The sequence below is a fragment of the Leucobacter komagatae genome (assembly GCF_006716085.1).
Lineage (GTDB): Bacteria > Actinomycetota > Actinomycetes > Actinomycetales > Microbacteriaceae > Leucobacter > Leucobacter komagatae.
This window is the reverse complement of the sequence record NZ_VFON01000001.1, coordinates 114741-171347: the sequence shown is the minus strand read 5'-3', so window position 1 is coordinate 171347 and position 56607 is coordinate 114741. Positions and strand designations below refer to the sequence as shown.

Annotated in this window: 54 protein-coding genes (1 of these 54 cut by a window edge); 21 read left to right on the top strand and 33 right to left on the bottom strand. The window is 66.3% G+C overall.

Annotation, left to right across the window (positions count from 1 at the left end; translation table 11 throughout):
• Positions 1-548 carry the 3' portion of a TetR/AcrR family transcriptional regulator gene (locus FB468_RS00760; protein WP_246055665.1) on the top strand. It extends 76 nt beyond the left edge of the window, so only the last 548 of its 624 coding nucleotides appear in the window; its start codon lies off the left edge, out of view; it ends in the stop codon at positions 546-548.
• Here FB468_RS00760 and FB468_RS00755 read toward each other — a convergent pair.
• Complete coding sequence (locus FB468_RS00755; RefSeq protein WP_141885665.1) at positions 545-805, bottom strand: helix-turn-helix domain-containing protein; 261 nt, start codon at positions 803-805, stop codon at positions 545-547. The two genes, FB468_RS00760 and FB468_RS00755, sit on opposite strands and share 4 nt — an antisense overlap.
• A 111-nt stretch (positions 806-916) precedes the next feature.
• Here FB468_RS00755 and FB468_RS00750 point away from each other — a divergent pair, with 111 nt between their 5' ends.
• Together FB468_RS00750 and FB468_RS00745 are read left to right on the top strand one after the other, a co-directional pair.
• Entirely contained in the window at positions 917-1789 is an 873-nt protein-coding gene (locus FB468_RS00750; RefSeq protein WP_211359056.1) for a crotonase/enoyl-CoA hydratase family protein, read from the top strand.
• A gap of 53 nt (positions 1790-1842) precedes the next feature.
• Positions 1843-3477, top strand: coding sequence for a class I adenylate-forming enzyme family protein (locus FB468_RS00745; protein ID WP_141885664.1), 1635 nt, complete (start codon positions 1843-1845; stop codon positions 3475-3477).
• Here the strand turns inward: FB468_RS00745 and FB468_RS00740 are convergent.
• The 8 genes from FB468_RS00740 to FB468_RS00705 all read right to left on the bottom strand — a co-directional run bounded on the left by FB468_RS00740 (position 3474) and on the right by FB468_RS00705 (position 11794).
• On the bottom strand, positions 3474-3908 hold the full coding sequence (locus FB468_RS00740) for a hypothetical protein (RefSeq protein ID WP_141885663.1): 435 nt from the start codon (positions 3906-3908) through the stop codon (positions 3474-3476). The genes FB468_RS00745 and FB468_RS00740 overlap by 4 nt on opposite strands.
• A gap of 182 nt (positions 3909-4090) precedes the next feature.
• Entirely contained in the window at positions 4091-5242 is a 1152-nt protein-coding gene (locus FB468_RS00735) for an acyl-CoA dehydrogenase family protein (protein ID WP_141885662.1), read from the bottom strand.
• A gap of 111 nt (positions 5243-5353) precedes the next feature.
• Positions 5354-6184 (bottom strand): helix-turn-helix transcriptional regulator, encoded by an 831-nt coding sequence (locus FB468_RS00730; protein WP_141885661.1) that lies wholly within the window; start codon positions 6182-6184, stop codon positions 5354-5356.
• 196 nt (positions 6185-6380) lie between these two features.
• Positions 6381-7985 (bottom strand): AMP-binding protein, encoded by a 1605-nt coding sequence (locus FB468_RS00725; RefSeq protein WP_141885660.1) that lies wholly within the window; start codon positions 7983-7985, stop codon positions 6381-6383.
• Positions 7986-8197: 212 nt separating this feature from the next.
• Positions 8198-9160 (bottom strand): aldo/keto reductase, encoded by a 963-nt coding sequence (locus FB468_RS00720; RefSeq protein WP_141885659.1) that lies wholly within the window; start codon positions 9158-9160, stop codon positions 8198-8200.
• The gene (locus tag FB468_RS00715) at positions 9157-9957 is read right to left on the bottom strand and encodes an amino acid ABC transporter ATP-binding protein (RefSeq protein WP_141885658.1); all 801 of its coding nucleotides are present in this window, start codon (positions 9955-9957) and stop codon (positions 9157-9159) included. Before FB468_RS00715 ends, FB468_RS00720 begins: the two co-directional genes overlap by 4 nt.
• A complete protein-coding gene (locus FB468_RS00710) occupies positions 9954-10862 on the bottom strand; it encodes an amino acid ABC transporter permease (RefSeq protein WP_141885657.1) in 909 nt (302 codons plus the stop codon). Before FB468_RS00710 ends, FB468_RS00715 begins: the two co-directional genes overlap by 4 nt.
• Positions 10862-11794, bottom strand: coding sequence for a transporter substrate-binding domain-containing protein (locus tag FB468_RS00705; protein WP_141885656.1), 933 nt, complete (start codon positions 11792-11794; stop codon positions 10862-10864). Before FB468_RS00705 ends, FB468_RS00710 begins: the two co-directional genes overlap by 1 nt.
• A 291-nt stretch (positions 11795-12085) precedes the next feature.
• Between FB468_RS00705 and FB468_RS00700 the strand changes: the two genes are divergently transcribed.
• A complete protein-coding gene (locus FB468_RS00700; RefSeq protein WP_170219594.1) occupies positions 12086-12535 on the top strand; it encodes a MarR family winged helix-turn-helix transcriptional regulator in 450 nt (149 codons plus the stop codon).
• Between the two features lie 1061 nt (positions 12536-13596).
• On the opposite strand, the gene FB468_RS00695 is transcribed toward FB468_RS00700, so the two are convergent.
• The 3 genes from FB468_RS00695 to FB468_RS00685 all read right to left on the bottom strand — a co-directional run bounded on the left by FB468_RS00695 (position 13597) and on the right by FB468_RS00685 (position 17554).
• The gene (locus FB468_RS00695; protein WP_141885654.1) at positions 13597-16731 is read right to left on the bottom strand and encodes an RNA-directed DNA polymerase; all 3135 of its coding nucleotides are present in this window, start codon (positions 16729-16731) and stop codon (positions 13597-13599) included.
• 317 nt (positions 16732-17048) lie between these two features.
• On the bottom strand, positions 17049-17294 hold the full coding sequence (locus FB468_RS00690) for a toxin (protein ID WP_141885653.1): 246 nt from the start codon (positions 17292-17294) through the stop codon (positions 17049-17051).
• Positions 17291-17554: a ribbon-helix-helix protein, CopG family gene (locus tag FB468_RS00685; RefSeq protein ID WP_141885652.1), complete on the bottom strand. Its 264-nt coding sequence runs from the start codon at positions 17552-17554 to the stop codon at positions 17291-17293. The genes FB468_RS00690 and FB468_RS00685 overlap by 4 nt, the downstream gene beginning before the upstream one ends.
• Before the next feature lie 136 nt (positions 17555-17690).
• Here FB468_RS00685 and FB468_RS00680 point away from each other — a divergent pair, with 136 nt between their 5' ends.
• From FB468_RS00680 to FB468_RS17625, 3 genes are all read left to right on the top strand, one after another.
• The gene (locus tag FB468_RS00680) at positions 17691-18668 is read left to right on the top strand and encodes an ABC transporter ATP-binding protein (protein WP_141885651.1); all 978 of its coding nucleotides are present in this window, start codon (positions 17691-17693) and stop codon (positions 18666-18668) included.
• Positions 18665-19477, top strand: coding sequence for an ABC transporter permease subunit (locus tag FB468_RS00675; protein ID WP_141885650.1), 813 nt, complete (start codon positions 18665-18667; stop codon positions 19475-19477). Before FB468_RS00680 ends, FB468_RS00675 begins: the two co-directional genes overlap by 4 nt.
• A 196-nt stretch (positions 19478-19673) precedes the next feature.
• The gene (locus tag FB468_RS17625) at positions 19674-19730 is read left to right on the top strand and encodes a hypothetical protein (RefSeq protein ID WP_425460815.1); all 57 of its coding nucleotides are present in this window, start codon (positions 19674-19676) and stop codon (positions 19728-19730) included.
• Between the two features lie 17 nt (positions 19731-19747).
• On the opposite strand, the gene FB468_RS17325 is transcribed toward FB468_RS17625, so the two are convergent.
• Positions 19748-19981 (bottom strand): metal-sensitive transcriptional regulator, encoded by a 234-nt coding sequence (locus tag FB468_RS17325; RefSeq protein WP_246055919.1) that lies wholly within the window; start codon positions 19979-19981, stop codon positions 19748-19750.
• Positions 19982-20235: 254 nt separating this feature from the next.
• Between FB468_RS17325 and FB468_RS00660 the strand changes: the two genes are divergently transcribed.
• The 5 genes from FB468_RS00660 (at position 20236) to FB468_RS00640 (ending at position 24495) form a co-directional block, all read left to right on the top strand.
• A complete protein-coding gene (locus FB468_RS00660) occupies positions 20236-20424 on the top strand; it encodes a hypothetical protein (protein ID WP_141885648.1) in 189 nt (62 codons plus the stop codon).
• A 35-nt stretch (positions 20425-20459) separates the two neighbouring features.
• Positions 20460-20849, top strand: coding sequence for a thioredoxin (gene trxA / locus FB468_RS00655; protein ID WP_141885647.1), 390 nt, complete (start codon positions 20460-20462; stop codon positions 20847-20849).
• 206 nt (positions 20850-21055) lie between these two features.
• On the top strand, positions 21056-22495 hold the full coding sequence (locus tag FB468_RS00650) for an MBL fold metallo-hydrolase (protein WP_141885646.1): 1440 nt from the start codon (positions 21056-21058) through the stop codon (positions 22493-22495).
• A 46-nt stretch (positions 22496-22541) separates the two neighbouring features.
• Positions 22542-22871, top strand: a complete 330-nt coding sequence (locus FB468_RS00645) for a rhodanese-like domain-containing protein (protein ID WP_141885645.1) — start codon at positions 22542-22544, stop codon at positions 22869-22871.
• A gap of 142 nt (positions 22872-23013) precedes the next feature.
• Positions 23014-24495 (top strand): SHIRT domain-containing protein, encoded by a 1482-nt coding sequence (locus FB468_RS00640; RefSeq protein WP_141885644.1) that lies wholly within the window; start codon positions 23014-23016, stop codon positions 24493-24495.
• On the opposite strand, the gene FB468_RS00635 is transcribed toward FB468_RS00640, so the two are convergent.
• The 5 genes from FB468_RS00635 to FB468_RS00615 form a co-directional block, all read right to left on the bottom strand.
• Complete coding sequence (locus FB468_RS00635; RefSeq protein ID WP_141885643.1) at positions 24496-26262, bottom strand: ABC transporter ATP-binding protein; 1767 nt, start codon at positions 26260-26262, stop codon at positions 24496-24498. It abuts the gene before it with no gap.
• Positions 26262-27962, bottom strand: a complete 1701-nt coding sequence (locus FB468_RS00630) for an ABC transporter transmembrane domain-containing protein (protein WP_141885642.1) — start codon at positions 27960-27962, stop codon at positions 26262-26264. The genes FB468_RS00635 and FB468_RS00630 overlap by 1 nt, the downstream gene beginning before the upstream one ends.
• Positions 27962-28759 (bottom strand): siderophore-interacting protein, encoded by a 798-nt coding sequence (locus tag FB468_RS00625; RefSeq protein ID WP_211359055.1) that lies wholly within the window; start codon positions 28757-28759, stop codon positions 27962-27964. The genes FB468_RS00630 and FB468_RS00625 overlap by 1 nt, the downstream gene beginning before the upstream one ends.
• 151 nt (positions 28760-28910) lie before the next feature.
• Entirely contained in the window at positions 28911-29705 is a 795-nt protein-coding gene (locus FB468_RS00620) for a helix-turn-helix domain-containing protein (protein WP_211359054.1), read from the bottom strand.
• Positions 29702-30634 carry a helix-turn-helix domain-containing protein gene (locus FB468_RS00615; protein ID WP_141885641.1) on the bottom strand — a complete coding sequence of 311 codons (933 nt, stop codon included), beginning with the start codon at positions 30632-30634 and terminating at the stop codon, positions 29702-29704. The genes FB468_RS00620 and FB468_RS00615 overlap by 4 nt, the downstream gene beginning before the upstream one ends.
• Before the next feature lie 66 nt (positions 30635-30700).
• Between FB468_RS00615 and FB468_RS00610 the strand changes: the two genes are divergently transcribed.
• From FB468_RS00610 to FB468_RS00600, 3 genes are read left to right on the top strand one after another with little or no spacing between them, the layout of a single operon-like run.
• Positions 30701-31549: a helix-turn-helix domain-containing protein gene (locus FB468_RS00610; RefSeq protein WP_141885640.1), complete on the top strand. Its 849-nt coding sequence runs from the start codon at positions 30701-30703 to the stop codon at positions 31547-31549.
• A gap of 45 nt (positions 31550-31594) precedes the next feature.
• A complete protein-coding gene (locus FB468_RS00605) occupies positions 31595-32647 on the top strand; it encodes an ABC transporter substrate-binding protein (RefSeq protein ID WP_141885639.1) in 1053 nt (350 codons plus the stop codon).
• A gap of 4 nt (positions 32648-32651) precedes the next feature.
• Complete coding sequence (locus FB468_RS00600; RefSeq protein ID WP_170219593.1) at positions 32652-33596, top strand: siderophore-interacting protein; 945 nt, start codon at positions 32652-32654, stop codon at positions 33594-33596.
• A 19-nt stretch (positions 33597-33615) separates the two neighbouring features.
• Here the strand turns inward: FB468_RS00600 and FB468_RS00595 are convergent, their stop codons facing one another.
• Positions 33616-34209 carry a TetR/AcrR family transcriptional regulator gene (locus FB468_RS00595; RefSeq protein ID WP_170219592.1) on the bottom strand — a complete coding sequence of 198 codons (594 nt, stop codon included), beginning with the start codon at positions 34207-34209 and terminating at the stop codon, positions 33616-33618.
• Positions 34210-34388: 179 nt separating this feature from the next.
• On the opposite strand from FB468_RS00595, the gene FB468_RS00590 reads away from it, so the two are divergent.
• The 3 genes from FB468_RS00590 to FB468_RS00580 all read left to right on the top strand — a co-directional run bounded on the left by FB468_RS00590 (position 34389) and on the right by FB468_RS00580 (position 37768).
• The gene (locus tag FB468_RS00590; RefSeq protein ID WP_170219591.1) at positions 34389-34877 is read left to right on the top strand and encodes a MaoC/PaaZ C-terminal domain-containing protein; all 489 of its coding nucleotides are present in this window, start codon (positions 34389-34391) and stop codon (positions 34875-34877) included.
• Positions 34878-34880: 3 nt separating this feature from the next.
• Positions 34881-36437, top strand: coding sequence for a class I adenylate-forming enzyme family protein (locus FB468_RS00585; protein WP_141885635.1), 1557 nt, complete (start codon positions 34881-34883; stop codon positions 36435-36437).
• Between the two features lie 62 nt (positions 36438-36499).
• Positions 36500-37768 carry an MFS transporter gene (locus FB468_RS00580; RefSeq protein WP_141885634.1) on the top strand — a complete coding sequence of 423 codons (1269 nt, stop codon included), beginning with the start codon at positions 36500-36502 and terminating at the stop codon, positions 37766-37768.
• Positions 37769-37820: 52 nt separating this feature from the next.
• On the opposite strand, the gene FB468_RS00575 is transcribed toward FB468_RS00580, so the two are convergent.
• Positions 37821-38771, bottom strand: a complete 951-nt coding sequence (locus tag FB468_RS00575; RefSeq protein ID WP_141885633.1) for an alpha/beta fold hydrolase — start codon at positions 38769-38771, stop codon at positions 37821-37823.
• Positions 38772-38988: 217 nt separating this feature from the next.
• Here FB468_RS00575 and FB468_RS00570 point away from each other — a divergent pair, with 217 nt between their 5' ends.
• A complete protein-coding gene (locus tag FB468_RS00570; protein WP_141885632.1) occupies positions 38989-40014 on the top strand; it encodes an ADP-dependent NAD(P)H-hydrate dehydratase in 1026 nt (341 codons plus the stop codon).
• Here the strand turns inward: FB468_RS00570 and FB468_RS00565 are convergent.
• Positions 40000-40671 carry a TetR/AcrR family transcriptional regulator gene (locus tag FB468_RS00565; protein WP_246055918.1) on the bottom strand — a complete coding sequence of 224 codons (672 nt, stop codon included), beginning with the start codon at positions 40669-40671 and terminating at the stop codon, positions 40000-40002. The genes FB468_RS00570 and FB468_RS00565 overlap by 15 nt on opposite strands.
• Before the next feature lie 110 nt (positions 40672-40781).
• Between FB468_RS00565 and FB468_RS00560 the strand changes: the two genes are divergently transcribed.
• Positions 40782-41657 (top strand): 3-hydroxyacyl-CoA dehydrogenase family protein, encoded by an 876-nt coding sequence (locus FB468_RS00560; protein WP_141885630.1) that lies wholly within the window; start codon positions 40782-40784, stop codon positions 41655-41657.
• A 162-nt stretch (positions 41658-41819) separates the two neighbouring features.
• Here the strand turns inward: FB468_RS00560 and FB468_RS00555 are convergent, their stop codons facing one another.
• The 7 genes from FB468_RS00555 to FB468_RS00525 are packed head-to-tail and all read right to left on the bottom strand — an operon-like array spanning position 41820 to position 49987.
• On the bottom strand, positions 41820-42164 hold the full coding sequence (locus tag FB468_RS00555) for a cupin domain-containing protein (RefSeq protein WP_141885629.1): 345 nt from the start codon (positions 42162-42164) through the stop codon (positions 41820-41822).
• A 60-nt stretch (positions 42165-42224) separates the two neighbouring features.
• Positions 42225-42869, bottom strand: coding sequence for a Crp/Fnr family transcriptional regulator (locus tag FB468_RS00550; protein ID WP_141885628.1), 645 nt, complete (start codon positions 42867-42869; stop codon positions 42225-42227).
• On the bottom strand, positions 42853-43473 hold the full coding sequence (locus tag FB468_RS00545) for an ATP-binding cassette domain-containing protein (RefSeq protein ID WP_141885627.1): 621 nt from the start codon (positions 43471-43473) through the stop codon (positions 42853-42855). Before FB468_RS00545 ends, FB468_RS00550 begins: the two co-directional genes overlap by 17 nt.
• Entirely contained in the window at positions 43470-44552 is a 1083-nt protein-coding gene (locus FB468_RS00540; protein WP_170219589.1) for an ABC transporter permease, read from the bottom strand. Before FB468_RS00540 ends, FB468_RS00545 begins: the two co-directional genes overlap by 4 nt.
• A gap of 2 nt (positions 44553-44554) precedes the next feature.
• On the bottom strand, positions 44555-45778 hold the full coding sequence (locus FB468_RS00535; RefSeq protein WP_141885625.1) for a substrate-binding domain-containing protein: 1224 nt from the start codon (positions 45776-45778) through the stop codon (positions 44555-44557).
• Positions 45775-46590 carry a class I SAM-dependent methyltransferase gene (locus FB468_RS00530; RefSeq protein ID WP_141885624.1) on the bottom strand — a complete coding sequence of 272 codons (816 nt, stop codon included), beginning with the start codon at positions 46588-46590 and terminating at the stop codon, positions 45775-45777. Before FB468_RS00530 ends, FB468_RS00535 begins: the two co-directional genes overlap by 4 nt.
• Positions 46591-46645: 55 nt before the next feature.
• The gene (locus tag FB468_RS00525; RefSeq protein ID WP_141885623.1) at positions 46646-49987 is read right to left on the bottom strand and encodes an MBG domain-containing protein; all 3342 of its coding nucleotides are present in this window, start codon (positions 49985-49987) and stop codon (positions 46646-46648) included.
• A 44-nt stretch (positions 49988-50031) separates the two neighbouring features.
• On the opposite strand from FB468_RS00525, the gene FB468_RS17530 reads away from it, so the two are divergent.
• Positions 50032-50154: a hypothetical protein gene (locus FB468_RS17530; protein ID WP_281290248.1), complete on the top strand. Its 123-nt coding sequence runs from the start codon at positions 50032-50034 to the stop codon at positions 50152-50154.
• A 242-nt stretch (positions 50155-50396) separates the two neighbouring features.
• Here the strand turns inward: FB468_RS17530 and FB468_RS00520 are convergent, their stop codons facing one another.
• The 5 genes from FB468_RS00520 to FB468_RS00505 all read right to left on the bottom strand — a co-directional run bounded on the left by FB468_RS00520 (position 50397) and on the right by FB468_RS00505 (position 56480).
• Positions 50397-50969: a hypothetical protein gene (locus FB468_RS00520; RefSeq protein ID WP_141885622.1), complete on the bottom strand. Its 573-nt coding sequence runs from the start codon at positions 50967-50969 to the stop codon at positions 50397-50399.
• A 458-nt stretch (positions 50970-51427) separates the two neighbouring features.
• Positions 51428-51892 (bottom strand): 2-thiouracil desulfurase family protein, encoded by a 465-nt coding sequence (locus FB468_RS00515; RefSeq protein ID WP_141885621.1) that lies wholly within the window; start codon positions 51890-51892, stop codon positions 51428-51430.
• A 108-nt stretch (positions 51893-52000) separates the two neighbouring features.
• Positions 52001-53812 (bottom strand): ABC transporter ATP-binding protein, encoded by a 1812-nt coding sequence (locus FB468_RS00510; protein WP_141885620.1) that lies wholly within the window; start codon positions 53810-53812, stop codon positions 52001-52003.
• Positions 53809-54516: an ABC transporter ATP-binding protein gene (locus FB468_RS17525; protein WP_281290247.1), complete on the bottom strand. Its 708-nt coding sequence runs from the start codon at positions 54514-54516 to the stop codon at positions 53809-53811. The genes FB468_RS00510 and FB468_RS17525 overlap by 4 nt, the downstream gene beginning before the upstream one ends.
• Entirely contained in the window at positions 54474-56480 is a 2007-nt protein-coding gene (locus FB468_RS00505; protein ID WP_281290246.1) for an ABC transporter ATP-binding protein/permease, read from the bottom strand. The genes FB468_RS17525 and FB468_RS00505 overlap by 43 nt, the downstream gene beginning before the upstream one ends.
• Positions 56481-56607: the final 127 nt, after the last annotated feature.

Below are 56607 nucleotides of genomic sequence, written 5' to 3'. Positions count from 1 at the left end.
ACCCGCAGATCGTCGCCGCCGTGCTCGAACTCATCGACGCGGAAGAGGAGGTCACGGTGTCGCGCGTCGTCGAGCGCTCGGGCGTGAGCCGGGCCGCGCTCTACCGCAGGTGGCCCTCGCTCACGACCCTCATCGCCGCCGCGCTTGATGTCGGCCGCACGGTGCCGCCCGAGCTGCCCGTCGGGGGCGACCTCCGCGAGACGCTCTTCACGTCGCTCATCGGGTCGCCGACGTCGATCTCACCTTCGGGGTACTCAGAGGCGCGCTTCCGACAGCGGATCCGGCTCGTCATGGCGGATCGGGCCCTGCAGCGCGCGTACTGGGAGTCGCACGTGAGCCGACGCCGCGGCCCGGTCGAGCGGGCGCTGCGCTCAGGCATCGAGCGCGGGATCTTGCGCGAGGACCTCGACGTCGAAGCGGCGTTCGACGCGATCGCGGGGGCCGCCTACTACCAGTCGATTGTGCGCGGCGAGCCGCTCGAGTCGGCCGACACCCGCCGTCGCCTCGCCGCGGCGTTCGACATCACGTGGCGCGGGATGGCGGCTTAGCGGGCGGCGGAGCGCTGGGGCACGGCGTGCTGCCTGCACAGCGGCTCCAGCAGCTCCGCGAGCGGGGCGTCGAGCGCGTGGGCGATCCCGTGGAGCGTGCTCACACGGGCCGCGACCCTGCCCGCCTCGATCTGAATGATCGTCTTGCGGTGCACGCCAGCGGCCTCGGCGAGAGCGTCGATGGAGTACCCGTGGGCTCGCCGCAGACGCGCGACTTCGATGCCGAGCGCGAGCAAATCTGGGGCGGGTACAAGCACGTTTCAACCATGCCGCAGTAGCGTTTATTGCACAGTAACTTAAAAGCGCCTATCATTCGAGACACCAACACTCCAGTTTCAGTACACAGAAGTACACAGATAGGAGCACCAGTGTCTTCACAACCCATAGTTCTCTACGAGGCCCGCGACCGGAAGGCCTACATCACTCTCAACCGGCCTGACTCGCTCAACGCCCTGACGCTCGACATGGCGCGCGAGCTCGCCGATGCCGTCGCGCGGGCGAACGCCGACGACGAGGTTCGGGTGATCATCCTCACCGGCTCGGGCAGGTCGTTCAGCTCAGGGTACGACCTCAAGCTTTACGCCGAGCAGGGCGTCGACAACCAGGGCGACCTGTGGGACCCGATCAAGGACTACGCGTCGATGCGGGCGGCGACCGAGCACTACTTCAGCCTCTGGCGCTCGCTCAAGCCCACAATCGCCAAGGTGCGCGGTCACGCAGTCGCCGGGGGCAGCGACGTCGCGCTCAGCTGCGACCTTGTCGTCATGGCCGAGGACGCGAAGATCGGGTACATGCCCGCCCGAGTGTGGGGCTGCCCAACAACAGCGATGTGGGTGTACCGGCTCGGCGTCGAACGCGCGAAGCGCATGCTACTCACGGGCGACACGATCACCGGGGCGAAGGCCGCCGAGTGGGGGCTCGTACTCGAAGCGGTACCAGAGCCCGAACTCGACGGCGCCGTCGAAGCGCTCGCCGACCGGATGGCGACGGTGCCGACCAACCAGCTCGCGATGCAAAAGCTCATGGTGAATCAGGCCTACGACAACATGGGGCTGCAGACCACACAAAACCTCGCGACGCTGTTCGACGGCATCACACGCCATTCACCCGAGGGCCGCTGGTTCATGGAGTTCGCCCAGACACATGGTTTTCATGCCGCAACGAAGTGGCGCGACGCGGGCGGCCTGATTCCGAATGGCGGCGGGCCCATCCCGACCGAGGCCGAGGTGTCGGCGCTGTAGTTGCCACGCCCACCCGCCTCGCATCCAGCACCAGTTTCGACAGAGGAGTCGCCGTGCACCTGACCGAATCGTACTATCCCGCTGACACCCGCAGCCCCGTACTCGAGCTCACGCTCGGCGACCTGCTCGGCGCAGCCGCCGGGGACTCGGGCGACCACACCGCGCTCATCGCGCTCACCCCGGGTGCCCAAGCGCGCACCTGGACCTACGCAGAACTCCTCGCAGACGCCGAGCGTGGCGCATCGTGGCTACTCGAGCGGTTCGACGCGGGCAGCCACATCGCAGTGTGGGCTGCAAATGACCCCGAGTGGCTCATTCTGCAGTGCGCCACCGCCCTCGCCGGGATGACGCTCGTGACCGCGAACCCCGCTCTCAGGGGGCGCGAGCTCGCGCACGTGCTCGCTGCCTCACACGCCGACGCTGTCGCATTCTCTGACGAGGTGCGAGGCACGCTCATGGCGCCTATCCTCTACGAAGCGCTCGACATCGTGAGGCTCCGCAGCCGGAGGGAGCCGCTTCGGGTCCCGTCGCTGATTCCGTTCGCGGGCTGGCTCGACACGATTCGTGAAACCCCTGTGGCCGAGGAGTTTCCCGTTGTCCGACCGCACGATGCGATTCAGCTGCAATTCACCTCGGGCACAACGGGGCTGCCGAAGCCAGCGCAGCTATCGCACAGCGCGATGATCACGAACGCGGCCCTCGTCAACGAGCGCTCTGGCTTGACGTCCGCGGGGGTTGGCGTCTCGCCGCTCCCCCTGTTCCACACTGCTGGATCTGGCCTCGCGGGTTTCGGCTCGTTTCTCACCCGGAGTGCGCTCGTGCTGCCCCGCACGTTCGACCCAGATCTCATACTCGACGGAATCGAAACCTACGGGGCGACCGACGTGCGGATGGTGCCCGCAATGTTTCGGGCGGTGCTCGATAGGCTCACCACTCGGCGGGCGAATCTCGAGACCGTGCGCATCGTGTCTTCCGGCGGTGACGCGCTGCCGCGTGCGCTCTCAAGCGAGATCGAGCGGGCCTTCGGCGCGCCACTCACCACGGTGTACGGGCAGACCGAATTGAGCCCGATCCTCGCGCAGACTTCCCCCAGCTCATCCGAGGCTGAGCGCTGGGACACCGCGGGGGCACCGCTTCCGCAGGTCGAGGTAAAAATCTGCGACCCAGAAACTGGCTCACTTCTTCCGATCGGCGAGCGCGGGGAGATCTGCGCTCGCGGGTATCAGGTCGTTGACGGCTACTACGGCATGCCTGAGGCAAGCGCGGAGCTCATCGACACGGACGGCTGGCTCCATACGGGCGACATTGGGTTCATGAGCGAAACGGGAGCGCTCACAATTACGGGCCGCGTGAAAGACCTCATTATTCGAGGTGGCGAGAACATCTATCCCAGGGAGGTGGAGGAGGCGATACAGCAGCACCCGGACGTCTCGCTTGCCGCGGTTGTCGGCATTCCCGACGAGCGCTGGGGTGAGACTGTCGCCGCGACCATTCAGTTCACCCCCGACTCGGCACCGGCATCAGCCCACGCGCTCAAGGAATTCTTGCGCCCGCGACTGTCGCCACAGAAGATCCCGTCGAGCTGGTTTGAGGCTGACTCTCTACCGATGAACGCGATGGGAAAGCTCCAAAAACATCTCTTGCGCGACGGGCTCATGGCCCGGGCGTACAAGAAGCTACTCGACTAGGGCCCGCTCGCGTCGTACGTCTCGGGCCCGGCGGAGGGTGGGCTGCCCGTCGAGCCGCCAAGCATTGCGTCGAACGCGTCGCGGAGTTGGCGCCGCTGCACTGTGCTCCATGTGGCCGTGCGCGAGCGCACGCCGCGTCCGATCAGGTCAGTGAGTTCGGCCCTGAGCAGGTTGCGCTGCTCGTCGACCGTAAGTGTCGCGATGTTCTCTTCAACAATGGCGAGGTCGAGGAAGAGAACATCTTCAGCTGACGAGTACCTCACCGTTGAGCGGCGCCCGTAGTCGCGAGGCAGCGACCGGAACGCGATGAACAGCTCACCGGGCACATCCGCGGTGTCACGCTCGAACGCGCCCGCAGCCAGCATGAACTCCTCCGAGAGCAGGTAGACGTCGCCGACGCTGCCCGTGTCCGTTGTCTTGGCGATGCGCATGTCTGCCCCGTTCTGTCGAGCTCGTTCCGGCAGCGAGCTCGTCCCCATCTTAGAGCGGCCGGTGTGGCCGCTGGTGGGCTGGTTGGGATTGGCACTCTGGGAGGGGCAACGCGCGAACCCCGCCGCGCCCGTGGACCGGGTGGGGCGGGGCTCTTGCAGGCCGCGGCCCGTCTGCTCTCGACTTACGCGAGGCCGAGCGAGCGGGCGATGACGAGCAGCTGTACCTCGTTGGTACCCTCGCCGATCTCGAGGATCTTCGAGTCGCGGTAGTGACGCGCGACCGGGAACTCGTTCATGAAGCCATTGCCGCCGAAGATCTGGGTCGCGTCGCGCGCGTTGTCCATCGCGGCGTCCGAGGCCGTGAGCTTCGCGATCGCGGCCTCCGTCTTGAACGGCTTGCCCTCGGCGCAGAGGCGTGCGGCGTGGTGCCACGAGAGCTTCGCGTTGTGCACGCGCAGCTGCATGCGCGCGATCATGAATTGGATGTGCTGACGGGTCTTCAGCGGCTCACCGAACACGTGGCGCTTGCCCGCATAGTCGATCGCCTGTTCGAGGCACCCCTCGGCCGCGCCGGTCGCGAGCGCCGCGACGGCGATGCGGCCTTCGTCGAGCGTGTGCAGGAAGTTTGCGAAGCCGCGGCCGCGCTCGCCGAGCAGGTTCGCCTCGGGCACGCGCACGTCGTTGAAGGTGAGCGCGTGCGTGTCTGACGCGTTCCAGCCGACCTTGTCGTACGCGGGCTCAACGGTGAAGCCCGGGGTGCCGCTCGGCACGATGATCGTCGAGAGCTCTTTGCGGCCGTTGTTCTCGCCGGTCACCGCGGTGACGGTGACGAACTTCGTGATGTCGGTGCCCGAGTTCGTGATGAACTGCTTCGAACCGTTGATGACCCACTCGCCGTTCTCGAGCCGGGCCGTTGTGCGCGTCGCGCCCGCGTCTGAGCCCGCCTCGGGCTCGGTCAGGCCGAAGCCCGCGAGCGCCCGGCCAGCGAGGAGGTCTGGGAGCAGCTCGGCCTTCTGGGCGTCGGTGCCGAAGCGGAAGATGGGCATCGCACCGAGGCTCACCCCGGCCTCGAGGGTGATCGCAATCGACTGGTCAACGCGGGCGATCGCCTCGATCGCGAGGCACAGCGCGAAGTAGTCGCCTCCCTGACCGCCGACTTCTTCGGGGAACGGGAGGCCGAACAGGCCCATGTCGCCCATCTGCGCGACGATGTCGAGCGGGAGGGTGTGCGTGCGATCCGCCTCGTACGAGATGGGCGCGACGACCTCGTCTGCGAACTCTCGCACCATCTCGGCGAGCTGCAGCTCCTCCTCGTTCAGACTGTAGTTCTCCATCAAACCGTTCCTTCGTGTGTCTTGTGTGGGGCTCCGTGGCACGCCGGTGCGGTGCGGTGGCCCCGGGGTGGTGAGCGTCGCCTGTGGGCGACACCCGGGTACTGATGCCGGTTAGGGCAGGTGGCCGAGGCCGCGCGCGAGCACAACCGATTCGACACGATTGTGGGCGCCGAGCTTTCGCATGGCGCTGCGCAGGTAGCTCTTTACGGTCTCGAGTTCGAGGTGCAGGCGCCCCCCAATCTCGCGGTTGCTCAGCCCGAGCGCGACGAGAGCGAGCACGTCGATCTCGCGAGCCGAGAGCGTGGGGCCCTCAGCGACAGTTTCTGGGGTGAGTTTGTCGAGGACTGCCTGGACCCCGACTTGCGTTTCCGTGTCTTCGATGGTGCGCGCGAGTTCACGGAGCTCGGCGAACGCGACCCGCACCTGCTCCCACTCGCGGTCTGCCGGCGCCGAGTGCACCGTGCGCAGGTACTCAGCAGTCTCCGCCGACTCCACCTGCTTCTGCACTGCTTCGTCGACGGCAACGCGGAAGGCGACCGCCTCGGCGGCGGCGCGCACGCTCTTGACCTCGGGCTCCGCGAACGTGCCCGTCTGGCGCCGCGCGCCGTAGACGATGCCGCGTGCCGCGCCCTCGATGACGATGGGGAACGCGACGACCGACCGCAGCGACTCGGCCTCAACGGCCGGATCGTAGTGCCGGGAAATCGTTGCGTCGTGGAGGTAGTCGCGTGCGACGGTGGGCGACTTCTGCGCGAGCGCGAGGCCGCCGAGCCCCTCCCCCTTGCGAATCACGAGGCCTGTCAGCGCTGGCGTCTTGGCGCCGACGGTGTGGGTGATCGTGAATTGACCAGAATCGGGTGCGGCGTAGCCGCCGAACAGCACCTCAAGGTTTGTCGCCTCGCGCGCGCCCGTGAGCGCCCCCGCAACTGCCGAGCGCATCATGATGCGCTCGCTCCGTGCGCGCCCTGAACCCGCCGCCGCGCCGCGCACACTGTGCGCCCGCCGTCTCGCTTGAACATCGGACCTCCTTGTCGCCCGCGCCAGCCTCGGTGATCCGCACGGCTTCGGCGCCGTGCGAGCCAGCCTAGGGCTATCGCGCAGTCATGTCCACCGTACCTCCGGTGACTTGTACGCACGTTCAAACGCCGGCCAACATTGTTGTGGCAAGTTCGCGCATCTCGACCTTGCGCACCTTGCCGGTTACTGTCATGGGGAACGCGTCGACGACGTGCACGTACTTCGGAATTTTGAAGTGCGTGAGCTTGCCTGCCGCGAACTCGCGGAGGCTCTCGGCGGTGAGAATGCCGGCGCCGGGGCGGAGCACGATCCAGGCCATGAGCTCTTCGCCGAGACGCTGGTCTGGCACGCCGATCACCTGTACGTCAGCGATGTCGGGGTGCCTGTAGAAGAACTCCTCGATCTCGCGCGGGTAGATGTTTTCGCCGCCGCGGATGACCATGTCTTTGAGCCGCCCGACGATCTGCAGGCGCCCGTTCTCGTCCATCGTCGCGATGTCGCCAGTGTGCATCCAGCCGCCCGCGTCGATCGCTTCGGCGGTCTCGTCGGCCTGGCCCCAGTAGCCGAGCATGACCGAGTAGCCGCGCGTGCACAGCTCGCCCGGCTCGCCGACGGGGGCGACCTGGCCGTCTTCGTCGATGATCTTCACCTCAAGGTGCGGCATCACTTTGCCGATCGTCTGGGTGCGCGCGACGAGGTCATCGGTGACCGACGTCATCGTCGACACGGGCGACGTCTCGGTCATGCCGTAGCAAATCGCGACCTCGCTCATGTGCATCTCGGCGATCACCTGCTCCATCACCTCGGCGGGGCACGACGACCCCGCCATGATGCCGGTGCGGAGGCTCCTCAGGTTGTACTTCGCGAAGTCTTCAAGCCCGAGCTCGGCGATGAACATCGTCGGCACCCCGTACAGCGAGGTGCAGCGCTCCTGTTCGACGGCGGCAAGCGTCGTCGCGGCGTCGAAGGTTGGCGCGGGCAGCACGATGCAGGCGCCGTGGCTGTGCGCGCCGAGAATGCCCATGACCATGCCGAAGCAGTGGTAGAGCGGCACCGGCAGGCAGACCCTGTCGGTCTCGGTGTAGCCGACGCCCTCGCCGACGAAGAAGCCGTTGTTCAGGATGTTGTGGTGCGTGAGGGTCGCGCCCTTCGGGAAGCCCGTGGTACCCGACGTGTACTGAATGTTGATCGCCTCGTCGAACGTGAGCGGGATCGCCTCCGGTGCCGGCGGGTGCTGCTCGGCGTCTGCGAGCGCCGCGTCCCACTCCTTCGTGCCGATGAACAGCACGTCGGTGAACCCGATCTCGGCGAGCATGCCGGCGTAGTCGCTCGTGCGGTACTCGACGGCGCTCACCATGAGAGTGATGCCCGACTGTTCAACCGCGTACTTCAGCTCGTGCGTGCGGTAGGCCGGGTTAACGTTCACGAGGATCGCGCCGATCATCGCGGTCGCGTACTGCGTGAACACCCACTCGGCGCAGTTCGGCGACCAGATGCCGACCCGGTCGCCCTTCGTGACGCCGCGCTTCTTCAGCGCTGCCGCGAGCCTGGCGCTCTCGCTTCTCAGCTCTGAGAAGGTCCACCGCCTACCCGTGAACGTCTCGACCAGCGCCTCGTTGTCAGGAAACCGGCCGGTGATCTCGTCGAGCATCTCGCCGATGGTCTGCCCCTTCAGCGGTGTCATGCTCGTACCCGACGCGTAAGAAATCTGTGCTCCATTGCCCATGACCTCATGATCCCTGGGGCTTCGCGGGGTCGATACCCCCTTTCGCGGGTGAGATTGCGTGTTTGGGGGCGGGTGACGCAGCGCTCCCTCTCACGCGGCCAATATGCCAAGCCAAAAGAAGAAGGCCAGGACCTCCACATAGGTCCTGGCCTTCTCACCGAGCGGGTGGAAATACCAGTGCTCAGTCGACGCGTAGCCTTCCTGGGCGGAGATTACGCGACGTAGTCGCCAATCAGGGGGCGGTCATGGGTGTACGGCGCGTCAAGGGCGTGCGCGTCAATGCCGAGCCCCTCGGCCGCGGCGCGAATCTCGGCGCCATGTTCTGATGCAATTCGAACAGCCTCAATGTTCTCGATGAGTCGCTCTGGGCGAGTCGCGCCAAAGAGCAGCGACGCAACCTGTGGGTTGGTCAAGCACCATGCAAGCGAGAACTGGGCCGGCGTGATGTCAAGACGCCGTGCTGCCTCGAGGACCTTGGGCACGGTGCCCTTGATCTGCTCGCGGATCTCTCCAACGTCAATGCCGATATGACGCTCCGGATTGAGGACGCCCGCCAGGATGCCACCCTCCATCGTGTCGGACGCGTGGATGCTCATACCAGTCTGCTCAACAACCTGGCGATACTGCTCTTCGACAACGTTTCTCCGGACAATGGAGTACTTCAGCTGGGCAAGAGCCGGGCCCTGCACGCCGTTTGCGGTGGCGTGATCATGAGCCCGCATCAAGTCTTCGGGAACCCAGTTCAATGCACCCCAGCTACGGGCACGGCCATCAGCAACGATCTCCGTGATCTCGTCGACGAGCTTCTCGACGCTCATTCCCGGGCGTGGGTGTTCGATGATCAGCGTGTCTACAAACTCCTCGTCAACCCGACGCAGCATGCGATTCGCCTGGTCACTGAGCGACTCCTCGGGGTAGGAGAAGTACCAGAGCTTCTCAGCGATCTGGTAGTCCTCCCGCTTTGCCCCCGCCTCACGGATCAGCCGGCTGAAGATGAGCTCCGTATGAGGAGAATTCCGGTAGTACGCCACGTCGAAGAAGGTCAGTCCGTTGTCGAGGGCGGTTCGGACCAGTTCAACCCCGGCCTCGAAACTCAGCCTTGAATACGTGTACCAAGATCCGAGTGACAGTCGCGAAACCTCAACGTCAGTGGTTCCAAGTCGTGCGGTGTTCATAGATTCTCCTTCTCTTCTGTTTTCTGTTGAGCTGCGATGAGCTTGGCCACGAACCGGCGCGTCCGTTCCGACCGCGGGGCGCGGAAGATCTGCGTGGGCGGGCCAGCCTCAACGACTTGACCGCGATCCATCACTACGACGCTGTCGGAAATCTCTTGCGCGAGACTCATCTCATGCGTGACGATCACCATCGTCATTCCCTCGGCGGCGAGGCCGCGAATCACGTCAAGAACTTCGTCGACCAACTCCGGATCAAGTGCACTCGTTGGCTCATCGAACAGCATGATCTCCGGGCGCATGGCAAGCGCCCGGGCAATCGCCACTCGCTGCTGTTGACCGCCCGAGAGTTCGGCCGGATAGTGGTTTGCATGACCGGCGAGGCCGACTCGTTTGAGCTCTTCCAAGGCAAGGGCCCGAGCATCAGCCTGCGGCATGCGACGAACCTGGGTTGGCCCCTCCATCACATTTTGCAGAGCGGTCATGTGTGGGAAGAGATTAAAGTGCTGGAACACCATCCCGAACGCACGCCGCTGTCTGACCACGTCTTTCTCACGCACTCTCATGAGTCTTCCGCGGACAGTTTCTATTCCAAGCAGTTCGTCTCCATGGCGAATCTCACCGCCGTCTACCTCTTCCAATTGGTTCAGGCAGCGCAACAGAGTTGACTTACCCGAGCCAGACGGCCCAATGATGCTCAGCACCTCGCCCCGGTCCAGCGTCAAGTCCACGCCCTGGAGCACAGCAGTGTCGTGGTACTTCTTGATCAGTCCACGGACCGTCACAACGGGGGTACTCATGCGGGAACCTCCAGGGTCTTCAGTTTGCTGCGGCGCACAAATCCCTTTGAGTAATGCTTCTCGAGCGCGCTTTGTCCAACCATGGCAACGCTGGTGAGGAGCAGGTACCACAGACAGGCAACGAGCAGCATTGGGATCGTCTGGTAGGTGCGGCCGTAGACAAGCTGCACCGAGGTCAGAAGTTCAGTGAACCCGATGACCGAGACCAGCGAAGTGCTCTTGAACAGCGTGATGAGTTCATTGCTCAGCGGAGGAATGATCACCCGAATTGCCTGTGGCATGATGATGCGTCGCATCGCCTGCGCGCGAGTCATCCCGATCGCACCAGCGGCCTCGTACTGTCCTTTCGAAACCGAGAGAATTCCCGCACGGTAGATCTCACCGACGTACGCTGCTTGGATCAGGGTCAGGCCAATCAGCGCAGCCGAGAACTTGTTAATCACATCGTTCGTCTTGACAGAGAAAAACGTTACGTCGGTGAAGGGGATCCCAAAGGTAAACTCCGGCACCAACGCCCCCATGAAGAAGATGAAGAGCAACACTACGAGTGCAGGGATCGCTCGCATCAACCAGATGAAGGCGGTTCCTGCGGCACGAAACGCGGGATTCTCAGACATACGCAGGAAGGCGACCAAGCCACCCGCGATGAGACCCGTGATCGCAGAGAGCACGGTCAGCCAGATGGTATTCATCACACCGCGCAAGATCTCGGGTTTGAAGAGATACTCGGCAACCACGTTCCATTGCCAGCCAGGCGTCACGATCATGAATCTGGCTACGCCAACGAGCGCCACGGCCCCAACGCCTCCCCAGATCCACCAGGAGAGACGCCGCCTGCCGATATCCGGTGTAGTGAGATCGATCTCAATCGGCCCGGTAGGGGCCGGTTGTTGAGCTGCAGACATTAGAACTCTGAACCGTTAACGACGATCTCATCGAGTTCAAGCGATTCGCTCCCCCACCGTTCAAGGATCTCGTGGTAGGTCCCGTCGTCATGCATGCTCTGCAGCGAAGCACGCACGGCTTCAACCATCTCGGGCCGATCAACCGAGATTGCGACCCCGTAGGGGGCGTACCACATGAGATCTCCCACGAGTTCGAATACTCCGGGAGTCTCGGCGAGGATCACGTTGATCGGTGAGATATCAGACCAGGCGACCTCAGCTTGCTGCGATTGCACCGCAAGCACTGCCGCCTGCACCGTGTCATAGGGCTGAACGTCGATCGGATCATTCCCTGCGTCGATGCAGGTCTTGTTCTCTTCTTCTGCGCGCGTCTGCTGGATTGAGCTAATAGTGACCGCGAGCGAGTGACCACAGAGCGCATCGACGCCGCTGATATCGGTTGGCGCCGCGGCGTTGCCAATGAGCGCGGTGCCGCCCTTGAGGATGTCAACAAACGACGCCGTGCCCCGCCGCTCAATGAAGTCGCCCGACGCAAGGGCAGCGTCGTAACGGCCCGATTCGACTCCCGGCATCACGCCGCCGCCCGAGACCTGTTCAATCTTGAGTTCGAGCCCGAGACGGTGCGCGTACTCGGCCGTAAGGTCGGCCACAATGCCGATGATTTCGCTGTTTCCTTCAGGGACATACTGCAGTGGCGCCACCTGCCCGGAACCTGCAGCAATCCAGACACCGTCCTCGTCCGCCGGGACGAGATCCTTGAGCGCGCCAAACTCGCCCGTGGGCTTTCGCAGCTCGGTCGGAAGCGCAAACGCGCTCGCCTCCCCTTCGGCGCTCGCCGCCGGCTTCTCGCTGTCTGCCGCGGTGCAACCGGCAAGCATGAGCGCGGCTACCGCCGCGAGGGACGAGATCTTCAGTGATCGTTTAATAGTCATGGGTTCCTCCTTTGCAGCCCAAGTCAGGCACCTCAAAGTATTCAACCCTTTGACTAATTAGTCAAGACTTTGTTTTGTTATATTTGACCGAGAAGCTCACCCGCCACAACCCAACGGGCGCCGCTTCCTATACGATCAGGGAAACCCTAGAAAGGTGACGCGATGTGGATTGACGACGCGGGATCAGAGCGCGAAGATGCGGTTCTCCCGGATTGGTGGTTCACCCACTTCGCTTATGGACAGCTCCCTGAACACTTCCCGGGGGTCGACGCCGAAGCATCACGCCTAGTGATGAGAATGCGTCGAGCCACGGGAACGATTGGCGAATTCGCACGCGCAGAGCACGGCTCGCGCACGGGAGAACTCTCCACCGCAGGGCAACGCATCATGCTCACGCTCACCCTCTGCGGGCCACTCACCCAATCGGACATCGCAGGGCTTACCGGCATGAGTAGAGCCGCAGTCTCGTCTGCCGTGCGCACGCTGCTCGCCGACGGGATGATTAGCAGGGAAACATCCCCGCACGATGGACGAGCAGTCGTGCACACAGCGACCGAAGAGGGCCTGGAAACGTATCAGCGCGTTTTCCTCGAGCGCAACCAACGCGAGTCAAAGCTGCTGCAAGCTCTCACGCCGGACGATCAAATCCACCTCATGGAAATACTCGAAAAGCTCATGCGCGTCGCTGCCGAAGAAACCGGCCAGGGCATTACCCGCGCCCCAACTGAGCCCGCGCGGTAGTCCACAAGTACGCTGAACACACTATCGCCACTTTCCCGCGGTCTGAGTTCGCCAGCTCCTAGATTGTGCCCCGTGAGCACTCTTGGTGGAGCTGGAGTCGTGGTCCTACGGCTCGAGGCAAGCTCCCCACAGAGGACCGCTGGGACTTCTCGTCAAGCCTGACGCCTAGCTTTAGGGGCGAGCAAGGCCGCCTGTTCGCCGAAGTTCGACACAATGGCCGCGGGAACCGTCTGCCGGCGTCAGCGCGGGATCGCACGGTGGGACCTGTCTGAGGTATTCGGATCGTGGCAGGCGGCATGTGGCTGCAACTCAGGCGCACGTCCGATGACGGGATCTGGGGCGAATGCAGCACTGTCTGCATGGGCTCTCAGATCGCGCGGGATTGACTGACTGACTAGTGCTTATGGACTCCACCATCGTTCGCGCGCATCAGCACGCCCTGAACGTGACACGTCGACGAAGGAGTTGCGTCAAGCTACAGAATCCACGAACCAGTTCGTCTGGTTATCCGGTTGACCATTCCCGGGATTGTCTGCCAACAGAGACACCCAGAAGGCCGACGGTTGCGGCCCGCCGTTTGGCGCTCATATCGGTGGAGTTCGAAGGGAACTTCGCCGGTGTTCACCCCTCGTGGAGCAGTTTCGCTGCGGGCGACCTACCAGACTGACGCGATCCTGGCAGCTAGAGCGGGCTCATAGCGCGAGCCGTCTCCACATGCACGAGCCTAGAATCGCAACTGTACATACCGAACAGCATGACCAGCGGGCAAGCGGGAAGCGACGCGACTCAAGGGCGCGAGACCGACCAAGTTTGACGGTGGGAAAAGTAGGGCAGGAACGTGGTGGTACGCGGCTATTGTAGCCTGAGACAGCGCCCCAGGCTCGGCTCCCGGTGTCTCAGGCTTGGGATCGTGCACCGGGCCGACGGAGTCCTTATTGTCATGATCGCTTGGCTCAATCTCTTACGAGGAACGCTGCCGACCTCAATAGGCTGACATTTGTGGGGCACACCCCAAGAACACCTTGTGACGTCCTGGCCACCATACAGCGCAAATCCGCAGGCTACACGTCGCGTTTCCTTGGAACGGTTCCCCTTCTCGCCGCCAATGTGAATCCGTCCGGCAAGGGCTTGTAAGCCTTAGAAGACGACGACTCTTGTGTCTGAAATGCACGAAGCGACCGCCAGTCGATCTCTACCGCAACGACATAATCATGCATGCCACCGCGAAGTCTCAGCACATCCCGCTTCCATTCGCTACCGGCCGGCACCCTGACCCTTGTGTCACCATGCAGCCGGTTATTCACTTGCGCGATGTACGCATGAATATCGAGCGCCGCGGACTCAACCAGAGGCTCGAACGTGTGCAAGTCCTGGTTCCACTCAGGAACAATCAACATGTCAATGTCGCCGCGCAAAGAGGCCCGGTATTCAATGTTCGTCAACTCACTGCAAATGACCATTGAAAAATAAAACCCGTCGTGGCTGACGAGGGGTGGAAACCGCCACTGGTTCTCTGGCTCGAGTCGATATCCATTCTGAGCCGCAAGATTTCTTCGTTCGCTGTGCGCAGGAATCTGCTTGTCTTGAGAAAACGTAGCCAGTGTTCGGAACCCAAATTCAGTGTTCACCAATGCGCACCACATCTGGTTTCTCACTGTCCGCTTTTCATCATCAACCAGATAGTCAACTCCGGCGATCAGGCTAGTTCCGACGCCCATGAGCTTGCGGGCAGCCGGGAAGAACCATTGAGACGGAATCGCCAGCTCTCCCAGAATGAGATAGTCTGCTTTGTCTTCGAGTTCGAGTGTCGCATTCACGATTCGCGCCAACGAACGATATCGATCCCCGGTGAGCATCGGGGCCCCGTGAAGGGCGGCGATCACGCTGTCCTCGCTAGTCTCGTACATCGAGAGGGCAAGAACTCTTTTCCTTTCCGCACTTGAAGCTCCTTCAGGGACCGGCTTGGAGGAACCAAACGGAGCAGTGTTTCGCAACGAAACTGTCTTCCTGCCTCTCTCGTCAATAACGCGCATCCCCTCACCGAGATCGGGGTCGAATGTGAACCCTCGGGTGGCAAACACCCAATCGGCGACTTTCCCCAGTTCTTCCTCGTTCTCGTCATTGCCGAACTCGGTTTTGGACAGGAATCTTGATATGGCAAGCATCTCACCCACGTCGAGCGGTCGGGTGGGAAAAGCGAGAGCTGGGTTCCGCGCGAGGAACTCTGACGCAGTGATTTCCGGCTCATCGCCAGCGAGGTGCAGCACACTGGCAAGCTCAGCCAGTGGCCGGCGGAGCTTACGCGGAACTGTTTTCCTTTCGAGTACGGCAGTTCCGGCCTGCGTACGTCGAGGAGCAGCATCCGCCCGTTCGCTGGGGAGGCTCATACTCCGCGGGAACCACCGCAGCCGAGCTGGCCTCATGGCCAAGTCGCGCGCCTGAAGCCGTTCGTATTCAACTAGCCGCAAGGAGCCCAACGTCTCTGCGCTTGGCCTGGTGGCTGGCAACGACGCCAGAATCTCGGCGAGCTCTTGCAGGACTTCCTCTACCGGCGGGCCTGATAAGTACACTGCCCGCCACACTTGCTCTCGAATATGCCTGGCCCACATTCCCTTGAGCTTCTTCTCGAATAAGGGAACCCTCTGGGGCGCCATACCTTTGGCCTCTAACGCGTAACCGCCCTCCGTGATTTCTAGGAAGACACCAACCATCCGGCGTACCAACGCTGAGAGGCTGCCCCGATCTCCGCAAACAACGGCGAGTGACAGCACCCTTTGCACATACTGGTCCATCTCCAACAGTCTCGACGGCGTGAAGATGTGTTCCCGAACCATTTTGAAAAACTTCGAGCGCTGCGCCTGCCACTCCTGTGGCGGAAGGTCACGAGAAAACGCTTCAAAGTCACGAAGGACAAGTGCAAACGCCGAGCGGCTAGTAGCCACGCTTGTCACCTCACCGAGACTCCCCGCAGGATCCCCATTGAGCTGGCTCGCCCTCGCAAAGACTTGAGAGATATCGTCTGATCCTTCGGGCAAGACTGGCATCATTCGCCATTCACTCGAGCGCTCTTCGATGACATGACGCATCCCACGAAGCATGCTCTCAGCAGTATCCGGATCCAACAGGAAAAGTCTGTTCTTTTCACTGTCAAATCTGAACTCAGAGCCCGTCAAATAGTCGGAAGCGAAGGCCCCTCCCCGGTCGTCGCACCCCAGGGTTGCGGGACGTTGACTGCGCGCGGTCCGTTGCGCTAGCCATCGCCATGCTTCTTCAACTGAATTGAAATGTCCCTTCCCATCTAGCACCAAGATGATGTCGTCCACGTAGCGGCCGTAGTACCGAGGCTTAACTTCTTCTTCGATGAGTCGGTCCAACTCAGTTAGCGCCAGGTTTGCCACCACCCCGCTTGCAGAAAGCCCGACCGGCAGTCCGCGGACTTCTTCGCCAATTCGCCTTGTCTGGTGCGCAGCCCAGGCGCTCAGAGCTGAGAGCAGGAGCCGGTTCAGCTTGTCTTCCCTTGGTTCGAGTTTGACGCCAAGCACGTCGCGTTGAAACTTCTCGCTCCCAAGGAACTGCGGGTCTATCCGATGAAAGAACGCAGTAACATCTGCGGTAAAAGCTGTCATAGCTTGACCAGACGCGAGGCCTTCTTCGATGGCGTCGAAACCATCACTTTTCCAAGAACTGTAGGGCATAAGGTAAGGCACCGTGCTGCCAATCGAATACCAGTTGTAGGCACCGGATTCGGTCCGACGTAACCTGTTGCCCCGCACACTGCGCTCCAACTTTTCGTCGAAGAGTGCTCCCACATGCCCCACCCAGAGGGCACTAAGAACATGCATATCAATGCTGCACGCATTCATAAGCCGGAAGGTCGCAGCACCCACGGCGGACTTGTCTGCGGCTCGTGCCCGCCACTCTTCGTATGGTGACGAACGAACCACGCCTGATTGCATAGTGTGACTATCGCCGCCCCATTGGAATCCGGCGGGAACCACAAAGTATCCCCCGACAAACTTTCGTTCAGTGACCCACAACTCGTCATCGCCGTTGAGCTTGTCGCGCAGGTCACGCAAGCGCGAGAGGAGATCCTCCTCGTACTCAAGCAACTCAAATGGCCTGGAATTGCTTGAATAGAAGAGGTCTGCCTTTGCCTTTCGAAACGCCAATGAAAGATCGTCGAGGGTAAATTCCATGAGATTCCGTTCGTGAGCTCGGTCAGCGTCGACATGGGTTGAGATGCGCACTCTCCACCCTTGTCAGGATACCGAGAGGCTAGGTGCAGCCGCGCGGATCTTGTTCGCTACGTTGAAATCAAATCCCCCTGCTTGACGAAGAGCCGCCACTTTCTGGGAGTGAGAAGATCGATATTCTCGCTGCCCAGCTACTGATCAAATCCGTCACAACCGCCGCATTTGGGGAGGCCGTGCCGCAATGAGTCGGATCACAACTAGTGGAGTCGTTGACAGGCGAGGCGCGGAGGTGGCGACCAAGCCACACGTGAGCCACCCCGTCACTGCTTCGGCAGCAACTCGATCATTCCGGGGCGTGCTTTCATTGCGTGAATCACGAGCTCATTTCCACTGTCAAACACTAGGACGACCGTCTCTAGCAAGCGGCCCCTCGTGTCAAAGCCCAACCGGAGCTGACGTGCCGGGCTATTCTCGTCCAGGTCTTCCACCCAGAGCGCCCAGCTCGCGGCCCGCTCAGCATCCTCGGGCAGCACCCCGTGCTTCGTCGCGGAGCTGTGAACGTTCACGGCACCGAAAGATGCAGCGCTTCGCGGATCACTTCAGACCGGGACTTCCCTTCGCGCTCGGCGCGCTCATCGAGCGCTGCAATCTCGGCAAGGGTCAGCCGCAATGCGACCACCTGAGAGGGCTCGGCACCGCGACCGGGCCGGCCCCTGCCACGTTTCTTGAGCGCCGCAATGTCGTACCCCGCCTCGGCTTCGGCGGCCCACGCAGCGATCTGTGCTTCGCTGACTGGCACGCCGTTGATCGTCTCGTTCTCAGCCATGTTATTAACGTATAACGAAAAACCTCACCCGGCAAGGCGCGCAATCCATCCGCCGCCCAACCCCTTGCAATCTGTATCACTACCGTAATACAGTTGCAGCAGGTGGGCACGAGCCCGCCCAGGGAAGGGTCACCGCATGCACCGCAACGACATCGACGCCCAAGCCGCGCTCCGCGCGACCGGCCTCTCGAAGCGCTTCGGCGACTTCCCGGCCGTGTCGGACGCGTCGTTCGAGGTGCGCCGCGGGCGCGCATTCGGGCTACTCGGGCCGAACGGCTCGGGCAAGACGACGATCGTGCGCCTCCTCAACGGCATACTCGCCCCGACGGCGGGCAGCGTCGAGCTGTTCGGTGAACCGCTCACGCTCGAGTCGGGCGACCGCCTCCGCAGCCGGGTCGGCGTGCAGACCGACACGAACCTCTACGAGACGCTCACGGTGCACGAGAACCTTAAGATCTGGGGCGAGCTCTACGGGGTGCCGAAGGCGAAGTTGCCCGGCCGCATCGCCGAGCTCCTCGAGGTGCTGGGGCTCGCCGACCGGGCTGGCTCGCTCGCCGGAACCCTGAGCAAGGGCATGCGGCAGAAGGTCGCGGTCGGCCGTGCGATCATCCACGAACCCGAGCTCTTGTTTCTCGACGAGCCGACGGCTGGCCTCGACCCCGAGGCGTCGCTTGAGCTGATCGATTACCTGGGGCAGATGATCGCGTCGGGCAAGACGACCCTCGTCATCTGCACCCACCAGCTGCACGGGCTCGAGGAACTCTGCGAAGACGCGGGCTTCCTCATGCACGGCGAGATGGTCGCGCGGGGCCAGATCACCGATCTCATCAGCGAGCGCTGGCCCGGGCGCCGCGTCACCGTGAGCCTCGGCGATTCCGGGCCGACCGGGAGCGCCGCGGCCGCGCTCGTCGCCCGCGCAGTTCCGGGCGGCGAGGCCGCCGTCTCCACAGAGGGATCCCTCGCCCTCACCCTCGCCGACGACGCCGCCGTCGAGGCCGCCGTCGCGGCGCTCGCGACAGGGGGCGCGGCGATCCGCGCCGTCGTCCCAGATACGCCGACGCTCGGCGACCTCTATTTCGATGTCATCAAGTCACAGCGGGAGGCTGCACGATGAACGGCCGCAGGATCCTGACCATCGCCCGCAAGGACCTGAGCGAGGTGCTCCGCAACAAGCAGGCCATCGCGCCGCTCCTCGTCGTCCCGATCCTCTTCGCCGCGGTGTTTCCAGCCGCGATCGCACTGCTCGGGAGGAGCCCGGTGCTCACGGCGTCGGTGAACGGCCTCGATGCGTTCCTCGACAACCTTCCCGCCGGGGTGCTCCCGCCCGACCTCAACACCGGCGGGATCGTCGTCTACGCCGCGCTCACGTATTTCATGGCACCGATGTTTCTCATGATCCCGATCATGGTCGCGTCGGTGATCGGCAGCTCAAGCTTCGTTGGCGAGAAGGAGCGGCGCACGCTCGAGGGCCTGCTCTACACGCCGGTGACGAACCGCGAGCTCGTGCTCGGCAAGGTGCTCGCCTCGCTCGTGCCGGCCGTCGTCGTGACGTGGGGATCATTCGTGATCTACACGATCATCGCGAACGTGCTCGGCAACCCAGTCGTCGGCCGCGCGTTCTTTCCGAACGTCACGTGGCTCATCGTCGTCTTCCTGCTTGTGCCGGCCATCGCGTTTCTCGCGATCACGCTAATCGTCGCGGTGTCGGGGCGCTCGACGACGGTGCAGGGCGCGCAAGGGATCTCGGTCCTCGTGCTGCTGCCCGTGCTCGCGCTCGTCATCGGGCAGGCGACGGGCCTCATGCTGTTTGACGCGCCGGTTGCGCTCATCGCCGTCGTGGTCATCGCCGCGATCGATGTCGCAGTGTTCCTCGCGGTCGCGAAGACCTTCCAGCGCGAGCGCCTCGTCACCAAGCTGACGTAGCGCGGGGGCGCGCGGTCACAAGGCCAGGCCCCTGGCCCTCAGCACACCAGAACGGTACGATGCTCCGATAAAGGACCCCACGGGGAGGAGCGCGAGCTCGACCGGAGCGTATAGGCGCAACTCGCCTGGGATCCGTCTGGCTGGGAGGACTACGTCTACTGGCAGCACCGGGCGAATCACCTCAGAGCACCGACTCGTGTATCTAGTAACCCGCGAGCAACTCATTATCCTGCAGGCCAGATACCACTACTAGGCTCAGCCAGCGCAACCCTACGCGAGTGACAGAAACAGCTTCTCGAGCTCCTCGGGCTTCGCCGAGTCCTCGTTATCGGGGTCAGCCAGGCACTCCTGCAGCGCGGTCGAGATGACGAGAAAGCCGGCGCGGTCGAGCGCCTTGGTCACCGCCGAGAGCTGCTGCACCACGTCGCGGCAGTGCGCCTCCCCCTCAACGGCTTCAATGACCGCGGCGAGCTGACCGTGCGCGCGGCGCAACCGGTTCACGATCTTGCGCTTCGCCTCGGGCGTCGCGGCCCCCGCGGCCCCAGCGGCAGCAGCCCCAGCGGCGGCAGCCCCAGCGGCGGCGGCCACCTTCTCGGGCGTCGCGCCCAGCTCGGCGCCTTCTACTACCTCTGACATTGCGGGCCCCTCTCAGGATCAAACTTGACCCCCAGGATACCCCATGGGGTATAGTTATGTCCGATACCGAAATACCCCCGGGGGTATAAGTCAACGGGCCCAGCCCACGAAGGAGAACCCACATGTGTCGACCGACGAAGTGCCGCACCTGCAACAAGACCACCTGGGCAGGCTGCGGTCAGCACGTCGACATGGTGAAGATGAGCGTGCCCGCATCAGATTGGTGCAACGGCAAGCACACGCAGGCACAGATCGAAGCGGCGAAGGCCGCTCGTGGGCCCGGTTTCTTCGCGCGGCTGTTCGCCCGGTAGCAGCGACTCCCCCGACAGACAGAAAGGTCAGCCTCATGGCCACAACAAACCTCACGGTCGACTCGTTCGTTCCCACAGTCGACGCCGACGGCATCGTGTTCGTCGACTTCTGGGCCGCCTGGTGCGGGCCGTGCCGCTCGTTCGCGCCGGTCTTCGAGCAGGCCTCCGAGAAGCACCCCGACATCACCTTCGGCAAGGTCGACACCGAGGCTGAACAGGCGCTCGCTGCCGAGTTTCAGATCACGTCGATCCCGACGCTGATGGTCTTCCGCGACGGCATCCTCGTCTTCTCGCAGGCTGGCGCGCTCCCCGCGCAGCAGCTCGAGCACCTCGTTCAGGGCGCGCGCGATCTCGACATGGACGACGTGCGGAAGCAGCTCGCCGCGGCCACCGCCGCCTCTGGCTCCGAGCAGGCCCCCGCCTAACGGCCCGAAAATCCCCACCAAACACGACCCACTCCGAAGGAATCATCATGTGCGCACGAGTCACCTGCAGCAACTGCAACAAGCCAACCTGGGCTGGATGTGGCGAACACATCGAGCAGGCCCTCGAGGGCGTGGCGGTCGCCGACCGCTGCAGCTGCAACTAGCTCTCACCCCGCCAAGCATCACCACACCCCAAGGAGTTCACCGTGCTACTCGAGCGCATCTATGACGAAGACCTCGCCCAGGCAAGCTATTTCATCGGCTGCCAGGCGAAGGGCGAGGCGATCGTGGTCGATCCGCGCCGCGACCTTGAGGTCTACATTGAGCTTGCCGAGAAGAACGGCATGACAATCACCGGCGTCACGGAGACGCACATCCACGCCGACTACCTGTCGGGCACGCGCGAGCTCGCGGCGCGGACGGGCGCGACCTTGTACGTCTCCGACGAGGGCGGCCCTGACTGGACGTACGGCGCGGGCTTCGACGGCGCCGTACGCATGCGGCACGGCCACAAGGTCACGCTCGGCAACATCACCGTCGAGGCGGTGCACACCCCGGGCCACACCCCCGAGCACCTGTCGTTCCTCGTGACCGACGGCGCGCAGTCGACCGAGCCCGGCTTCATCCTCACCGGCGACTTCGTGTTCGTCGGTGACCTCGGAAGGCCCGACTTGCTCGACGAGGCCGCAGGCGGGGTCGACACGAGGTTCGAGGGCGCGAAAGACCTGTTCGTGAGTCTCCGCGACCGTTTCCTAACCCTCCCCGACTACGTGCAGGTGCTCCCCGCGCACGGCGCCGGGTCAGCGTGCGGCAAGGCGCTCGGTTCCGTCCCGTCATCAACGGTCGGCTACGAGCGGAATTTCTCGTGGTGGAGCCGCTACCTGAAGAACGATGACCAGCAGGGGTTTGTCGCCGAACTTCTCAGCGGCCAGCCAGACGCTCACGCCTACTTCGGCCGCATGAAGACCCAGAACCGCGTCGGCCCTGAGATCGTCGGAGATGCCCCCGAGCTCACCGAGTACTCGGCGAGCGAGCTGACAGCCGCGCTCGCCGGCGACAGCGTCATCTTCGTCGACACGCGAGACAACGAGCTGGTACACACGGGCACGATCGCACGCTCCCTCAACGTTCCCGGCATCGCGAAGGCCGCGAGCTACGGCGCCTGGGTGTACAACCCCGAGGTGGAGAACCGCCCACTCGTGCTCCTCGCGGCAGACCGCGCGGAGGCAACCGCGATTCGGGATCACCTGGTGCGCGTCGGCATCGACTCCGTGCGTGGGTTCATCACCTCACTTGACGGGCTCGATCTGGTGCGTCCCTCGGTCGTCGCGCCGGCGAACCTCGACACCGTAGACCGCGCGCTGCTCCTCGACGTGCGCAACAAGACAGAGTACGCCGACGGGCACATCCCGGGGGCGGCTCAGCTCTCCGGCGGCCGAGTGCTCTGGAACCTCGCCGACCTGCCCGAGAAGGGCGCGGGCACGATCGTGACGTACTGCCAGAGTGGGGTGCGAAACAGCGTGGCCGCGAGCGCGCTGCGGCGCGAGGGCTACGACGTCACCGAACTCGAGGGCAGCTACCTCGCTTGGATTTCGGAGCCTGGCAACGAGCCCACCCGCACGGCAGACGCGCCCGCCGCCGCCTAATCGGCGCCCACGTGCCAGACTGGGCGGACGCCCCGAGAGGATCCCAATGAACGACGAACGCACCGGCACCACCGAGCCGATCATCATCGACACCCGCACGCCGGCCGAGTTCGCCGAGGGGCACCTTCGGGGCGCCCGCCTCATCGACTTCAACGGCGGCGAGGTCGAGGCGGCGATCCCGCACCTCGACCCGACCGCCACCTACCTGCTGTACTGCCGGTCAGGCAACCGCTCGGGCCAGGCCGCCGCGCTGATGGCGGCCGCGGGCTTCGAGAGCGCGACCAACCTCGGCACGCTCGCCGAGGCTTCCGAGGCAACTGGTCTCGACATCATCACGGACGGTCTTGAGTCAGCGCCAAACACGACGCCCGCGTGAATACATCACCAAACCCTTGACTTTCCTATGAATCAGACTGAGCATGGGCTATGAGCGCTTCGCGACGTGCGGCACATAGCCTGAGAGTTCAGCCGCGACACCAAGCGGGCGCGTGAACGTCTACCTGACGAGGAGCTCGCACATGTCGCAGGTCAACTCAACAGCTCGCCGCCCAGTACAGGGGCTCGCAGCGCTGGGCGGAGCGCTCGTGCTCTTTGCTTCGAGCGCAGCTCCCGCGGCGCAAGCAGCACCGACACCGGTTGAAATCGTGGTGAGTGCGGACGCCTTCGCGCCAACGAGCCCGGGCCAGATCACGCCAGACGAGTTTCTGTACGACTCCGCCCGCGGCGACGATGCCCTCGGGCCAAACGCCGGCTATCACATCTCGTACCGCGGAAACCTCATCATGACCAAGGTGTGGCAGCGATACAAGACAGCCAAATTCCTGTGGTCGCTGAGCAGCGGGAACACCCCGGAACGGTGGAAGGAAAAGACGTTCTCGGGCACCTGGCACATTTCGTTTCGCGTTGACCCGACTGTGGTCGACTACAACCCCGACCTGATGAACTGCTCGACGCTCCAACAGAGCATCATCGAGCAGAACCCCGACACAACGTTTGGTGAGATCATGCGGTGCGATCCGAATGACCCAAACGCGGTGAGCTATGACCCGACCACTGGCCAGTATTCGGCGAAATTCACGCTCGTCAAAGAAGACGGCTCCAAGGTCTTCAGCACCGACCTTGACGACGAAGCGAACCAGCCCGACAGCCTGCATTTCACGACGCCTACCGGAGCGCTGTACGTCAAGCAGTCGTCATTCGAGGCCGGAAAGACGTTTGAGATGACCGAGCCGCGGGTTGCCGGCGACTTTGCGATGGACGCGTTCTTCATCGGAATGCCCGTGACGTTCGATGCCACTGGCAACAGCCTCCCGCTCACGATGGTGACGACCTACGATGCGACCTACGAATTCGCAAGCACCACGGCAGGGCGAGCGCTCCCGCCAGCCGTCCTCGACCTGCGCCCACAGCGCACAACCATGCTGCGCACAGACGCCACGGTCACTCCCCCAGAGTTCTCGCCGACGACGGTGAGGGACGGCCAGGGCGAGTGGTCGTTTACCGGGTGGGCCCCCGAGTCTCACACCGTGGGTACTGAGAATGTCGCCTTCACCGGGAACTGGGCATACGCGGTCGACCCCGACGCCGTCTTTGCAGTGACGTACAGGTACGTCACGGACGAGACTGTGCTGTTCCCTGCCGCCGTCACCGACACGCTGCCCGCCTCGTCTACCGAAGTTCAGGGAACGGTCATCACGCCGCCCAGGCCAACGACCTCATCCATCGCCGTCGAAGGCGGCACGTGGCGGTTCGACGGTTGGGCGCCGAGCACCGCGACCGTTGACGGCGCCGATCTCGAGTTCGTGGGCACTTGGGCGTTCGAGAAGGCGAGCACCCCCACGCCAAAACCCGGAACGGAACCACCAGCAAAGAAACCAGCCCCGATCGCAACCACCGGCTCAGGCAGTCTCGGCGCTCCCGCTGCCAGCGCGGCGGTTCTCATCACCCTCGGGCTCGTTACCGTCGCTATCGCATGGGCGCGAAGGTTCGCAAGGAACTAGCTAGCCCCGCGACATCCGCCACAGCTTCGCGAAGGCTCCGTCGGGCCGCTCGAGTAGTGCGTCGGGGGAACCCTGCTCGACGATGCGCCCATCCTCGAGCACCACGACGGTGTCTGCTCCCCGCACCTGGTCGAGGTGGTGGGCGATGATCACCGCCGTGCGCCCAGCGCTCACCCGCTGCATGCCGTCGGCGAGCGCCGGGTCGGCGCCCGCCTGCGAGCCCGCCTCATCGAGCACGACGACGGGCGGGTCTGCAAGCAGAACCCGCGCGAGCGCGAGCTGCTGGGCCTCACGGTGGCTCACCGCGGCCGACAGCTCACCGTTGAGCCCACCCGGCACCGCATCAAGGTCAAACCCGACCTCGGTGAGCGCCGCAATCAGCACGTCGTCGCTCGCAGCAGGCGCCGCGATCCTCGCGTTGTCGGCGACCGACCCGGTGAACAGGTGGGTCTCTTGGGCGACGAGCAGCGCAGCCGGCTTCCCGCCCGCGCGAGCGACGTGCGCGGGCACGCCCCCGATGCGAACCTCACCGGCGCCAGGGGTGTCGAAGCCGGCGATGAGCCTGGCGAGCGTGCTCTTGCCCGAGCCCGAGGTACCGATGAGCGCAACCGTCGCGCCCGCAGGGATGACGAGGTCGACGCCGCGCAGCGCATCGCGTGGCGCCTGTGGGCCGTAGCGGTAGGTGAGGCCAAGCACGTCGATCGAGCCGTCCGAGATTTCGGCGGCCGCGACCTCGGCCGCGCTCGGCCGGTCGACCTCTGACGCAGCCATCACGACGCCCGTGAGACGTTGCAGGCCGGCGAGCGCGCGCTGCAGGTCGTCCATGCTGCCGAGGAGGTCGCCGATCGGGTTAAACAGGCGGTGGAAGTAGAGGGCGCCCGCGGTCACCGCACCGACCGACAGCCCCGCAAACGTTGCGCGGACGAACCCGACGGCGAGCACGGCCGCGAGGCCGACGAACTCGGCGGCGTTGAGCCCGCCAACAAAGATGTTGCGCGCCTTCGCGGTCTCACGGTGCGTGCGCACGGCGGTGTCGCTGGCGCGCGCAATCGCGTCGAGGTGCTCGTCGGCGGTGCCGTAGGCCCGCACGGTCTCCGCGCCCGCGACGGCCTCAACGAACGCGCGCCCGCGCTCCGCTTCCTCGCGCCGGAGCCGCCCGTAGAGCGGCCGCGATCGCCTGAGAAACACGCGGGTGCTCACGATCTGAATCGGCACCGCGACAAGCGCGGCGAGCGCGAGCCACGGGTCGAGCGCCGCCATGCCGACGAGGGTAAGCACGATCGTGAACAGGGCGCGAGCGCAGAGCGGGATCACGCCAGAGATCGCCTCGGTCACCGCTTCGACGTCGTTCGTGACGCGCGAGATGACGTCGGCGTCTCCCGCGGCTTCGACGCGGCTCAGCGGCAGCTCGAGCGCGGCCTCAAACACGTCTTCACGGAGCGCCGCGAGGGCACGCTGCAGGCAACGCACGAGGAGCACCCCTCCGACGGCCTCGAGCGCCGCCGCGGCGACACCGGCACCCGCGATCGCGGCGCCGAGCCACAGCACCTTCGAGAACGGCTCCCCCGCGATAACGGCGTCGACGATCGCGCCGAGCAGCGGCGGGATCAGCAGCATCGTCGCGGTGCCGAGAAGCAGCAGCGCAACCGTGGCGATGAGGAGCGAGCGCTGGCGCCACAGCAGCTTCAGCCCGAGCTTCGCGGCTTCACGGGCCGTCGAGGTCGGTAGGAGGGCCGCGGGCTCACGCCCCAGGTTTCGCGCACCCATCACTTGCCCCCGAACGCGCAGCAGGCTGGGCCACCGCCGGCAGCGCAGCAGGTCCTCGCCGGCTCGGGGCAGCGCCCGTCGACGACGCGCGAGCAGGCGGCGAGAAGCGTCGGGCTCGCGGTCACCACGACGACCGGGCGACCGAGCCTCGCGAGCGACTCGGCGACGCGCTGCTCGGTGATCGGGTCGAGCGCGCTCGTCGGCTCGTCGAGCACGACGACGTCGCCCGGCGTGTGGAGCGCGCGGGCGAGCAGCACGCGCTGGCGCTGGCCCCCGGAAAGCCGTCGGCCCCCGGCCCCGATCTCAGCGTCGGGGTCGCCGAGGTGGTCGACGACGTCGGCAAGCGCCGCGGCGTTGATCGGCCGATCCCTCAGGCAACCATCACGGGTCACGTTCGTGCGCAGCGACCCGCTAAAGAGCGCCGCGTCGTGCGGGGGCGCGACGATGCGCCGCGCGACGCACTCGGGCCCGAGCTCACACGCGCACAGCCCGCCGAGCCTGAGCTCGCCCGGGGCCGGGTCACGGCGGAAGCCAAGCGTCGCCGCCGCCGTTCGCGCCTCGGCCGCGGTGCGCACGCGCACGCCAACGAGCCCATCGCCAGAACCCACGCGGAGCGTCTCGCCGCTCGGCGCATCCCACTCAAGCAGCGCGCCTCCCGAGGCCGCACCGAGCAGCAGCTCGGCGCGTTCGAGCTCTCCCGCGCTGAGCGCATACTCGTCCTCGAGCAGTTCCCGCAGCCGCTTCGCTGACGCGCGCTTGTGCGCCCAGTTCGCGCCGAACGTACCGACGTGGGCGAGCGATCCCTGCAGAAACTGCGCGAGGCCCACGACCGTGACGAGCTGCCCGGGCGTGATCTCGCCGCGTACAGCGAGCAGGCCGGCCGCGAGCGCGAGCCCGGCGAGGTAGAGCACCGAGACCATCGTGCTCACCGCTTGGTAGGTGACGAGCAGGCGCGACGAAGCGATGCCTGCGTCGCGCGAGGCGACGCTCGCTTCCCGGTAGCGCCTCACCACTTCGCCCTGGGCGCCAAGCCCGTGGAGCACGCGGAGCCCGGCGAGCGCGTCAGTCGCGACCTCGCTCGCGCTCGCTACCGCTCGCTGCTCGGTCGCGCCCGCGCGTTCGAGCGGCCGCGCGAGCCACTGCATCACCAGGAGCACGGCTATCGCGCCGAGCGCGACGCCAATCCCGAGCGGGATCGAGATCATGAGCAGAGCGACCGTCGCGGCGATAACCGCCATGAGCGTCGCGGCCTGTTGCGCAATACTCCAGGCGATGCCGGCAACACGGCCGGTGTCACTCGTCGCGATCGAGAGCAGCTCGCCAGGGTGTCGCCGGCTTCGCACACCGCGCGGGTGCAGCACCCGCTTCGCAGCAAGAAGCCTGAGGTCGTGCTCGCCGTAGCCGAACACGCTCACCATCGCGAGCGCCGACCGCTGATAGCTCAGCGAAAGAACGAGAAAGACTGCGCCGAGCACGCCGAGCCAAATAAACAGCCCCGCGAGGTCGCCCGGCGCAATCGCGCGGTCGATGACAACGCCGATGAGGATCGGCACGGCGGCCTCACCCGCCTGGTGCAGCATGAGGCCGAGCGTGGCGAGCGCGAGCTTGCGGTCTCGCTTATCGCCAGCGAGCGCGATTCGCAGGAGGTTTGGCACCTGCGGCACGGTGCCAGGCTCGATCGTCGCGCCCTTCGCCACCATCAGTCGACGTCGGCCGACATGTTGCCCGTGCGATCCTGCGTCCAGTAGCCGATCGCGTTGTGCCGGTTCCGCGCGAGGCCGAGCCGGGCGCGGAGGTCAGAGCGGATCGCTCGGCTTGTCGCCGCCTCGCACGCGACCCAGGCGTACCAGGGGGTCTCGGGCGCGGTGAACCCCGCGACCTCGTCGGCGAGCGCGCTCGGAGCGTAGCCGTTCCCCGAGCCGATGATCCAGCGGATCTCGACGTCGCCGGCGGTGTCGTACTCCTGAATGTCTTCCTCGGTCGGCACTTCGACGATCGCGAGGGCGCGGGCCCCCTCGGGCAGCTGTTCGAGGATGCGGCCGAGCCCGGGCTGGCCCGTCGCGTCGGCGACGAGCAGCTGGAACTCGGCGTCTTCGAGGGCCTGGTAGTACGACGAGGGCTCCTCGCGCTCGCCCGCTCCGAAGATTCCGATGATGTGCCCGGGCTCGGCGCGCTCCGCCCACGCCGAGGCGAGCCCGCCCGCGTGCACGACGAAGTCGATGTCGAGTCGCTTGCCGCCCTCGTGCACCTGCCGCACGGTGTAGTGCCGCCACGGTGGCTCTTCGCCCTCCCAGCCGCGGCCGTACTCGGGCAGGTTGAACACCTCAATGTTCGCGACGGTCTCGCCGGGGGCGGGCAGCGCAATGTCGACGCGCTCGTCGCCGCGGCCGTGGGTGGGCCACAGCCAGTCGCCGACTGCTTCGAAGGTGATGCGAAGCATGTTCGGGGTGAGGCGCTCGGTCGCAACGACGCGCGCCGGCGCGCAGGGAATCGCCACGGCTAGGCCCCCTGACGGAGTTCAAGAGCCCCGAGTGTCGGGGAGGAAACGGTGAGTTGTGCCAGCACGAGCGGTCCTTTGACAATGATGCGATCTTGGTAAGGGTTGCCTTACTTCACCCACCATAGCGAAGACAAATATCGCTATCCGGTCAATCTATATCGCTTTTTGTCACGCCCCCCGAGAAGTAGGCCGCCGGGGTCGCGCCGACGATCTCCCGGAAGTGCCCGATGAACGTGTTCGGGTTCGAATATCCAAGCTCTGCCGCGGTCGCGGCGACGGTCTGCCCTGAGGCGAGCGGTACGAGCGAGGCGCGCACACGCGCGCGGATCCGCCACTGCGTGAGCGAGAGCCCGGTCTCGGCGACGAAGGCGCGCGTGAGCTCCCGCGCAGGCAGACCCACCCGCTCCGCCCAGTCGACCGTCGTGTCGAAGGCGCCGGGGTCGGCGAGGATGCGCTCGGCGACGAACAGCAGGCTCGGCGTGAGCGGCATGCGCAGGTCGACCTGCGCGCCCGGGCTCGGCGTGAGCAGCTCGATCACAAGCCGCTGCAGTCTGAGCCGCGTCGCGGTCGGCATCTCAGACTCGGCGTTGAGCAGCAGGAGCTCGCGCACGGCCGGGATCAGCTCGACGATCATCGCTTCTCGCGGCAATTGCGCGGCGAGCCCGGCCTCAAGGAACGTCGCATAGAAGAGCGAGTCGGCCGAGGTCTCGATCGTGTGAGGCACCCCGCTCGGCACCCACACGGCCCGCCGGGACGGAACCGTCCACACCGCGTCACCGGCGCGCACCCGCGCGACGCCGGCCGTCGACCAGATGAGCTCGTCATGCTCGTGAGTCTCCGACTCCCAGGACCGAATGCTGCGACTCTCGTGGCGCACACTCGTGAGCAGGAAGCCGCGGATGCGCTGCGGCGCCGTCGAGAGGTGGGAGAGCGCTGGGTTCACGCCTCCAGCGTAGCGACCGCGCGGCGCCTGAGCTCTTGCTGGGTCACACCGTAGCTGTCGAGCAGTGCGCGGTACATCGTCGACGCAGATCCAAACCCTGATCGCGCGGCTACGTCGCCGCTCGGGAGCGCGTCGTGTTCGGGGTTTTGGAGGATCGACCGCGCGATCCTGGCGCGCTCGCGGCGCAGCTCGGCGCCGACACTGGTCTCGTGCCGGGTGAATGCGAGCTGGAGCTGCCGCACAGAGCACCCCACCGCGGCGGCGAGCGCGTTCGTACCGAACTCGGCGTCGCGGCACTCGCGCGCGATGACCCCCATCGCGTCTCCCCACACGTCGACCGCCCCCTTTGGCGGCTGCGACGTGAGCAGCGGGAAGCGGTGCCTGAGGAGCGCGCCCGCCATCTCGATGACCATACGCGACACGGTTGCCGCCTCACCGGGGCTTGCCTTCGACTGCGCGCCCGCGAGCTCAGCGACGTACGCGCGCATGGCGCGCTCGGGCAGCGTAAGGTCGGCGTAGACGGTGGCGCCCTCTGGCAGCCGCGGCAGGAACGGCAGGAGCGCCTCGCGCTGGATCCGCGCGACGAAGAACTTCCAGTCGGTGAGGAAGCGTACGCGCATGGGCAGACCACTCGGCGCGAGGAGCAGCGGGTCGCTCGACTCGAGCCAGACGCCATCTTCGAGGTACGTGAATGTGCCACGGTCAACGAATACGAAGTCGATCGTCGGCATGCCGGGCAGCAGGGGGCGCCGCTCGATTTCCGTGGGGCCACCCGAAGCCTCGATCACGAAGAGCGGGCCGAAGGCGTGCACCACGGCGTCCATTGGCATCGCGTCGCGGCTACGGGTGCCCTCGCGGTGCAGATCTGAGCTCGAAAACTCGGCGACGTCTCTGTCTGAGATCTGGCGCGGGGTGAAGTCCTGGGGCATGCTCTAACGTTAGCGAAATCGGACTGATTTTCTTTCATCACATGATACTTAGGCTACCCTAATTTCATGCCAGATTCCCTCACGCTTCACACCCTTGAAGCCGAGATTCACGGGGTGCGCGACCCTGAAGAGCTCATTCCCGACCCCTTTCTACTCACGACGATCGTGCGCGACCAGCCTTCGACGGCCCGCTGGCTCGAGCACAGCCACGCCGTCGCCGAGCTGATCTGGGTCATTTCCGGGGTCGTGAACGTCAGCGTCGGCGGCGCAATCCACGTGATCAGGCCGGGCTGGGGTCTCATCGTCCCGCCCGACACACGCCACGGCTCGCAGGTCATGCGGTCCGCGAGAATCGGCACGACGTACCTGCGTGACAGCCAGGCTGGGGCCCCAACATCGGTGCGGCTCAGCCGTGCCCTCATGGAGATGCTGCAGCACCTAAACGAGACCCCGATGGAGACTGACGAGCGGCTGCGCGCGCAGCGCGTGTGCCTCGACATGATCGGGGCCTCGCGCTCACACAGCTCGGGGCTCCCGGTGCCGAGTGACCCTCGCATCAGCCGCATCGCGCGAGCCATCCTCGCCGACCCCGCCGACGACCGCTCGCTTGAGCAGTGGTCAGTGATCACCGGAACGAGTGTCAGCACGATCGCGCGCACGTTCTCAGAGACGGCCGACATGAGTTTCGTCAGGTGGCGCCGCCAGGTGCGCGTCAACGCGGCGATGTCGCTCCTCGCCGCCGGGCTCCCCGTCACGGCAGCGGGCCGCCGGGTCGGATATCACTCGCCGAGCGCGTTCGTCACGGCGTTCCGCCAGGAGGTCGGTCAGACCCCGGGGGCCTACCTGAAGGATCGCGCGTCTGCGTGCGTGGATTCAGGCACGTTTCGCCCGATCCGCGATATCGCCTCTTCCTAGGCTCGGAAGTGTCCACTCGGTGGATGCAATACGACTAGGAGAACCATGCCCCGCCCTTCCCTGAACTTCCGCCCAGCAGCGGCGCTGCTCGCAGCTCTGACTCTCGCGCTGACGGCGTGCGCTCCCGGCACCGCCGACGAGGCTCCCTCGGAGACGACGCCCGTCGTCGTGAGCGAGGCAGAGCCGGGCGCGTTCCCCGTCTCGATCGACCACGCGTTCGGCACCTTCGAGCTCGACGAGGCCCCGGAGCGTGTCGTGACGATCGGGTGGGCGACCGAAGACATTTCCGCAGCGCTCGGCGTGATCCCGGTCGCCGTGCCGTCGAGCTGGGCGGGCGACGAAGACGGCTTCGTCCCCTGGTTCAGGGATGCGGTTGAGTCGGCCGGTGCACCGCTGCCCGAGACCCTCACCGACCTGAGCGGCGGCGAGATCGACTTCGAGCAGATCCTCTCGCTCCGACCCGACGCGATCATCGCGCCGTTCTCGGGCATCACCGACACCCAGTACGAGCGCTTGCAGGGGATCGCGCCGACGCTCGCCTACCCCGAGAAGCCCTGGTACCTCGACTGGCAAGACCACACCGAGCTCGTGGGCAAGGCCCTCGGCCGCCCGGCCCGCGCGGCCGAACTCGTCGCCGACACCCAGGCGGCGATCGCGGAACGCGGGGCCGAGCACCCGGAGTTCAACGGAGCGACCTTCGTCTACTCGACCGGCGTTGGGGAGGGCACGACCGACGTCGGCTTCTACGCGCCGACGACGTCGCTCATCGGCATCATCCAAGACCTGGGCCTCACGCTCTCACCGGAGGTAGTCGCCGAGGCCAAGCGCTTCCCCGACGAGATCTACTTCGGCGTCAGCCTCGAAGAGATCGACACCGTCACCGCCGACGTCTACCTCGGTCTCGTGAACAACCAGGACGAGGTCGACGCTTCGCTTGCGCACACGCTCTTCCGCAACTGGCAGCCGATCACGAACGACCACGCGGTCTGGCTTACCGACCGCGAGGTCTCACAGGCCGTCGCGGCCCCGTCGGTGCTGTCGGTTCCGTGGGTGCTCGACCGGTTCGTGCCCGAGCTCGCCGACGCGCTCAAGAAGTAGTCGCGTGCCTGAAACTCCCGCCCGCGTGCACCGCGCAGAGGTCCTTGCGAACACGATCCTCAGCCCGAGCCTGCGCCGCATCACGCTCGGCGGCGCCGATCTGAGCGATTACCCGACGACGGCCTCCCCCGACGAGTACGTGAGGCTGTTCTTCCCCGACGCCGATGGCGCGGAGCCGCGGCTGCCGCGCGTCGTCGGGCGCGGGTGGGAGTTTCGCGAGGGTGTCGCGCCCTCCCCCATGCGCACGTACACCGTTCGCGCGCACCGGCCTGGCGAGATCGACATCGACTTCGTCAGGCACCGGGGCGGCCTTGCCGCCAAGTGGGCAGACGGCGCGGTGCCGGGCTCGCCCCTCGGCGTGAGCCGGCCCTTCGCCCAGTTCGCCGCGGGCGCGGGCACCGGCGCAGGCATAGGGCCGGGCGTCGACGCGGGCATCGCGCGGCTCACGCTCGTCGCCGACGCGACGGCGCTGCCCGCGGCGGAACGCATCATCGAGGAGGCGCCTCCGGGGCTCGCCATCCGCCTGTTCTGCGAGATTGCGGACCCGCGCGACGCGAGGCTCCCCGATCGGTCACCGGCCCGCGTGTCAGCAACGTGGGTTCACCGCAGCGGCAATGGGCACTTCGCGAGTCGGGTGGCCGACGCGTTCTTCCGGGCCGACCTCGCGACCGATGGCAGCGAGGCGGTCTGGGTTGCGGGCGAAGCGGCGATGACACGGCGGATCCGCGGCCACCTCCGGCGCACCCTGCGTTTTCCAGCGGCACACACCCACATCGTCGGGTACTGGACTGACAACGAGGAGGCGTGGCGGGAGCGTTTCGACGCCCTGAGCCCCGCGGATCGCGGCCTGCTCGACAGCCTCTATGCCGACTACGGCGATGCTCGCGATGAAGGCCGCGAGGCGGTGCTCGACAGCATCTATGCCCTGTACGAGCGTGTCGGGTTGTGAGCGGTCGGTGTTTCTCGCGCTACGCCCGGTCGAGCTCAGGCGCGAGGTAATTGATCACGACGAGCTCCAGCTCGCGCTCGAGCCCGAGGGCGCGCTCCCGCTCCCCCGCCGCAAGGTCAAGCAGGCTCGCGACGGTGTGCACGACGGTCAGTGCGATCGCCTGGGCGCGTTCTTCCGCGAGCGCCGGGTTCACGCGCAGCAGGAACGGCGCGATCGCCGTGGCCGTCGCCGCATTGACATCGTGGTCGAGGTGCCAGAGTTCGGGCGATGACTGGAGCGCGCGCCGAATCGCCGTCGCACCAGAGCGGTCACGGCGAAGCTGCGCCATCGCGCGCACGGCGCGCCGCACGGGCTCCCGCCAATCTGATGCGACGCCGAGCTCGGCGAGGGCCTCGAGGGCGACGCCCGAACGCTCTTCCTCGATCGATTGCGCGAGTTCACGCACGATCGCGAACTTGTTCGGGTAGTAGCGATACAGGGTGGCGATGTTCACGCCCGCCCGAGTCGCGATCGTGGCGGTTGTGAGGCTGTCGAACCCGGCTTCCTCAAGCAGCTCGCTTGCCGCGGCAAGGATCGATGCGACGGCCGCGCGACCCCGCGCCTGTTTCGGCATTTGCCGCTCCGTTGAGGTCACTCCCCCACTCCTTCCCCGCGCCGAGCTCCGCGAGCTCATTCCATCTTGCCGCATCGGGCGCGTGTAGACCCGAAACGGGGCGGATCAAGCCCTGGCTTGACCGCGACGAACTTCACACTCATACTAAAGTAAATATTTACTTACGTTTAGGAGTTTCCATGTCGCAACGCCGCGAGATCCCGCTCTCCGAACTCCACCGCCACACGGGCGAGGAGTTCTTCACCTCCGATTGGCTCGCAATCGACGCCGAACACCTCTCGGCCTTCGCGACCGCGAGCTACCTCGACGCCGAGCACGCCGACCTCACAGCCTCGAAGAACAACCCGCTCGGCGCCACCCTCGTTGACGGGTTCCTCCTCACGAGCCTGCTCACGATGTTCCACTTCAACAACAGCCCGGTCCGCGGCGAGGGCATCTACGGGTTCAACTACGGCCTCGACCGTGTTCGCTACACGCTGCCTGTGTTCATCGGGCAGAACATCCGCTGCGTCGCCACGATCGCGGAGGTCACCCCGCGCCCCGATGGCACGGTGCTCGTGACGACCGACAACACCATCGAGGTCGAGGGCGAAGAGAAGCCCGCCATGGTGGCACGCTGGCTCTCGCTCTTCGCTACCCGCGAAGACGGCACCAACGTCGAGCGCTGACCCATGCACGCCACCGCTGCAGTGCCGCAGCCAACGAGCTACCTCGACTATCTCGTCCACTACGCGCTCGCGACCCCAGACGCCGACGCTGTGTGGTTTGAGGGCGTCACACTGAGCTACCGCGAGCTCGCCGCCCGCGTCGACGAGCTCGCGGCGGCGCTGACGTCGCTCGGCGCCGGGCCCGGCGTACGCGTCGCAACGCTCTGCACCCCGCGCCCCGAGTACCTCATTTCGCTCCTCGCGACGATGCGCACGGGTGCGGTGTGGATCGGGCTCAACCCGAAGTACACCCTCTCCGAGCTGCGGCACGTCGCAACCGACTCCCGCCCCGCGCTCTTCCTCTCGCTCGACTCCGTCGACGGGCGGGAGTACGGCGACGACATCACGGCGCTCGCGACCGAGGTTGGCGCCCGAGGCGCATACAGAATCGGGCCGCGCACCGGAGCGTCGGCGCTGCTCGACCTCCCGGATCCTGATCTCGTTCCCCGCCCCGACAGCTACCCCGAGCTTCGCGCCACCGACCCGGCGACGATCGTCTACACGTCTGGCTCGAGCGGCGCGCCGAAGGGCGCGGTGCTCTCGCACGGCGGCCTCGTGTACGCGGCTCGCGTCGAGGCCGACGTGCTCGGCATCCGGGCGCCGCGCGTGCCCTGCAACCTGCCGATCAACCACGTCGCGTGCCTCGCCGACCTCACCGGCACGACCCTCGCTGCCGGCGGAATGCTCGCGCTGCTCGAGCAGTTCGACCCCGCGAGCCTGCTCGCGCTCGTCCCCGAGCTGGGGCTCACGAACCTCATGACGGTGCCGACGATTCTGCAGCTCATCGCCGCGCAACCGGAGTTCGCTGGCACCGACCTGTCGACCCTGAAACGGGTCGCCTGGGGCGGCGCGCCCCTCCCCATCGACGTGATCAGGGCCTACCGCGCGCGTGGGATCCCGCTCATGACCGTCTACGGCATGACCGAGACGATCGCGTCGATCACCTTCACCCGCGACGGTGACAGCGACGAGGTGCTCGCCGAGACCGTCGGGCGGTTCGACCCGGGCATGGAGGTGCGCCTTGCCGACGAGCGCGGCCCCGTCGAGCAGGGCGAACAGGGCGAGGTGCAGGTGCGGCACTCGGGGCTGTTTCTCGAGTACTTCGGCAACCCCGCCGGCACCGCAGCCGCCTACACCGCTGACGGCTGGTTCAAGACGGGCGACGTCGGCGTGCTAAACGCCGACGGCACGCTCAGGCTCGTCGGTCGCATGTCAGACATGATCAAATCCGGCGGCTACAACGTCTACCCGCGCGAGATCGAACTGCGCCTCGAAGCCCGCGACGACGTGTCACTCGCCGCGGTCATCGGCAGGCCCGACGACACGTTCGGCGAGGTTGGCGTTGCGTACGTCGTTCCCGCCGCGGGTCGTCAGCCCGACGCCGCAGCGCTTCGCGCCTACGCCAGGGAGCACCTCGCGAACTACAAGGTACCGAAAGAGATCGTGATTGTTGACGCGCTGCCCCTGCTGCCCGTTGGCAAGGTCGACAAGCAGCAGCTGCGCCGCCTCGCTCGAGCCTGACGCCCCGCACCGCCCACACCCACTAGCGGCTCAACGGAGAGCCGGGAATGAGGAGACATACAATGACGAATATCACCTCCACCGACACCCACATCACTGCGGGCATGCGCCGGGCGCGCATCGCCCTGTTCATCGTGTTCTTCGCGCAGGGGCTCGGCTTCGGCTCGCTGTTTGCGCGCCTCCCCACCATCAAGGCGACGTTCGAGTTCAGCGACTCGACGCTCGCCCTCATGACGCTCGCGCTGCCGCTCATGGCGGGGGTCGCGACCCTCGTAACCGGCTCAATCGTGCAGCGCGTACACAGCGACACGCTGCTGCGCTGGGCGATCGTCGCGAACCTCACGGCGCTCGCGCTCATCGGCTTCGCTGACTCGTTCGCGCTGCTCGTACCCGCGTGGATCGTGATGGGCATCGCGTTCGGCATGGTCGACGCCACGATGAACATGAAGGCGGTGTCGCTGCAGCAGCGCTACAAGCGCAGCATCGTCGTCGGCTTCTACGCGATCTACAGCGCGGCCGGCATCGTCGCCTCGCTCGCCGCCGCGTTCACCGCGCAGGCGGGGCTGCCCCTCTGGGTGTTCTTCGGCGCAGAGTTCATCGTGCTCGTGCCGCTGCTGCTCTGGAGCGGGCGCTCACTCGTGCACGCGCGCGTGGGCGCGGCCGGGGCGGCCGGGGCGGCTGGTTCGGCGGGCGCCGCGGGGGCTGCGGGCGCTACGGGTGTGGCTCGCTCGGCCGCTGGCGCGCCCGCGCGGGTGCGGGTGCCGTGGCTGCCCGTGCTGAGCATCGGGCTCGTGCTGACCTCCGCGTACTTCATCGAGTCGTCGGCTTCGAGCTGGGGCTCGGTCTACGTGCACGACACGCTCGCCGCCCCCGAAAGCGTCGCCGCCCTCGCATACGGCGGGTACAGCGCGGCGATGCTCATCGGCCGACTGAGCGCCGACTGGCTGATCCGCGCGTTCGGCGCGAAGCGCGTGATCCAGGTCTGCGCCCTCATCGCGCTCGCCGGCATGCTCGCGGTCGTGTTTGCGACGGCCCCGTGGATGGCACTCGTCGGGTTCGCGCTCGCGGGCGGCGGCCTCTGCGTCATCGCGCCGCTCGCCTTCGCGGCGGCGGGCACGATCGACGACACGGGCGTCGCAGTGGCCCGCGCGAACACGTTCACGTACGTCGGATTCCTGCTCGGCGCGGCGCTCATCGGCCCGATCGCAGACCTGAGTTCCATGCGCATCGCGTACATGATTTCGGTCGCGCTCGCGGTCGTGATCCTCTTCCTCGCGCGCGGCCTCGCGTCCCGGATCGAGGGGGCGGAGCAGTCTCCACAGACTGCGTAGGGCCCGCGCGCCGGCAGGGCGGGGCCCGCGGGCAACGCGGGCCCCGTCGCTGCTATGCCGCGGGCAGCCCCGCGAGGAACTCCTTGGTCGCGGCGACGACCTCTTCACCCTTCGTGTGGTGCAGGTAGTGGTCGGCGTCGATCTCGAGCGTCACCGCGTAGTCGACCGTTGCGGCCTGGGCCTCGTGCATGTCAGTCCAGGTCGCGAAGTCGGGGTTGTGTGACTGGTACATGAGCAGCAGCGGGAGATCCTTCGGGAACGTTGTTCCCTTCGCGGCGGCGAAGTTCTCCGCGAGGTGGTTGACCTCGTCGAGGTAGGTCGGCGCCATCGAGTTTCGCATGGTGAGGACGTCCATGCGCTCGATGTCCTCTGCGGTGTAGGCGGGGTTGCCCTCGAGCGGGTTTCCACCGAGCTCGGTCAGTACGCGAAGCAGACCGAGCCCGCGGATCGCGGGGGCACCCTTCAGAATTCCGGGCACCCTGTCCATGCCGGGCTGCTCGGGCACGGAGGTGTCGATGCCGACGAACGCCGTGACCTCGTCGGGGTACGTGTTCGCGTAGGCGAGCCCGTAAATGCCGGTGATCGAGTGCCCCATCAGAATGTACTCGTCGACCCCGAAGCTTGACACGGCCTCGTGAATCTCGGCAACGATGTTCTCGGTGGTGCGCGGTGTGTCGGCCTGGTCGCTCTGCCCGTACCCGAACGGTTCGACCGCGAGAATCCGGTACTCGTCTTTCAGGCCGTTGATCACGGGCGCGAAGTCTGCGACCGGCGAGGCGGTTCCGGCCCCGGGCGTGAGCACGATCGTCTGCTCCCCCGCCCCGAACTCGGCCACGTTCATCTTCTTGCCATCGACGTCCACGAGCGTGCCGTAGGGTCCGAGCGCTGCGACCTCCTGCGGGGTCTTCACCGCGTTGATGATGGAGGTGGTGGCGAGCGTCGCGCCGACGAGGCCGACGACGACGCCCATGCTGATGAGCGTAATCTTGAGTGGTTTCTTCACGGAGACCTTTTCGGAAATGTCGATTATTTAGGGGCCTAAGCATTTCACAGTGCCTGCGGCAATTCCTGGGAGAAAACTCCAATTCTCAGCGCATTCTCATAGCGAACGCACCATTGCGATGAGGATCGCCACCGGTTCAGCTACCCTGCAAGAACACCGGCCAGCGCTCGGGCCCTGGCCCGCCCCTCGGCACTCCGACACTGAGTTGAGGTCTCAAATGAACGATCCTGCCCCGGATACGACGAGCCCCTCGGGGGCGTGGGATCCGGCCGCGTGCGCTCCCTACCTCGCGCCGCCCACCGCGGCGGACCACAAGTACTCGCGCGGGGTCCTCGGGCTCCGCACCGGCTCGCCCGCGTATCCTGGCGCGGCGGTCTTGGGCGCTGAGGCAGCGTGGCGAACGGGCGCGGGTCTCGTGCAGTTCGTGCCGCCCGTCGGGGGCACGGCGCCCCTCTTTGGCATGCCCTCCCCGGCAGCGACCGTGCTCGCCGCCAGACCCGAGACCGTCGTTTCCCGCTCGCCAGACCGCGTCGATGCGTGGCTCGTGGGCAGCGGTACGGACCCGGAGGCGCGCCCCAAGGCCGAGACCGACGAGCTCGCGGAGCTGCTCACCCAGCGGCGCCCCGTCATCATCGACGCTGGGGCGCTTGACCTGTGCCTGCTCAGGCGAGACGAGCGGTTTCGGGTGGCGCCGGTCGCGATCACACCCCACGCCGGAGAGTTCGCGCGACTCTGGCGGGCGCTCGGCGGCTCGCGGCCCACGGACGACGCGGGTTCCTTGGGCAGTGCGGAGGCAACCGCCCAGCTCGCGAAGCGCCTCGACGTCACCGTGCTGCTCAAGGGCTCGGTCACGACGATCGCGTCTCCTTCGGGTGACATCGTCACTGTGGGGCCGGCCACGCCCTGGCTCGCGACGGCGGGAACGGGCGACGTGCTCGCCGGGATCGTTGGGACGTTGGCGGCCCGGCACGCTGGGCTGGTCAGGCGGGGTGGGCTGGTGGGGCCGGCTGGCACGGATTGGCCGGATTGGCCGGCTGGGCAGATCGGGCTGGCCGACCGGGCGCCGGTGCTCGCCGAGCTCTGCGCGACGGCAGTGCTCCTGCACGATATCGCCGCCCGCATCGCGAGTGGCGACTCTGGCGGTTCTGCTGGCGCCGCCAGCTCCATTCTCGGCCGCCCGATTACCGCCCTCGACGTTGCGCGCAGCATCCCAGCGGCGGTCGAGCGCTTACTCGGGCCGTAGCACTCCGCGCAGCGCAGCGAGCACGGCGTCCCGCCGAAGCCGCTGAGCCTCATCCACGAACGGCCCCTGCAGTACCGAACCGACGTGGGCGGCAATCACCACGCGCGCGGCTTCGTCAGCGTCGGGCGCGAGCGTCATCCCGAGCGTACTCGCAACGTGCTCCAAGAGGGGGGTGATGCCGCGCTGGAAGTCCTCGCCGTGTGCCCGCAGCACGGTCGCGATCTCGGGGTCCGTCGCGGCCCGCATCCCGAAGAGCGCCCGGAGGGCGTACCACTGAGTGTCAGCGGGGATGATCCCCAGCAGCTCTTCCACAAAACCCTCGAGGAGCACATCGCGGTCCCCCCGCAGCTCCAACCGGTCGGCGAGCCCGCTCGTTCCGCTGAGTAACTCCTCCGTCTTGCGTTCATACAGCGCGAAGAACACGTCGGTCACGGTGCGGAAGTTCGAGTAGAACGCTCCGCGGGTGAAGCCGGCGCGGGTGCAGATCTCATCGATCGAGGCGGTCGGGGCGCCGCGCTCGGCGAAGATGGCCTCGGCGGCGTCGATCAACGCCGCGCGGGTGTGCACGCGGGCGCGGCGCTTGGGCTCAGCGTTCCCCTTCGCGCCGGGCTTTGCGCTCGCCTGGGTGCCCCCTTGCGCCTGGCCCGATTGATTCATCACTGCTGCTTCCACCGGGTTCCCTTCTCCGACTTTTCGATGCATAATGAATTCAATACAAATTGCATCGAGATTGCAAGGCGTACGGATCAACGGAAATGAGGAATCACATGCAATTCACCGTTCCAGCCAATGCCCAGGAGCGACCGATCGTCGTTGTGGGTGGCGGCACTCTTGGCAGGCGTATCGCGGCCGTGTTCGCGTCAGGCGGCTCAGATGTCCGCATCGCCGAGCTACAAGAGCCGCAGCGTCAGGCCGCGCTCGACTACGTCAATGAGGCGCTTCCCGAGCTCACCGCACGGCTCGAAAAGCAGGGCATCAGCACGACCCCCGGCACCGTGACCGCAGTTCCCTCGGTCGAAGAGTCGCTGCCCGGCGCGTGGCTCGTCGTCGAGGCGGTGCCCGAGCGGCTCGACATCAAGCGCCCGCTGTTTGGCACGCTTGACCGCCTCGCTGACGCTGACGCCGTGCTCGCCACGAACTCCTCGTCGTACAAGTCACGCGAGGTCATCGACGAGGTCGAGCACCCCGAGCGGGTCTTCAACATGCACTTCGCGATGCCCCCGCAGAGCATGGCAGTCGAGCTCATGAGCGATGGCCAGACGAGCGAGGGCCTGCTGCCCGCGGTCGCAGAAGAGCTGAAGCGCTTCGGCCTCGCACCCTTCATCGCGCTCGCCGAGAGCACGGGCTTCATCTTCAACCGCATCTGGGCGGCGATCAAGCGCGAGTCGCTCGCGGTCGTCGCTGACGGCGTGAGCACCCCGGAAGATGTCGACGCGATCATGCAGGCGAACATGGGCATCCACGCCGGCCCGTTCGCGCTCATGGATCAGGTTGGCCTCGACGTGGTGCTCGACATCGAAGAGCACTACGCTGCCGAGAATCCGAACCTGCCCGAAGGCCCTCGCACCCTGCTCCGCAGCTACGTCGACGCGGGCAAGCTCGGCCGCAAGACCGGTGAGGGGTTCTACACCTACGCGCAGTAGGCGGCCGCACCTTTCCCTACGACTTTCGCACCCTCGAAAACCACCCAATTATTCGTGTGGGCCTCATTTTTCATCGGAATTTGAGGCCCACACGAATATTTGAGGGGTCTTGGCTGCGGCGTGCGCAGGCCCGGTGTATTGAGTGGGCCCAGAACGCAGCGCTCAGCGCTCGGGGTGGAACGTGAGCACGAGCTGCGCATCCTCGTGAGCGAACACTTCGTGCTTCTCTTCCGGGTCAGCTCGCACGAGCGCTCCAGCGGTGAGCTCGTGACTGTCACCGCCAATGTCGAAGCGCACCCGCCCGGCAATCACGTGGATGAGCACAGGAGCACCCGCCACATGCTCCGCGAGCGTCACTCCCGCAGGGATCGCGAGGGTGCGCACGCGCAGCGTATCGCCATCGAACACGCGCCCGACTTTCACCCGGCCTGCAGTCATCGGAGCGAGCGCCTCAAAGTCGGCGAGCCCCGCCGAAAGGATGTCGTAGCCATCGGCCTGAACGGTCATATTTCTCCTAGATAGTGGTGGGCAAGATATGGCAGCTGCCGACGAACCGCGCAGGCACGCCTACAGCACTCGCAGGGTCTTCCCCGCGAGCTCGATGAGTCCATCGTCCTGCATCCGCCTGAGTTCGCGAAGCAGCGCCTTCGAGTTGACACCGAGGTAGTCGGCCCAATCCTGGCGACTGTATGGCAGCACGATCTCGCCATCATCGCCGGGCGCGATGCCGTCGAGCGACATGAGTATTCGGCTGCGCAGTCGAGGTTCGGCGAGCAAGTTGAGGCGCACGCTCAGGTGAACGAGCTTCTTCGACATCTCCTGCATGAGATTCGCGTGCACGATGGCAGCACCCGGGTGCGTGGACGCAGCGAGTCGCTCTTTGTGGATGAGCAGGATCCGCGCATCGGTGAGCGCCGAAATCTCCACCGGCGACGCCCCCTCGCTCACCACGACAGCCTCCGCGAACGAGTCCCCGGGCCCGAACCGCTCAACGATCTGAGTATTCGCCCCGCGCGGCACGGTCGCCTGCACACTGCCAGCGAGCACGACGGGAAAGAAGCTCACCTGCTCGCCGATGCGAATGATGCTGTCGCCGCGACGGTACCCCTGCGACGCGGCCCGAACGGCCGCGAGCAGATCCGTATGCAGCGAGGGGTCGACGCCCGCAAACACCCGCGAGCGCCGCGTGACTGTCTCATACCGCGTCGCCATCGGCGCCTCCTCCACTGGTCGGTAAGGTCACGGTGCGCGCGCCGAGCATCTCAGCGTCGTCGGCGCCGTGGGTCGCGACGATGAGCGTGCGGCCGCGAAGGCGCGCACGCACGAAGTCGATGACTTCGCGCTTGGTAGCCGTGTCGAGCCCGGTAAACGGCTCGTCGAGTAAGACGAGCGAGCTCGGGAACAGCATCGCGCACGCGAGCGCGACCCGGCGACGCATGCCGCCTGACAGCTCGACGACCGACTGGCTCAGCGCGCGGAGCGGCAAGATCTCGGCCAGCTCAGCCTCAATCATCCGCCGCGATACGCGCCGGTCGGGGTGCAGCAGCGCCACATTCTCGACGGGTGTGAGCGCGTCGCTCAGCCTGTCTTCTTGGAACATCACTGAGATAGCTCCGCGCCGCACCCCGATCACCCGCCCAGAGTCGGGCCGTTCGAGCCCCATCAGGATCCGCAGCAGCGTCGTCTTCCCACCACCCGAAGGCGCCCGAAGGCAGTACGAGCATCCCCCAGCGAACTCTAGCGAGAGCTCGTCAAAGACCTCGTGCATGCCGAACCGTTTCGAGAGACGCTCAACTCCCACGCGTGACGCCCTCATGAAGCGCTCCCGAGCAGCCCGCCAAACGGCCGCGAGAGGAAGCGCAGGAGGGTCGTCACGACCCGCTCAAACACGACGCTGAGCAGCATCACCACGACCGTCCAGGCGAACAGCGTTGGCGTGTCGAGGAACGTCTTCGCCGCGAACATCTCTTTCCCGATCGACGGCGCGGTGGCAGCGAACAACTCGGCCATGACTCCCGCGCGCCAGCTCATCCCGACGCCGACTTTGCACGCGCTAGCGAGAAACGGCATGAACGCTGGCCGCGAGATGTACCAGAACTGTTTCGCACGGGAGAGCCCGTAGACCTGCGCACGCTCGAGCTCGTGCCTGCCAACGGCGCCGAGGCCGGCGAGCATGCTCGTGTACACGAGGGGTACGACGATGAGAAACGCCAGCCACGAGGTGAGCGCCTGGCCGCCAAGCCAGATGAGCAGCATGATGATGAACGAGACCACCGGCACGGTCTTCACGACCGACACCACGGGAGCAATGAGCTCGCGGAACCAGGTGGCCCGGTGCGCTGCGAGCGCGAGCAGGATCCCGATGACCAACGCCGCGGTGAACCCGAGGGCGATTCGGCCGAGCGACGCCCCCGAAATGAGCCAGAACTCGGGGCGGAAGAACTGCTCGACGAGCGCCTCCGCCGTGCGGATGGGGCCCGCGAGCATGAGCCTATTGTCAATAACCCGGTCGGCGATCTCCCACACCGCCAGCCAGAACACCACGACGAACACTCGACCGGCGGCCCGCTTCCACCCTGCACCGCGAACTGCACTGCCACGAACGGCCTGGGCCGGAGCTCCCGCCCGCGCGAGGTTCTGCGCCCCTCTCTGAGCCTCCGCGATCCCGACAGCCCGTGGGAGATCCTGCGCGAGGGCGCCAGGTGCGGCTCCCCTCGCGGCCTCGATCGTCGCGACGAGGGTTCGCGGGTCAGCTCCGGAGTCCACGAGTTCCCTGATCATCGGCAGCATCGCCTCGGGCGACACGCCGACGGGCGCGTGCTGGCGCATCAGTGAGAGCAACTCCGCGTCGTTCCAGACGGTCTGCTGCGTGGGCTGGTGTTCCGTGCCTGTCACGCTCATACTCTCCGCTCCGCTGGTGCAAGGCCCCCGGTGAGCTCGCGAACATCGACGTCGAGCGCGCCGAGTGGCGGCAGATAGTAGAAGTCGTCACCGGGCAGGGCTCCCCCGATCGAGCGGGGGTTCTGCGAGTGGATTGCCGCAAGAAAACCCGACAGCGAATCGCGCATCACCTCGCCAGTGAGATTCACGAGGCTGCAGAACGGCATCGCGGCTGCGGCGACGTCGTTGTTCAGGAAGGTGCCAAGTTCCTCCTGCACCGCGGCGGCCTCCTGGATGTTGTCGAGCGTGAAGTCGACCGAGGCCCCCGCGAGCTGGAGGTATTCGATGACGGCCGCCTCGTGCTGCTCGAGGAACGCGCGGTTCACAATCGTATGCGTCGTGACCGCTTGTGACTTCGAAGTGTTCGTCGGCATCCGATCCCACTCGTCGGTGAAGTCGACCGGAGCGGTGAGCCCGGGCACCATCGTTCGCGCGAGCTCAACGAACGGCTGCGGCAGCACCGCAATCGCGTTCGGTTCATTCTGCAGCAGGTTCAACACCTCGAACGGGGTCGCCCGGTACGCCATATCGACGCTCTCCGAAAGCCCGGTGCCATCGAGCACCGTCGCAATGGTGTACTCGGGAGTGCCGTTCTGGCCGATCGAGTACACCGTTCGACCGGCGAGGTCGGCAATCGTTGTCACGCTCGGGTCGGTCGTGACGCCGTAGAGGACCCCGAGGTTCCCAACACTTACGACCTCGACCTCCGTGTTGATGTCGGCGTTGTTGTAGAGCACTGCACCGATGTTCGACGGCAGCGTGACGATATCGAAGTCGCCCTGGTTGAAGCGCGCGGCGAGCGCGGCGAAGTCGACCCCGACGATTTCGACATCGAAGCTGTTGTGCGTCTCGCCCGCACGAGCCGCGAGCAGCATGCGGCTCAGCCCCATCGATGGCGGGCCGAGGATGAGACCCACGCGAACGGTTGTCGCCTCGGTCGACCCCATCACCGCTCGCTCGCGTGCGCGCTGTGGCTTGCTCGAGCCCAGCGCGCCGCCGAAACCGCCCTCGGCGGCGGCCACCTGAGCGCCCGGCTCCCCCGCCGCGCAGGCGGCAAGTACCGAGGCCGCACCCAGCGCACCCATTGCGGCGATGAACCGGCGGCGCGTCACGGGCCCGCGGGCTGCGGATCCCGTTCGCTGCCCGATCCCGGCCACGGCACCGGCGTCTGAGCGTGTCATTCGCCCGACGCCGCGGGCTTCACCGCGACGATCCCGACCGCGGTGAGTGCATCACGGTGAGCGCCGAATGTGCGCCGCATGTCGAAGACGCGCTTACGCTCATCGGGCATCCGCAGCACATTCCGCGCGAAGCGAAGCGCGCCGCGGAGCCCTTCGTCTGCGATGATGCGCCGCGGCTGCAGCAGGCGCATGGGCGCGAATCTCGTGTCTTCGACGACCTCGAACCCCGCCGATTCGAGGAGCGCGCGCCACTCCGCGTTCGTGAGCGGTCTGGCGTTCACCTTGATCGACTTCGCGAGCGCCTTTTGAATCTCGCGCTTCGTCTCCTCGGGCAGCCCGTCTGGGGTGAGCCCGAGCTCGTGAATCACGTACCTGCCGCCCGGGCGCAGCACGCGAAAGGCCTCGGCCATCATGGTCTGCTTCGAGCGGTCTGCGTGCATGGTGAGCATCGCCTCACCAAACACCACGTCGGCGCTATCGGCTTCGAAGCCAGTCGCTGCGGCGTCTGCGTGCACCACCGCGCCATCGAGCCCGAGCCGCTTGTTGACCTGCGCGACCGCGTCGGGGTCCATGTCGACGCCCCGATAGCTGCGCGGCGCAAGCTGCACGATCTCCTGCGCGGTGTGCCCCAGCCCGGGCGCGAGCTCCACGACGTCGCTCCCCTCAATGCGGGCGGCCTCAAGCATGCGACGAGTCAGTTCGCGACCTCCTGGCCTGAGCACACGCTTGCCGAGCTTCGCGAGCAGCCAATGGCCAGACATCGTTGCGACCGGGCGATCCTGCTCTGGCAGTGTCTGCTGGGGGTTCGTCATGGTGTGGGTTCCTTCGAGGTTGTGATGTGTGATGAATACTCGGGTCCTGGGGCGGCTAGTCTGCGCCCGGCGCCACGCGCGTTCGCTTCCTGGCGAGCAGCGTCGCTCCCGCCGCGAGGGCGAGCACCACGCCGACCCCAGCGATCAGCGCAATCGCTTGCGGCTGCGCGCCCGAGGCGGCGGTCTCACCGATCGCGCCGCCGTTGCGGCGGCCCAACTCAGCTGCGTCGTCGCCCACGCGGCCCGCGTCTCGCGAGCCCTGGTTCGCCGCGCGCGCGGCTTCAAGGGCCTTGAGCGCGGCCTGCTCGTCAGCGGTCTGCGCACCTGGCAGCTTCACTTGGGCATAGCTCGGCACGACACCGCCGCCAGAGGTCGGAACGCCCGAGAGCGTCACCTCGAACGAGGCCGGCCAGGTGTGCTCGCGGGTGCCACCAAAGATCGGGCCGCCGATACTGAAGGCGAGATCCCCAATGGTGACCGCGGCGCTCATTGACCGCGAGATCGAGGTAACAGTGGGGTCGATGTGCCCAAGGTCAACCGTGACGCTGGTCACGCTGCCGCCCCCTGAGGTGCCGACTACGCCGCCGCCAGAGATGCTGCGTACCGTCATGATGCGATCCTGAATCACGATCGGAACGGTGACCTGGCCGGTTCCGTCAGCCGCGACAGTGAGCGTCGCGTTGCCGGTGACCGGGTCCTTGGGCGGAAAACCGCTGTTCGTCAGGTGGGGCGCCAGTGGCAGTCCCGTCACTTCCCGACTGAACCAGATGTTCGAGCTCACCACGTAGCTTCCCGGTGCGAGCTGGGTCGGCGCGGGGCCGGGGCCGGGTTTCGGCCTCGGCGAGGGTGCCGTCGGCTTCGTCCCGGGCTTTGTGCCTGGCTTTGTGCCGGGGTTCGTGCCTGGGTTCGTCCCTGGCCCTGTGCCCGGGTTCGTCACCGTCGTATCGTCCGAAACCTTGTGCGCGCTCGCGTAGTCCACGGCGAGGCTGAGGTCCCACTGCTTGTCGCGCTCGAGGGGCGCGGCGTAGACGCGACTCTTCGGGAACGTGAGCGTGCCGTCTGACGCTCCGAGCTGAATCACGAGCCGCGTGATCCGTCCGTTCGTGTGGTGCCCATAGGTCTTGCTATCGCGGTGGGCCGAGAGCACGGTGACGCCCTTCGGCGCAGCGCCAAGTTCCATCAGCGTGAACGCGGGGTTCGGCACGTCGAGCAGCAGCGTGCGGGTACCATCCTGCCCCACCACAAGCTTCGCGTTGTCTCGCACCGGTGACGTCGGAATACCGAAATTCGGGTCGCTCGGTGCCACGAGTGGGTTCTTCGGGTTCGTCATGTACGCGGTGAGGCCAAGGATGTCGTTCTTCTCCGCCGGCACGAAGAGGTTCGCGGTCACCCTGTAGGTGCCTGGGCGGAGTCCCTCCTCTGGCGTTTGCTCCGAGACTGTGAGCACACCCCCGACATACTCGAAACGGTAGTTCGTTGCTGCGCCGCCAGCGGGGACAAGCTCGTAGCGCGCACCGGCAGTCAGGCGGGCCGGGCCCTGCACCGTCGGCTGCGCATAGCCAGCGGCGTTCGCGGCGCTGTCGTCTCCGACGAAGCCGGAGACCTTCACGGCCAGGCGGGGCGCCCCTCCCGCGGCGACTTGCTCGCCGTCGTAAGTCGCCGTGAGCGTCGCCCTCGCGATCTCCCATGGCAGGCTCACGGGAGCCGTCGACCCGTCTTCCCAGACGTAGCCGTCAACAAGCGTCGCGCGGGCAAGGTACGTTCCTGCGTCTGTGGCGCTCGGGCGCGCGCTGAGCACATAGCCCGCGCCGGGGGCAACGCCGACCTGTTCTGCGCCCGTATAGGTGAGCGCCGTCGCGGCGGTGGGCTTCGCCACCGGAGTCACTGCTTCACTGACAACAGCGATGTAGGCGATCTCTGTGCCCTCAGTCTGGGCGGTATCAATGTCGCCGTTCTTCCCTGTCGCTGCGTTCCACAGCGGCACCTGCACAAGCGCGGCGGGTGAATCGGCTGCGGTGTCTTTCGCGACGATATCGAACGTGGCGGTCGCTCCGGACTGCTCTGCGGTGAGCGCCTCGGCCCTCGTAAGGCCCTCGCCAACGGTGCCCGAGACGATGAAGAGTTTGCTTCCCGGCCCCGCGACGGGAGCCGTGCCCGACAGGCTCGTCCGCCCGCCACCGAGAGGGTTGGTCCAGGCCCAGTGTTTCGCCACGGTCGCACCGGGTACATTCTCAAAACTCACGTCGAGCCCGAACGTATACAGCCGCACCTCGGGCTTCGCGAACTCGTCACCTAAGAGTTCGCCCGCCCGGGCAAGTTGTTCCGTGTCGCTCTCTTCGCCAAGGAACGACGAGTACGCGCCGAGAGAGTCGAGCGAGGGGAAGTCCATTCCCGGGAACTCCCAGTCGGCCTCGCCCGTCGTTCGGTACGTCATGGTGGTTCCCGAGTCGCTCGCGAACTGCTTGGTGTACTGCCAGCGCGCCGCAGACTCGGTGTCGACGAGCGCGAACAGCCCGAGCCCCTCGGGCTGGAAGGTCACGGCCCCGTTTGCGTGCCGCGTGACCGGCACGAGGGTCGCCTTTCCGCCCACGATCTTCATCACCGTTGGCTCTGCGCCAGAAGCGGGGAGTGTCACTGTCGTCTGCTGGGTAGCGCCCAGGCGAATGTCGCCGTTGCTACCTGCGAGTCCGAGTTCCCAGGCCACGAACGATGGCATCGTGACGAACTCCGATGCGAGCGCACGCTCAACTCGCTGTGCGTCACCTGCGACACGCTCGGCGCTGAGCGTTGCGTCCGAGAGGGCCGGGATCAGTGGGTCACCCTCCTCAGTCTCAACCGTCACCTCGGCGCCCGTCGCGCCATGCCGGTACGTCTGAGTGAAGTCGCCTGCTACTTGCCGCACGGCGCTCGCAAAGTCGACCCGCAGGTGCACGGGCCAGTGCTTCTCGGTTTGCAGCGGCACTGGGTACTGCATTGCGCCGCCAAACGTGTACTCGCCGCTGCCGTTTCCGAGCTCGACCGTCACGCTGACAATGCGATCTGGGTAGCGAGCGTCGGGGGTGAGGTTGCCCCACGCGATACTGCCGCCGCGCTCGATGTTCGTGACCCGGAGGTCGGCACCGTCACCGATCTCCTGCAGCGTGAAAATCTCTTGGTTGAAAGGCACGTCGACTTCGACAGTGCCGTCTTTCGCCACGCGCAGGGTCGTATTGAGCTTTTGCGGGGTAACGGGCGGGAACCCAGCGTCAGACATGTAGACGTTCACGCCGATCGGGGCATCCGACCCTGCGACGTAGGGGTTCGCCGTCACGGTGTAAGTGCCTGGGGCGAGAGTTGCAGCCGAGGCCGGCGCCACACGACTCTCGAGTGGGGTGTTGCCGCTCAGCAGCGAGGTCACTTCGTTCGCCTCGGCCGGCCCCACTGGCTCTGCTTGCTCGGCCGGTGCTGCTGGTTCGGCCGGTGCTGCTGGTGCTGCTGGATCGGCCGGTGATGCTGGTTCCGCTGGCTCTGCCGGTACTGCCGGTGCTGCTGGATCAGCCGATTCGGAAGCAGCGCCTGGAATAGGGTTCTGCGATGGGGCTCGGTCGTCGGGAGCCACAGACGACTGCGGTCGGCTGTCTGGGGTTGAGTCGGCGAGGGCAGCTGCTGGGCTACCCGCGAGCAAGAAGGCTGACACTGTCAGGCCAGCAAGCCACGCGTTCAGTCTGGGATGGTTCGGCATGAGCAATCACTCTGTTCGGCTGAGATCGGAAGGGAGAAGCTGATGATGGGGTGCTCGGCCCGGGGAGGGCGAGCACCCCGAGCGACTATGCCGCCGACCCGAAGTCGACGACGAGGTTCAGATCCCAGGCCTTGTAACCGCGGTAAAGGAAGAAGTTCGCGTACTCCTGGCTCGGCGCGAAGGTGGCGACCGTCGATCCGCCCGCGAAGTCAGTCACGTCAAACGTCACCGAAGAGATGCGCGACGTCGGCCCGCCAGCGGCCGTGCTCCAGGGGGTTGTCACCGACGACTGCACTGCCACGGCGCCGTCGGTGGACGCTGCGGGCAGCCCCAGCACTCCGAAGGTCGAGTTCACGACAGGCACCGTCAGCAGCTCGGTTCCGTCAGCGAGTACCTGCAGAGTTGCGTTCGAGTTGACGGGCGAGCTCGGGTACCCGAGGGGCGGGGCGGCCGGGTTCGTAACGTATGCGTTGAGCCCGATCGGGGTATCCTTCGCTCCGACATAGAGGTTCGCGGAAACGGTGTAGGTTCCGACCGGAAGGCCTGAGTCTGCGTGGGCTTGACCTGCGGCCCCGTACAGAACGGAGGTGGCGGCGATAAGCGCTGCGAGCGCGACTCCGATAAAGCGAGCGCGGTTGGCGCGAAGCGTGCGTGACATGGTGGTGACTCCTTAGGCGCAGGGCTGTGAAAAGCGGCCCGGCGAGCCCGGGCCGAGGCCACTCTCCCATTCATCTGACGAATGCATGGTTGCCACGGCAACCTTTTCAAAGGTTAGCCTAACCTTACTTTCATCTGATGTATCGTGATGCGCGAGTTTCACAGCCAACGCCAGGGGTTCATGGCTCTCTCAAACGCCATAGCCCCCGCTTCTAGCGCCGTGCGCCGATCACTGTGCGCCGTGCGCCGATCACCGTGCGCCCTCGAACCAGCGGCCGCCCCGCCGTCGAACCAACAGCCGCCCCGCCGTCGAACCAGCGGCCGCCCCGCCGTCAGAGCGTCGCCGGCGACTCCCCTCCCACTCAATTATTCGCTGGGGCCTCATTTTCCACCGGAATTTGACGCCCACACGAATATTTGAGGTGTCTTGGCTGTGGCGAGCGCTGTGGCACACCGGAGCTACCCCTCGCGCTGCCCCCGAACCGGGGTGATCTCGATGCCGCGCCGCTTGAGCAGGGCCGTGAGAACGCCGTCGCCCTCGACCAGTTCGCCTCTGTGACTGCCGTCATAGACCACGCCGCAGCCGCACGACGGACTGCGCGCCTGCAGCACGGCCCGCGTCACACCGCGTTCGGCGGCGATGGCCGCAACGGCTTCGGCCCCAGCAATAAACGGGGCCGAGACGTCCGCCCCGTGAATATCGACGACAGCGGCAGTGCCGTCGAGCACATCGGCGCCGTCACCCCCGACTATCTCGGCTGCCGGGCGCGGGGTCGGGAGGCCTCCCAGTTGCTCGGCGCACGCGGGGATAGCTCGCCCCTCGCGCACCGCTTTAACGATGGCGGGGTCGGGCCGCGCGTTCCCGTCGTACCGGCAGGGCATTCCGGCAAGACACGATGAGACGAGCAGGAGTTCGCGATCCATGCCCCCATATTAGTGAGCGCACGGGGCGGGCCAGTCGCCCATCCCAGTTTCAGCAACACCAGCAACGCGAGCAACACGAGCCGCGCGAACGCCGCAACAGGGCCGTTATTAACCCGCCTCGCTCGAACGCAACTGCCACGCCCCAGCGGCGTCTTGCTGCCGCCAGAACTCAGCGAAGCGCCCACCTGCGGCGAGCAACTCGTCGATCGTCCCGTCTTCAACAACGACACCACTCTCGAGGAACACGACGCGGTCGGCGGCGCGGATACTGCTCAGCCGGTGCGCGACGATGACCCGTGTGCGCGGCGCCGGGTCGCCTGCGAGCGCGCTCGCCACCGCGGCTTCGTTCTCGGTGTCGAGGGCGCTCGTCGCTTCGTCGACGAGCAGCACGGGTGCGGGTTTGAGGAGCGCCCGAGCGATCGACACGCGCTGCTTTTCACCCCCGGAGAGGGAGCCGCCGGCTTCGCCAGCGCGGCTGTCCCATCCGTCGGGCAACCGCGCGATCAGCTCGTCAACCTGTGCAAGTTGGGCGGCGAGTTCAAGCTGAGCGTCGTCGGCTGCCGGCCGGCCAACAAGCACGTTGTCGCGGATACTGCCGTCAAACAGGTACGGGTGTTGGAACACGACGCTCACAAGCTCTCGGCGGGCCGCACCGGTCAGCGTCGCCGCGTCAACGCCATCAACGAACACCGCCCCGGCAGTTGGGTGTTGCAACCCCGCGAGGAGCGACAGCACGGTACTCTTGCCGGAGCCCGAGGGGCCGACGATCGCGGTTGTCGTGCCGGGTTCAAACGTGAGCGAGAGCCCGTCGAGTACCCGAGGGGACGCCGCCCCGTAGCTGAACTGGACGTCGCGCAGCTCCAAACGCGGCCCCAGCGCCAGGTCACGCACCCCGTCACTCGCCCGGTCAGGCGCCCCGACATCCGCGGCCGAGCCCCCGCCCCCGCCAACCTGCGTCACGCGTCCCGCCGGTACCGCTGGGGCGTCAAGTACCTCTCGAATATCCCGGAGCACCCCGAGCGCAGACTCCACTCCGGGCGAAAGTTCGGCAAGCACGGTAAACGGTTCGAGGTAGCGCACGACAACAACGATGAGCGCCACGGCCGCCGGCGCGGCAAGCGCACCCGAGGTCGTGAGTACCACGATCGTCCCGGCGAGCAGCACGAGCGCGACCTGGCTGGCGAGCCCGAAGATCAGCTGCCCTGGGACCTGCAGCAGGAGCAGCCGCATGCTCGCGCCGTGCTGCGCGGCGAGCGCCGCACCGACGTGGCTTCCCTCAACGCCGACACGTCGTGAGGCGCGCAGCGCTTGCTGCGTGCGCGCGAACTCAACGATGCGCTCGGTGAGCGCGCTATTGCTCGCGGCCGCGGCTCGGTCGGCGCTGCGGCTCACCCTCCCAGCCAGCCAGAAGGCTCCGAGGAGCACGGGAACGCCCGCGAGAGCCGCGGCCCCGAGCGGCCACGCGATGGGCAGGAGCGCCAACCCGATGGCGATGGGCAGCAACACGGCGCCAACGATTGGCGCGACGAGGTGGATGATGAGGCCGACGAGGTCGGGCCCCGTCGCCGCGACGGCCTGGCGAGCCGTGGCGGTGTGCCCCGACGTGAACCAGGTGAGCCGAATCTCGGCAAGGCGGTCGGCCACCGCGCGCTGGCCCGATTCGAGGAGCCCAAAGCCGATGTCGAACCCGAGACGAACCGTCACCGAGTCGACGGCCCAGCCCGCCGCGGTCGCGAGCGTGAGCCACGCGACCCACGGCCACGCGCCGGCCGGGTCGTCACTGAACAGGGCGCTGACGAGCGGCACGAGAAGCACCACTCCCGCGGCCCGCAGCAGCACGCCGAGCGTTGTGAGCGCGAGGTGCCCGGCGAGGCGTGGCCCGCTGCCCGCCGGGAGCAGGGCCAGTAGTGTTCGGATCATCGCGTCGCCTCCGTAGTCTCGAGCGCCTGGCCGGTGCCACGGGCACCGGCCTGCCAGAGCTGCCAGTATCTGCCCGCCCGTTCGAGCAGTTCGTCGTGTGTGCCTGCCTCGCTCACGCGTCCGCCGTCGAGCACGACGATGCGATCCGCGCCCGCGATCGTGTGGAGGCGGTGGGCGATGACAAGCACCGTGCGCCCCGCTGTCAGCTCGTTCAGCGCCTGTTGCACGAGGTACTCGGACTCGGGGTCGGCGTATGCGGTTGCCTCGTCGAGCACGAGCACGGGGGTGTCGGCAAGGATGGCGCGGGCGATCGTGAGCCGCTGCCGCTCCCCGCCGGAGAGCGCAGCATCGGCGCCGAGCACGGTGCTGTAGCCCTCGGGCATCTGCATGATGCGGTCGTGGATGTGCGCCGCCCGCGCCGCGGCCTCGATTGCCGCGTCGCTCGCCTCCGGAACGGCGAGGGCGATGTTCTCGCGCACCGTGCCGTGGACGAGCTGCGCATCTTGGAACACGAACCCGACGCTCGCGTACAGCTCGTCTGCGCTGAGATCGCGGATGTCGCGCCCACCGACGTGGATCGCACCGTGCCCGACATCATGGAACCTCGCGAGCAGAGCCGCCAGCGTTGACTTTCCCGACCCCGACGGCCCGACGAGAGCGGTCACCGTTCCGGGGGCGAGCTCAAGGCGAATGTCTTCGAGCACCGGCCCCCCTCACGGTAGGCGAAGCCGACGTCGTCGAACTCGACGTGGCCTGCGGGCACGGCTGCGGCCAACGAGCCGCCACCGATCTCGAGTTCGGCCTCGTCGAGGGCGATCTGGATTCGGCGTGCTGCGAGCAGGCCGCCCTGCAACCCGGACAGGCCGTACCCGATTCCGAGCAGGCGGGCGCCGAATGTCGTGCCGAGCAACAGGAACGGGAGCAAGGCAAGCGGGTCCATCGACCCGGTCGTAATGAACAGCGTTCCCGCGGCGCTGATGAGCAGCAGAAATGTTGCCGGCCTCGTTGCGAGGTCGATGAACGCTTTCTGGCCCGAGAGGGGCCGCTGCCACGAGTCGAGGAACCCAACGTACTCGGCGAGCTTGCCCCGGAACGACGAGGCCGCCGCTCCCCCAAACACGCGCACGACGGGCTGTCCCTCAAGGTACGCACCCGCTTCCACGTTCATCCGCTCGGCCCAGCGGGATGCCTCCTGGGTGCGCGGGCCCGATTGGATGAGCATGATCGACATGCCAACGACGTATGCCAGCACTGGAATGAGCAGAAGCAGCGCGATGCGCCAGTCGACGACGAAAAGGTACGCGAGCACCGCGACGGGAGCGACGACCGCGTTCACCGCGTCGGGCACGGCGTGGGTCACGAGGTAGTGCAGCGCGAGCGTGTCGTCTTGCACAAGCTGCTTGACCTGCCCCGATCCACGAGCAGCGAACCAGCCGAGCGGGAGCCGCGAGAGCTTCTGCAGCAGGCGCTGCCTGAGCTCACGCGCGAACATCGCGTCGACCCAGTGGAGCCAAACGAGCATCGCGGTCGCGAGCACAACCCCCGCGCCCATGAGCCCGAGCGCCCAGAGTCCCACCCGCCAGTAGCTGTCGGGCGTCGCCCCTGTGACGAGCAACCGAGCAAGCTCGACGAGCAGCACGAAGGGCGCGAGCTGCACGAGCGTGATGAGCGCCTGGGCGATGCCGGCGAGCACCATTGTCGGCTTCAGGGGCGCGAGCAGCCGGCTGCCCGCCTGCGAACGCCAGGCACCGCGAGATGAGGATCCTGATCCGGTGCCCGCCGCGCCCTCGGCAGCGGATGCCACCTTCGCGCCGGGGGCAACCGCCGCATCGGAGACTGCGTCAGCGGCGGGAGCCGATGCCGCCGCGACGGCAGCGGCCGCCGCCAACTCTTGCTCGGCCACCGCGGCCGAAACGGCCTTTGAACGGTTCTTCCCGAACGCGCGGCCAAAGTACCAGTACGCCTGCGCGTGGACCTCTGATTTTGGGAACCCGAAATCGTCGCGGAGTCGAACGCGCAGTTGCTTCAGCGACCCCGACTCTGGCGCGGCCCACGCGTACCAGTCAGACCAGTCGCGGTCGGCGATCGCGGCGGCAAGCGACCCCTCCCCCACGCGCGGCACCCAGTGCACCGCGAGCCGCGGGTGGGATGAGAGCGGAATGAGCCTGTCGTCTACGTGGTGTTCTTCGAGGTACAGCTCGACCGGCACGGTCGCCGGCACCTGAGCGATGATCGAGTTGATCGCGGGGAGGGACGCCGAGTCGCCTACGAGTAGGTACCCGGCTGGCAGGTCGTCCGCGAGCTCAAACCGCGTCGACCCGAGGGAGTTCGCCTCGACTGTCCAGCCCGGTTCGGCTGCCTTCGCCCAGGCTGAGGCGGGCCCGGCCGGCTCGTGCAGCACGACGTCGACGGCGAAGGTGCCTGACTGAGCGTCTGCCTGGGTGACTGTGTAGGCACGCTGGAACTCGGCATCACCGCCGTTCGGGTCTGGGAACCAGAAGCGCAGGTAGGAGGTCGAGCCGGGGCTCATCTCGGCGAGGAGCGTTGGCGCCGACATCCAGATGCGCCTGAAGGTTGGCGTGATCGCTTCGGTCGCCGTCACCGTCACCTCGTGGTCGCGCGCCCCATACGCGCGAGTCATGGCCCCCGTGAATCCACGCTTTGCCATCGCAGTTCCTTTCCCGCAGCGTGGCGCGCGCCTCACCTCGACCCTGCGAAGCAGGTGGATGAACGGTCGTCGTGTCAGCCGAGTCGCGTACGAGCGAGCGCCTCGCGATCACACACCACGAATTACT

Excerpts from the sequence above, each read along its gene's own strand:
- FB468_RS00740 (WP_141885663.1), bottom strand. The coding sequence starts at position 3,908 with ATGCGCATCGCCAAGACAACGGACACGGGCAGCGTCGGCGACGTCTAC.
- FB468_RS00735 (WP_141885662.1), bottom strand. The coding sequence starts at position 5,242 with ATGGAGAACTACAGTCTGAACGAGGAGGAGCTGCAGCTCGCCGAGATG.
- FB468_RS00730 (WP_141885661.1), bottom strand. The coding sequence starts at position 6,184 with ATGATGCGCTCGGCAGTTGCGGGGGCGCTCACGGGCGCGCGCGAGGCG.
- FB468_RS00725 (WP_141885660.1), bottom strand. The coding sequence starts at position 7,985 with ATGGGCAATGGAGCACAGATTTCTTACGCGTCGGGTACGAGCATGACA.
- FB468_RS00720 (WP_141885659.1), bottom strand. The coding sequence starts at position 9,160 with ATGAACACCGCACGACTTGGAACCACTGACGTTGAGGTTTCGCGACTG.
- FB468_RS00715 (WP_141885658.1), bottom strand. The coding sequence starts at position 9,957 with ATGAGTACCCCCGTTGTGACGGTCCGTGGACTGATCAAGAAGTACCAC.
- FB468_RS00710 (WP_141885657.1), bottom strand. The coding sequence starts at position 10,862 with ATGTCTGCAGCTCAACAACCGGCCCCTACCGGGCCGATTGAGATCGAT.
- FB468_RS00705 (WP_141885656.1), bottom strand. The coding sequence starts at position 11,794 with ATGACTATTAAACGATCACTGAAGATCTCGTCCCTCGCGGCGGTAGCC.
- FB468_RS00700 (WP_170219594.1), top strand. The coding sequence starts at position 12,086 with ATGAGAATGCGTCGAGCCACGGGAACGATTGGCGAATTCGCACGCGCA.
- FB468_RS00695 (WP_141885654.1), bottom strand. The coding sequence starts at position 16,731 with ATGGAATTTACCCTCGACGATCTTTCATTGGCGTTTCGAAAGGCAAAG.
- FB468_RS00685 (WP_141885652.1), bottom strand. The coding sequence starts at position 17,554 with ATGGCTGAGAACGAGACGATCAACGGCGTGCCAGTCAGCGAAGCACAG.
- FB468_RS00680 (WP_141885651.1), top strand. The coding sequence starts at position 17,691 with ATGCACCGCAACGACATCGACGCCCAAGCCGCGCTCCGCGCGACCGGC.
- FB468_RS00675 (WP_141885650.1), top strand. The coding sequence starts at position 18,665 with ATGAACGGCCGCAGGATCCTGACCATCGCCCGCAAGGACCTGAGCGAG.
- FB468_RS00660 (WP_141885648.1), top strand. The coding sequence starts at position 20,236 with ATGTGTCGACCGACGAAGTGCCGCACCTGCAACAAGACCACCTGGGCA.
- trxA (WP_141885647.1), top strand. The coding sequence starts at position 20,460 with ATGGCCACAACAAACCTCACGGTCGACTCGTTCGTTCCCACAGTCGAC.
- FB468_RS00645 (WP_141885645.1), top strand. The coding sequence starts at position 22,542 with ATGAACGACGAACGCACCGGCACCACCGAGCCGATCATCATCGACACC.
- FB468_RS00640 (WP_141885644.1), top strand. The coding sequence starts at position 23,014 with ATGTCGCAGGTCAACTCAACAGCTCGCCGCCCAGTACAGGGGCTCGCA.
- FB468_RS00635 (WP_141885643.1), bottom strand. The coding sequence starts at position 26,262 with ATGGGTGCGCGAAACCTGGGGCGTGAGCCCGCGGCCCTCCTACCGACC.
- FB468_RS00630 (WP_141885642.1), bottom strand. The coding sequence starts at position 27,962 with ATGGTGGCGAAGGGCGCGACGATCGAGCCTGGCACCGTGCCGCAGGTG.
- FB468_RS00615 (WP_141885641.1), bottom strand. The coding sequence starts at position 30,634 with ATGCCCCAGGACTTCACCCCGCGCCAGATCTCAGACAGAGACGTCGCC.
- FB468_RS00610 (WP_141885640.1), top strand. The coding sequence starts at position 30,701 with ATGCCAGATTCCCTCACGCTTCACACCCTTGAAGCCGAGATTCACGGG.
- FB468_RS00605 (WP_141885639.1), top strand. The coding sequence starts at position 31,595 with ATGCCCCGCCCTTCCCTGAACTTCCGCCCAGCAGCGGCGCTGCTCGCA.
- FB468_RS00595 (WP_170219592.1), bottom strand. The coding sequence starts at position 34,209 with ATGCCGAAACAGGCGCGGGGTCGCGCGGCCGTCGCATCGATCCTTGCC.
- FB468_RS00590 (WP_170219591.1), top strand. The coding sequence starts at position 34,389 with ATGTCGCAACGCCGCGAGATCCCGCTCTCCGAACTCCACCGCCACACG.
- FB468_RS00585 (WP_141885635.1), top strand. The coding sequence starts at position 34,881 with ATGCACGCCACCGCTGCAGTGCCGCAGCCAACGAGCTACCTCGACTAT.
- FB468_RS00580 (WP_141885634.1), top strand. The coding sequence starts at position 36,500 with ATGACGAATATCACCTCCACCGACACCCACATCACTGCGGGCATGCGC.
- FB468_RS00570 (WP_141885632.1), top strand. The coding sequence starts at position 38,989 with ATGAACGATCCTGCCCCGGATACGACGAGCCCCTCGGGGGCGTGGGAT.
- FB468_RS00565 (WP_246055918.1), bottom strand. The coding sequence starts at position 40,671 with ATGAATCAATCGGGCCAGGCGCAAGGGGGCACCCAGGCGAGCGCAAAG.
- FB468_RS00560 (WP_141885630.1), top strand. The coding sequence starts at position 40,782 with ATGCAATTCACCGTTCCAGCCAATGCCCAGGAGCGACCGATCGTCGTT.
- FB468_RS00555 (WP_141885629.1), bottom strand. The coding sequence starts at position 42,164 with ATGACCGTTCAGGCCGATGGCTACGACATCCTTTCGGCGGGGCTCGCC.
- FB468_RS00550 (WP_141885628.1), bottom strand. The coding sequence starts at position 42,869 with ATGGCGACGCGGTATGAGACAGTCACGCGGCGCTCGCGGGTGTTTGCG.
- FB468_RS00545 (WP_141885627.1), bottom strand. The coding sequence starts at position 43,473 with ATGAGGGCGTCACGCGTGGGAGTTGAGCGTCTCTCGAAACGGTTCGGC.
- FB468_RS00535 (WP_141885625.1), bottom strand. The coding sequence starts at position 45,778 with ATGACACGCTCAGACGCCGGTGCCGTGGCCGGGATCGGGCAGCGAACG.
- FB468_RS00530 (WP_141885624.1), bottom strand. The coding sequence starts at position 46,590 with ATGACGAACCCCCAGCAGACACTGCCAGAGCAGGATCGCCCGGTCGCA.
- FB468_RS00520 (WP_141885622.1), bottom strand. The coding sequence starts at position 50,969 with ATGTCACGCACGCTTCGCGCCAACCGCGCTCGCTTTATCGGAGTCGCG.
- FB468_RS00515 (WP_141885621.1), bottom strand. The coding sequence starts at position 51,892 with ATGGATCGCGAACTCCTGCTCGTCTCATCGTGTCTTGCCGGAATGCCC.
- FB468_RS00510 (WP_141885620.1), bottom strand. The coding sequence starts at position 53,812 with ATGATCCGAACACTACTGGCCCTGCTCCCGGCGGGCAGCGGGCCACGC.
- FB468_RS00505 (WP_281290246.1), bottom strand. The coding sequence starts at position 56,480 with ATGGCAAAGCGTGGATTCACGGGGGCCATGACTCGCGCGTATGGGGCG.